This is a genomic window from Flavobacterium sp. RSP49 (genome assembly GCF_003968735.1).
In the GTDB taxonomy this organism is placed as follows: domain Bacteria; phylum Bacteroidota; class Bacteroidia; order Flavobacteriales; family Flavobacteriaceae; genus Flavobacterium.
This window is the reverse complement of record NZ_RYDN01000007.1, coordinates 72,320-129,656: the sequence shown is the minus strand read 5'-3', so window position 1 is coordinate 129,656 and position 57,337 is coordinate 72,320. Positions and strand designations below refer to the sequence as shown.

At 35.9% G+C, this 57,337-nt stretch carries 48 protein-coding genes, 2 pseudogenes and 1 riboswitch; of the genes and pseudogenes, 9 read left to right on the top strand and 41 right to left on the bottom strand.

Going from position 1 to position 57,337, the window contains the following annotated elements; translation table 11 throughout:
* Window positions 1-389: 389 nt before the first annotated feature.
* On the bottom strand, window positions 390-1,625 hold the full coding sequence (locus EKM02_RS06060; protein ID WP_126453146.1) for an ABC transporter permease: 1,236 nt from the start codon (window positions 1,623-1,625) through the stop codon (window positions 390-392).
* 78 nt (window positions 1,626-1,703) lie between these two features.
* On the opposite strand from EKM02_RS06060, the gene EKM02_RS06055 reads away from it, so the two are divergent.
* Window positions 1,704-2,939: an exo-beta-N-acetylmuramidase NamZ domain-containing protein gene (locus tag EKM02_RS06055; protein ID WP_126453143.1), complete on the top strand. Its 1,236-nt coding sequence runs from the start codon at window positions 1,704-1,706 to the stop codon at window positions 2,937-2,939.
* Window positions 2,940-3,012: 73 nt separating this feature from the next.
* Here the strand turns inward: EKM02_RS06055 and EKM02_RS06050 are convergent, their stop codons facing one another.
* Window positions 3,013-3,507 carry a YkgJ family cysteine cluster protein gene (locus tag EKM02_RS06050; protein WP_126453140.1) on the bottom strand — a complete coding sequence of 165 codons (495 nt, stop codon included), beginning with the start codon at window positions 3,505-3,507 and terminating at the stop codon, window positions 3,013-3,015.
* A 74-nt stretch (window positions 3,508-3,581) separates the two neighbouring features.
* Here EKM02_RS06050 and EKM02_RS06045 point away from each other — a divergent pair, with 74 nt between their 5' ends.
* Window positions 3,582-4,289, top strand: a complete 708-nt coding sequence (locus EKM02_RS06045; RefSeq protein WP_126453138.1) for a class I SAM-dependent methyltransferase — start codon at window positions 3,582-3,584, stop codon at window positions 4,287-4,289.
* 389 nt (window positions 4,290-4,678) lie between these two features.
* Here the strand turns inward: EKM02_RS06045 and EKM02_RS06040 are convergent, their stop codons facing one another.
* From EKM02_RS06040 to EKM02_RS06005, 7 genes are all read right to left on the bottom strand, one after another.
* Window positions 4,679-5,311, bottom strand: a complete 633-nt coding sequence (locus tag EKM02_RS06040; RefSeq protein WP_126453135.1) for a 7-carboxy-7-deazaguanine synthase QueE — start codon at window positions 5,309-5,311, stop codon at window positions 4,679-4,681.
* Window positions 5,312-5,521: 210 nt separating this feature from the next.
* Complete coding sequence (locus tag EKM02_RS06035) at window positions 5,522-7,228, bottom strand: tetratricopeptide repeat protein (RefSeq protein WP_317124975.1); 1,707 nt, start codon at window positions 7,226-7,228, stop codon at window positions 5,522-5,524.
* Window positions 7,215-8,141 carry a PstS family phosphate ABC transporter substrate-binding protein gene (locus EKM02_RS06030; protein WP_126453132.1) on the bottom strand — a complete coding sequence of 309 codons (927 nt, stop codon included), beginning with the start codon at window positions 8,139-8,141 and terminating at the stop codon, window positions 7,215-7,217. The genes EKM02_RS06035 and EKM02_RS06030 overlap by 14 nt, the downstream gene beginning before the upstream one ends.
* A 230-nt stretch (window positions 8,142-8,371) precedes the next feature.
* Window positions 8,372-9,169, bottom strand: coding sequence for an energy transducer TonB (locus EKM02_RS06020; RefSeq protein WP_126453126.1), 798 nt, complete (start codon window positions 9,167-9,169; stop codon window positions 8,372-8,374).
* A gap of 41 nt (window positions 9,170-9,210) precedes the next feature.
* The gene (locus tag EKM02_RS06015; RefSeq protein WP_126453123.1) at window positions 9,211-9,759 is read right to left on the bottom strand and encodes an ExbD/TolR family protein; all 549 of its coding nucleotides are present in this window, start codon (window positions 9,757-9,759) and stop codon (window positions 9,211-9,213) included.
* A gap of 19 nt (window positions 9,760-9,778) precedes the next feature.
* On the bottom strand, window positions 9,779-10,390 hold the full coding sequence (locus tag EKM02_RS06010) for an ExbD/TolR family protein (RefSeq protein WP_126453120.1): 612 nt from the start codon (window positions 10,388-10,390) through the stop codon (window positions 9,779-9,781).
* Window positions 10,391-10,437: 47 nt separating this feature from the next.
* Window positions 10,438-11,259, bottom strand: a complete 822-nt coding sequence (locus EKM02_RS06005; protein WP_126453117.1) for a MotA/TolQ/ExbB proton channel family protein — start codon at window positions 11,257-11,259, stop codon at window positions 10,438-10,440.
* A gap of 373 nt (window positions 11,260-11,632) precedes the next feature.
* On the opposite strand from EKM02_RS06005, the pseudogene EKM02_RS14875 reads away from it, so the two are divergent.
* From EKM02_RS14875 to EKM02_RS05995, 3 genes and pseudogenes are all read left to right on the top strand, one after another.
* A pseudogene (locus EKM02_RS14875) lies at window positions 11,633-11,916 on the top strand (helicase HerA-like domain-containing protein); the annotation flags it as partial.
* Window positions 11,917-11,919: 3 nt separating this feature from the next.
* Window positions 11,920-12,087, top strand: a pseudogene (locus EKM02_RS15265) (cupin); the annotation flags it as partial.
* Between the two features lie 42 nt (window positions 12,088-12,129).
* Entirely contained in the window at window positions 12,130-13,389 is a 1,260-nt protein-coding gene (locus tag EKM02_RS05995; RefSeq protein ID WP_126453114.1) for an NAD(P)/FAD-dependent oxidoreductase, read from the top strand.
* A 32-nt stretch (window positions 13,390-13,421) separates the two neighbouring features.
* Here EKM02_RS05995 and EKM02_RS05990 read toward each other — a convergent pair whose 3' ends face one another.
* Window positions 13,422-14,759 (bottom strand): FAD-dependent oxidoreductase, encoded by a 1,338-nt coding sequence (locus EKM02_RS05990; protein WP_126453111.1) that lies wholly within the window; start codon window positions 14,757-14,759, stop codon window positions 13,422-13,424.
* Window positions 14,760-14,822: 63 nt separating this feature from the next.
* On the bottom strand, window positions 14,823-17,213 hold the full coding sequence (locus EKM02_RS05985; protein WP_126453108.1) for a penicillin acylase family protein: 2,391 nt from the start codon (window positions 17,211-17,213) through the stop codon (window positions 14,823-14,825).
* Window positions 17,214-17,387: 174 nt separating this feature from the next.
* On the opposite strand from EKM02_RS05985, the gene EKM02_RS05980 reads away from it, so the two are divergent.
* Both EKM02_RS05980 and EKM02_RS05975 read left to right on the top strand, forming a co-directional pair.
* Window positions 17,388-18,029 carry a flavin reductase family protein gene (locus EKM02_RS05980; protein ID WP_126453105.1) on the top strand — a complete coding sequence of 214 codons (642 nt, stop codon included), beginning with the start codon at window positions 17,388-17,390 and terminating at the stop codon, window positions 18,027-18,029.
* A 2-nt stretch (window positions 18,030-18,031) separates the two neighbouring features.
* Window positions 18,032-19,564 carry a cryptochrome/photolyase family protein gene (locus tag EKM02_RS05975; protein ID WP_126453103.1) on the top strand — a complete coding sequence of 511 codons (1,533 nt, stop codon included), beginning with the start codon at window positions 18,032-18,034 and terminating at the stop codon, window positions 19,562-19,564.
* A 78-nt stretch (window positions 19,565-19,642) separates the two neighbouring features.
* Here the strand turns inward: EKM02_RS05975 and EKM02_RS05970 are convergent, their stop codons facing one another.
* Both EKM02_RS05970 and kynU read right to left on the bottom strand, forming a co-directional pair.
* Complete coding sequence (locus tag EKM02_RS05970; protein WP_126453100.1) at window positions 19,643-20,050, bottom strand: glycine zipper family protein; 408 nt, start codon at window positions 20,048-20,050, stop codon at window positions 19,643-19,645.
* 101 nt (window positions 20,051-20,151) lie between these two features.
* Window positions 20,152-21,438 carry a kynureninase gene (gene kynU / locus EKM02_RS05965; protein WP_126453097.1) on the bottom strand — a complete coding sequence of 429 codons (1,287 nt, stop codon included), beginning with the start codon at window positions 21,436-21,438 and terminating at the stop codon, window positions 20,152-20,154.
* Window positions 21,439-21,505: 67 nt separating this feature from the next.
* Here kynU and EKM02_RS05960 point away from each other — a divergent pair, with 67 nt between their 5' ends.
* Complete coding sequence (locus tag EKM02_RS05960; RefSeq protein WP_126453094.1) at window positions 21,506-21,718, top strand: hypothetical protein; 213 nt, start codon at window positions 21,506-21,508, stop codon at window positions 21,716-21,718.
* A 523-nt stretch (window positions 21,719-22,241) separates the two neighbouring features.
* Here EKM02_RS05960 and queA read toward each other — a convergent pair.
* The 15 genes from queA to EKM02_RS05880 form a co-directional block, all read right to left on the bottom strand.
* Entirely contained in the window at window positions 22,242-23,291 is a 1,050-nt protein-coding gene (gene queA, locus EKM02_RS05955) for a tRNA preQ1(34) S-adenosylmethionine ribosyltransferase-isomerase QueA (protein WP_126453091.1), read from the bottom strand.
* Between the two features lie 199 nt (window positions 23,292-23,490).
* Window positions 23,491-24,708: a 3-phosphoshikimate 1-carboxyvinyltransferase gene (gene aroA / locus EKM02_RS05950; protein WP_126453088.1), complete on the bottom strand. Its 1,218-nt coding sequence runs from the start codon at window positions 24,706-24,708 to the stop codon at window positions 23,491-23,493.
* Between the two features lie 120 nt (window positions 24,709-24,828).
* Entirely contained in the window at window positions 24,829-25,155 is a 327-nt protein-coding gene (locus EKM02_RS05945; RefSeq protein WP_126453086.1) for a nucleotide pyrophosphohydrolase, read from the bottom strand.
* Window positions 25,152-26,141 (bottom strand): virulence RhuM family protein, encoded by a 990-nt coding sequence (locus EKM02_RS05940; protein ID WP_126453083.1) that lies wholly within the window; start codon window positions 26,139-26,141, stop codon window positions 25,152-25,154. Before EKM02_RS05940 ends, EKM02_RS05945 begins: the two co-directional genes overlap by 4 nt.
* A 2-nt stretch (window positions 26,142-26,143) precedes the next feature.
* Window positions 26,144-29,839 carry a type ISP restriction/modification enzyme gene (locus EKM02_RS05930; RefSeq protein ID WP_158614725.1) on the bottom strand — a complete coding sequence of 1,232 codons (3,696 nt, stop codon included), beginning with the start codon at window positions 29,837-29,839 and terminating at the stop codon, window positions 26,144-26,146.
* A 117-nt stretch (window positions 29,840-29,956) separates the two neighbouring features.
* Entirely contained in the window at window positions 29,957-30,409 is a 453-nt protein-coding gene (gene dtd / locus EKM02_RS05925) for a D-aminoacyl-tRNA deacylase (protein ID WP_126453080.1), read from the bottom strand.
* Complete coding sequence (locus tag EKM02_RS05920; protein WP_126453077.1) at window positions 30,409-31,086, bottom strand: DUF4276 family protein; 678 nt, start codon at window positions 31,084-31,086, stop codon at window positions 30,409-30,411. The genes dtd and EKM02_RS05920 overlap by 1 nt, the downstream gene beginning before the upstream one ends.
* A gap of 5 nt (window positions 31,087-31,091) precedes the next feature.
* Window positions 31,092-32,489 (bottom strand): AAA family ATPase, encoded by a 1,398-nt coding sequence (locus EKM02_RS05915; RefSeq protein WP_126453074.1) that lies wholly within the window; start codon window positions 32,487-32,489, stop codon window positions 31,092-31,094.
* A 66-nt stretch (window positions 32,490-32,555) separates the two neighbouring features.
* A complete protein-coding gene (gene rsgA, locus EKM02_RS05910) occupies window positions 32,556-33,533 on the bottom strand; it encodes a ribosome small subunit-dependent GTPase A (protein WP_126453071.1) in 978 nt (325 codons plus the stop codon).
* Window positions 33,534-33,823: 290 nt separating this feature from the next.
* The gene (locus EKM02_RS05905; protein ID WP_126453069.1) at window positions 33,824-34,897 is read right to left on the bottom strand and encodes an NHL repeat-containing protein; all 1,074 of its coding nucleotides are present in this window, start codon (window positions 34,895-34,897) and stop codon (window positions 33,824-33,826) included.
* An 86-nt stretch (window positions 34,898-34,983) separates the two neighbouring features.
* Window positions 34,984-36,066 carry a bifunctional 3-deoxy-7-phosphoheptulonate synthase/chorismate mutase type II gene (locus EKM02_RS05900; RefSeq protein ID WP_126453066.1) on the bottom strand — a complete coding sequence of 361 codons (1,083 nt, stop codon included), beginning with the start codon at window positions 36,064-36,066 and terminating at the stop codon, window positions 34,984-34,986.
* An 86-nt stretch (window positions 36,067-36,152) separates the two neighbouring features.
* Window positions 36,153-37,010, bottom strand: coding sequence for a prephenate dehydrogenase (locus EKM02_RS05895; protein ID WP_126453063.1), 858 nt, complete (start codon window positions 37,008-37,010; stop codon window positions 36,153-36,155).
* Window positions 37,011-37,149: 139 nt separating this feature from the next.
* The gene (locus tag EKM02_RS05890; RefSeq protein ID WP_126453061.1) at window positions 37,150-38,298 is read right to left on the bottom strand and encodes an aminotransferase class I/II-fold pyridoxal phosphate-dependent enzyme; all 1,149 of its coding nucleotides are present in this window, start codon (window positions 38,296-38,298) and stop codon (window positions 37,150-37,152) included.
* 70 nt (window positions 38,299-38,368) lie between these two features.
* Window positions 38,369-39,196, bottom strand: coding sequence for a prephenate dehydratase (locus EKM02_RS05885; protein WP_126453058.1), 828 nt, complete (start codon window positions 39,194-39,196; stop codon window positions 38,369-38,371).
* Between the two features lie 373 nt (window positions 39,197-39,569).
* Window positions 39,570-40,823 carry a dicarboxylate/amino acid:cation symporter gene (locus tag EKM02_RS05880; RefSeq protein ID WP_126453055.1) on the bottom strand — a complete coding sequence of 418 codons (1,254 nt, stop codon included), beginning with the start codon at window positions 40,821-40,823 and terminating at the stop codon, window positions 39,570-39,572.
* A gap of 228 nt (window positions 40,824-41,051) precedes the next feature.
* On the opposite strand from EKM02_RS05880, the gene gldA reads away from it, so the two are divergent.
* Window positions 41,052-41,954, top strand: coding sequence for a gliding motility-associated ABC transporter ATP-binding subunit GldA (gene gldA / locus EKM02_RS05875; protein WP_126453052.1), 903 nt, complete (start codon window positions 41,052-41,054; stop codon window positions 41,952-41,954).
* 255 nt (window positions 41,955-42,209) lie between these two features.
* Here the strand turns inward: gldA and metF are convergent, their stop codons facing one another.
* From metF to EKM02_RS05810, 13 genes are all read right to left on the bottom strand, one after another.
* Window positions 42,210-43,166, bottom strand: coding sequence for a methylenetetrahydrofolate reductase [NAD(P)H] (gene metF / locus EKM02_RS05870; RefSeq protein ID WP_126453049.1), 957 nt, complete (start codon window positions 43,164-43,166; stop codon window positions 42,210-42,212).
* Between the two features lie 81 nt (window positions 43,167-43,247).
* Window positions 43,248-45,929 carry a methionine synthase gene (metH, locus tag EKM02_RS05865; RefSeq protein ID WP_126453046.1) on the bottom strand — a complete coding sequence of 894 codons (2,682 nt, stop codon included), beginning with the start codon at window positions 45,927-45,929 and terminating at the stop codon, window positions 43,248-43,250.
* Between the two features lie 332 nt (window positions 45,930-46,261).
* Window positions 46,262-47,263 carry a homocysteine S-methyltransferase family protein gene (locus EKM02_RS05860; protein ID WP_126453042.1) on the bottom strand — a complete coding sequence of 334 codons (1,002 nt, stop codon included), beginning with the start codon at window positions 47,261-47,263 and terminating at the stop codon, window positions 46,262-46,264.
* A gap of 265 nt (window positions 47,264-47,528) precedes the next feature.
* A riboswitch (SAM riboswitch) is annotated at window positions 47,529-47,648 on the bottom strand.
* Window positions 47,649-47,740: 92 nt separating this feature from the next.
* The gene (locus EKM02_RS05855; RefSeq protein ID WP_091204228.1) at window positions 47,741-48,793 is read right to left on the bottom strand and encodes an NAD(P)/FAD-dependent oxidoreductase; all 1,053 of its coding nucleotides are present in this window, start codon (window positions 48,791-48,793) and stop codon (window positions 47,741-47,743) included.
* Between the two features lie 107 nt (window positions 48,794-48,900).
* Window positions 48,901-49,482: a bifunctional precorrin-2 dehydrogenase/sirohydrochlorin ferrochelatase gene (locus EKM02_RS05850; protein WP_126453039.1), complete on the bottom strand. Its 582-nt coding sequence runs from the start codon at window positions 49,480-49,482 to the stop codon at window positions 48,901-48,903.
* 75 nt (window positions 49,483-49,557) lie between these two features.
* The gene (cobA, locus tag EKM02_RS05845) at window positions 49,558-50,331 is read right to left on the bottom strand and encodes a uroporphyrinogen-III C-methyltransferase (protein WP_126453036.1); all 774 of its coding nucleotides are present in this window, start codon (window positions 50,329-50,331) and stop codon (window positions 49,558-49,560) included.
* Entirely contained in the window at window positions 50,324-52,414 is a 2,091-nt protein-coding gene (locus EKM02_RS05840) for a HEPN domain-containing protein (RefSeq protein ID WP_126453033.1), read from the bottom strand. The genes cobA and EKM02_RS05840 overlap by 8 nt, the downstream gene beginning before the upstream one ends.
* A gap of 187 nt (window positions 52,415-52,601) precedes the next feature.
* Entirely contained in the window at window positions 52,602-53,846 is a 1,245-nt protein-coding gene (locus EKM02_RS05835) for a sulfate adenylyltransferase subunit 1 (protein ID WP_126453031.1), read from the bottom strand.
* A gap of 87 nt (window positions 53,847-53,933) precedes the next feature.
* Window positions 53,934-54,833 (bottom strand): sulfate adenylyltransferase subunit CysD, encoded by a 900-nt coding sequence (cysD, locus tag EKM02_RS05830; protein WP_126453028.1) that lies wholly within the window; start codon window positions 54,831-54,833, stop codon window positions 53,934-53,936.
* Window positions 54,834-54,887: 54 nt separating this feature from the next.
* Complete coding sequence (locus EKM02_RS05825; RefSeq protein ID WP_126453025.1) at window positions 54,888-55,601, bottom strand: phosphoadenylyl-sulfate reductase; 714 nt, start codon at window positions 55,599-55,601, stop codon at window positions 54,888-54,890.
* Window positions 55,602-55,616: 15 nt separating this feature from the next.
* The gene (locus EKM02_RS05820) at window positions 55,617-56,522 is read right to left on the bottom strand and encodes a sulfite exporter TauE/SafE family protein (protein ID WP_231507414.1); all 906 of its coding nucleotides are present in this window, start codon (window positions 56,520-56,522) and stop codon (window positions 55,617-55,619) included.
* A gap of 115 nt (window positions 56,523-56,637) precedes the next feature.
* On the bottom strand, window positions 56,638-57,048 hold the full coding sequence (locus EKM02_RS05815; protein WP_126453023.1) for an RrF2 family transcriptional regulator: 411 nt from the start codon (window positions 57,046-57,048) through the stop codon (window positions 56,638-56,640).
* A 168-nt stretch (window positions 57,049-57,216) separates the two neighbouring features.
* A complete protein-coding gene (locus tag EKM02_RS05810) occupies window positions 57,217-57,312 on the bottom strand; it encodes a PLP-dependent transferase (RefSeq protein ID WP_126453020.1) in 96 nt (31 codons plus the stop codon).
* Between the last annotated feature and the right edge of the window lie 25 nt (window positions 57,313-57,337).

The following is a 57,337-nucleotide window of genomic DNA, read 5'->3' as shown; positions in this document are numbered from 1 at the left end:
TCCCTTTTTTTGAAACCTATCCAAATCACGCTTTATTGCACTTTTTATGCCTTTGGCTCTTTTTTCTTTACTGAAAATTAACGCCCACATACCCTATCCTAACAAAAGAGCACAACAGATTAAAAGGTTTTCTCCTATATAGTGTAAGGTCTAAATTCTACTATTGCTTTTATATCCTATTTATAAGGTGTCATGAGAAACAACTAAATATTCTGGTTTCCAAATCTTCGCGTTAGGGATAGTAGTGGAAAGCTCGCAAGAAAGTGGAGTGCAACGCAACTTTATGAGGACTTGTAGCGGATAGCCCGACCGTTTATAAAAAAGAGAGGCTACTATCGATATTGATAATAGCCTCTCTTTTTTATAAATGGGAACGCACTAATGATAATCTAATCGAAACGTATGGCTTTGACTGGAGAAATTTTAGTTATTATATAGGACGGAATTAATAATACAAAAAAACAAACGGTCACAGTAAGTAGGTTTAGCACTAGGATATATCCCCAATTTAAATAAACTGGTGCTTGGTTTACATAATAGTTTTCTGGATTCAACTGGATCACGCCAAATTGTTGCTGGAGTAACAATAGTGCTATTCCGATTAAGTTTCCCCAGAAAAGCCCTCTTACGATAAGATAGAAGGCATTATATAGAAATATTTTCCGGACGGACCAATTATTGGCTCCTAACGCTTTTAGGATTCCTATCATTTGGGTTCGTTCGAGAATTAATACTAATAGTGCAACCACCATGTTGATTGTGGCCACAAGAATCATGACAACTAATATAACGATGATATTAAAATCGAATAGCTGAAGCCATTCAAATATATAGCTGTATTTTTCTAGTATGGTTTTACTATCTAATGTAGAAGCTGTTTGTGCATAGACTTGTTCTCCGGTAGCTTCGATAGTATTAAAATCGTCAACAAAAACTTCGAAAGCACCAATTTGATCTGGAGTCCATTTATTGATACGCTGCATGTGACGAATATCTCCTATTATATAGGTTGCATCGAATTCCTGAAAACCGGAATTGAAGATACCTGTAATTTTAAATCTCCGAATATTGGGCAACTGATTTTGATTTTCTTTGATGAAGAATGTATTGAACAGATCTCCTACTTTCAAATTCAACCTATTGGCAAGGAATTGAGACAATAACACTTCTTGATTCACATTTTTTGAATAATCCGGTAATTTGCCTGAAACCAGATACTCTCTTATATTATCCCATTTGTAATCATTCCCCACTCCCTTGAAAATAATTCCTTCGAAAGCGGTTTCAGTTCTAATAATTCCTGCTTTACTGGCAATGGCTTGAATATGCTCCACTTCAGGAACAGCAGTAAATTTTGGATAAAAATTTTGTTTTTTAGAAATTGGAACTACCGTGACTTCGGATTGATTGTTGTCATAATTGGAAATAACGATGTGTCCGTTGAAAGCCGCAACCTTCTCTCGGATTTTTTGTTGCAGTCCAATTCCTGTCGCTACTGAAACAATCATCATAATCATACCAATTGCAATTGCTGAAATAGCAATTTTTATAATTGGAGCAGATATGCTACTTTTATAATCTTTAGCAGTTATGAGTCTTTTGGCTATGAAATATTCTAAATTCAAAATTTATAGTTTGCGACAAAGATACATAAAGTTTTTTGCCACAGATGAAACAGATTTAAACAGATCAAAAATAGTACTATGAAATATTTTAGCTATACTTACCTCTTATTATTGACATTAGTTGTACAATCTTCTTGTGGAAGTTCTACAAAAAACAATCAGTATAGCAGCAGTATGGATAGCTTGCCAAAAATCCATTTCCAACCATTTTTTAGACCATATCAAATACCAATATTTAAAACGGGAGCCGATAATTACGAAAAATATATTTCTCTGTTAGAAAATAAAACAACAGGAATTGTAACCAATCAAACGGGAATTCTATCTGACAAAACCCATTTTGTTGATTTTTTACTTTCCAAAAATATCAATGTGCAAACTATTTTTGCTCCAGAACATGGTTTTCGTGGCACTGCTGATGCGGGAGAACATGTGGTTGATAGAAAAGATTTTAAAACAGGACTGCCAATTGTTTCCCTTTATGGTGACAATAAAAAACCAAAACCCCAACAACTCGCAGGAATCGATATCATGATTTTCGACTTGCAAGATGTAGGCGCTCGATTTTATACGTACATTTCTTCGTTACATTATATTATGGAAGCCTGTGCCGAAAATAACATCCCTCTTTTACTCCTTGACCGACCAAATCCGAATGGAAGCATTGTTGACGGTCCAATTCTTGAGCCAGAATTTACCAGTTTTGTGGGCATGCACCCAATTCCTTTGCTACATGGAATGACAATTGGCGAATATGCAAAAATGATCAATGGAGAGCAATGGCTGAAAAATGGTATACAATGCAAATTGACAGTAATTCCATGTATTTATTACAATCGAAAAATGAATTATAGTGTACCAGTAAAACCATCACCGAATCTGCCAAATGATCAAGCCGTGAATCTTTATGCAAGTTTGTGTCTGTTTGAAGGCACAAATGTAAGTGTGGGTCGTGGAACTGAAAAACAATTTCAGAATTATGGCTCTCCGTATCTACCAAAAAGTGATTTTAGTTTTATACCCAAACCAAATTTTGGCGCACAAAATCCAGTTTACAATGGCGTGAAATGTTATGGGGAAGATTTATCAACACATACAAAGGTCAGTAAACTAGAATTAAAATGGTTGATTCAAGCCTATCAAAGCACAACGGAAAAATCGAAATTCTTCAATCCTTTTTTTACCAAACTTGCAGGAACTAAAAAACTGCAACAGCAAATAGAAAATGGAATTTCCGAAAATGTAATCAGAAAAAGCTGGCAGAAAGGACTTATCGAGTTTAAAGCAATGAGAATGAAATATTTGATATACTAATTCTCACCCCCTTCCGATCCCGAAGTTTCGGGACGGGACTCTACAAAGCAGAGGGAGGCAAAATAGAAAATTTTTAAAGCGGCATTTTCTTTTTCATTTCCTCTACAATATTAAACGCTGCCGGGCATATCGCTACGTTTTTCAAGGTTAAGTCTGTAATTTGTTGGAATTTTTTTCGATCCGTATGCGGGAATTCTCTACACGCTTTTGGACGTACGTCATATATCATGCACGCATTTTCATTGTCGAGAAAAGTACAGGGTACACTTTGCAAAACATAATCTCGGTCTTCATCGATTTGAAGGTATTGCTGGATAAACTGTTGTGGCTTTTGGCGTAGGTATTTTGAAACACGTTCAATGTCGGCATCCGTAAATAATGGTCCCGTAGTTTTACAACAATTAGCACACTTTAAACAATCCGTTTTCTTGAATTCAGCATCATGCAAATCTTGCATCACGTAATCCAAATTCTTGGGTGTCTTTTTTTTCAGCTTATCAAAATACTTTTTGTTTTCGATATGCTTATCTTTGGCTTCCTTAGGGAGATTGTTTAAAATATGTTTCAAATTTAAAGTTTAAAGTTGGAACCACAAAAGTAACAAACTTGAATCCTTTAACCTTAAACTTTAAACAAAAAAAGATGAAAGACCTTTTTGGCAAAGCCATACTTGATTTTCAAACCAATAATTCACCCGAAGATTTAATTACGGAAACCACTATTTCTGATGAAGACGAAATGAGTGTCGCCTATTTGTTTCGTTCATACGATGAAATGCCCCAAATGGAACAAAAAGCGTTACAACTTGCCAAAGGTAAAATCCTGGATGTTGGCTGTGGCGCAGGAAGCCATAGTTTATCTTTGCAAAACGAACGCAATCTAGACGTTACTTCTATCGATATTTCTTCGAATGCTATTCAAGCGTGTACCCTTCGCGGACTTAAAAAAGCGAAAGTTCAGGATGTGCTGACATTAGAAAACGAGAAATACGACACCATACTCCTATTGATGAATGGTGCGGGAATGTGCGGTAAACTTAAAAACATCCCGAATTTCCTTTTAAAACTAAAATCGTTATTGAATCCTGGCGGACAAATTCTGTTGGACAGTTCTGATATAATTTATATGTTTGATGATGATGAAGATGGCGGAAAGTGGATTCCTTCCCAAAAGGAATATTATGGAGAAATCGTTTTTAATATCTCCTACAAAGGCGAGAAAGAAAAACCATTTGACTGGATGTTCATTGATTACAACACTTTGCAAAATGCAGCTTTAGATAATGGACTAAAATGCGAGTTGATTCTTGAAGGCGAACATTTTGATTATTTAGCAAAACTTTCCATCTAGAAAACAAATTATAGTATAGAAAACACAGCATTAGAAAAATAATGGCATCCTATTGAAAATTACCCTCCTAAAATCTATTCCTGTAAATGGCTCCCAACTAAAATTACCAAAATAGAAAGTTCTCCAAACCGATTAAAGTAGAGATTCGGAAAGCCATCACTTAACGGACATACCCGAAGAAATAAAAACAACAAAGAAAAGTTGTTTTAGGAGCTGTTTCCAGCTATTCGCTATATCTTTTTTTCTCATTAAAAAAATGAGAAAAAAAGGATGTCGCTACTATCTGGGCTAGGAAATCTGCTAACAAGAAGTAAGCCTTCCGAAAATTAATCAGTATCTTTTTTAATTAAAAACCCCAAACAGCACTTGTTGTTTGAGGTTTTTAAGTATTAAGGAATATTCAAATATTTATGTGTTTGCAACGAGACACGCCATTTTGGGTTGTTCATTACATAATCAACAATTAACGGAGTCATTTCTTCTTTTTTACTCCATTCCGGTTGAAGAAATAAAATGGCATTCTCATTTACTTTATCAGCTTGCTCTTCGGCAAAAATAAAATCATGTTTATTGTAAATAATCACTTTTAATTCCTGTGCATTATCATACACCGTTTGAGTTGGTAATTTATTTTTCTTTGGCGACAAACAAATCCAATCCCAAGTTCCCGTAAGCGGATAAGCCCCAGAAGTTTCTATGTGCACTTTTCTATCACTATCTTTTAGCTTTTGTGTTAGCAAGCTCATGTCCCACATCAGTGGTTCCCCACCAGTAACCACAACAGTTTCTGAATATTTACCTGCATTGGCTACAATTTGATCAATACTAGTTGGAGGGTGTAGCTCCGCATTCCAGCTTTCTTTAACATCACACCAATGACAACCTACATCACATCCGCCTATTCTAATAAAGTAGGCAGCTGTTCCAGTATGAAAACCTTCCCCCTGAATAGTATAAAACTCTTCCATTAAAGGAAGCATTGCACCTTTATTAACTTCTAACTGTATTTCTTTTGATAACATTCTTTAATTTTAAAGTGCAAAGATAGTTAATTAGAAAAGGAGTCCATTTGCAAACACAGACTAAAATGATAAACTTTCAATAAGCCAAAAAAGGCGTGTATTAAACCGTTTTAAAATAATTAATCCAACTCTGAAGACAACGATCCTAAAATAGGAGCACAAAAAAACCGATAGCCAAAGACTATCGGTTTTTGATATTGAGACATATTTTTATTGTTTCAAAATTTTTATTGACTCTGTCGCATAATTATTAGCAGGGTCTAATGCTAATGTTTTTTTGAAATATTCAATAGCTTTAGGCTTGTCTGTATTAGCAAAACTGGCTGCCATATTATTGTAACATTCAATAAACTTAGTTTTTACTGCAGGTTTTGCTATTTCCTCAGCACCTAATTCCATTGTTTTTAAAAGATAATCTTCATAATTTTTCACCATCAAGTCATCTTTTTCAAGTAATCTATTGGTTCTTGCTTTATACAAGTATGCTTCTAAATAGGTAGGGGAAGCGACTAATACTTTATCAAAAGCAGCATCTGCTTTTTGCAAAGCAATTGTATCTACTTTTTCGCCTTCCATTTTGTTAATATTGGCATAGTAATTCGCTAGACCAAAATAGACGTTGTCATCCAGATAATTAGTAGACTCAGGAGAACTGGCTCCAGATTCAAATACAGCTGCAGATTCTTTGTATAGTTTTTGAGAAAATAATTTTTTACCAATATCACTCAAATCTTGAACCGCTAATGGCTCCATTTCGATTGCTTTTTTAAGACCTTTCATTCCTGAATCAAAAGCAACGGAGTCTATAGCTAATCCATCGTCACTAGTCCCTTTTTTAATTTTAGTCAAACCTAAATACAAATAATCTTTAGCGATTACTTTATTAGTTGGGGAAGCGATAAAACTTTCCAATGATTTCAATGCTAAATCAACATTTCCATTTTCATAAGCCGCATATCCTAAATAACGATAGATTCTTGGATTAACTTTGTCCAATTCGATCATTTTGTTAGCTTCCGCTTCTAGTGCAACATAATCCTCTATCAAAATTAGAAAATCAGCTCGACGCATTCTAGAGTTAATCGAATAATCCGTTACAGACATATATTTGTCATAATAACCAATTGCTTTTTTATAACTTACAGCCGCTTGAGAAGGTTTGTTACGTGCCATTTTATAGTATGTCTCCGCTAACTCTCTATACACTGGTCCATAGTTAGGATTAATGGCAATAACCTCTTCATAGGCTTTTAAAGCTTCGTCATACGATTTTGCTCCTTTAAGCAAAACACCCAGTTGCATTTTTGCTCTTAGCAAAGAATTATCTGCTTGAAAAGCACTTCTATAAGCGACATAAGCTTCATTTTGTTTGCTATCACCATAGTAAGCATCACCAAGGGCAAGCTGTAACTGTGCATCATCGGCATTTTTTATGGCAGCGCGATTCAAAATAGCGATTGCATTTTTATAATCGGGCTTTTCAGCATTCATATAGGCTCTTGCTTGGTAAACGTACTCTGCAAAATCCTTTCTTCTCATGTCTTTGGTGGCCAATACAAATTTTGCTTGAGCTGCCGCAACATCATTGTTATCTAAATCTATTTGACCTAAGCCAATGTAATTCAAATTAGCTTCATCAGAAGCTGTTAATCCTTTTTGAAAATAAATTTTGGCTGAATCTTCAACATTTTGAGTAAGATATACATTCCCTAAAGTAAAAAAAGCAGCTCCATTAGATGGATTCTCCTTAATAATTGATTTTAAAATTGATTTTGCACTTTCGAACTGTTCTGCATCGATCGCTTTTTTTGCTTGATCAATATCTTGCGCTTGACTTGCAAATGCCGATGCTAATAATGCAACACTAAACGTTTTTAATTTATTCATTTTCATTGTAGTTAATTTAATTTTTATCATTGTATATTTTTTTTCTAACCTGAATTAATCTACTCGGTGTTCGTACCGGCAGTAAACCAGATTTAAGTATTATCCGCTGTCCTCTTTCACCTGCTACAAAAGAGGCAAAACCCATTCCTAATCCAGAAGAACCCTGACAATTTATTATATACAAATCACGTGCCAAAGGATAGGTTCCCTCTGCAATATTATTTTGCGATGGCGGATAATATTGATTTCCAGTAGTACTTTTAACGCTAAGCACCTTAATTTTTTTTACAATATCCTTCATAATTCCAGAAGGTTGATAAAGCCAGTTTAGCCCCACTATTCCAATAATTCCTTCATTTTCAGACACATACTTTATTACCTCTTCATTGGTTTTAAAAGAAAAAATCCCCTTTTTCGGAAGTTCTGACACACCCGCTAATTCATTCATATAACGAACAGTACTGGAATTTGGATTATCAAAAACCAATCCCTTTATTGCCGTTTGAGACTTCCCTTGCAGAAAGGCTATAATGTCATTTAAAGCGACTAAGGTATCCTTAATTTTCTCATTTGCGATTAAAGCAATCCCATCAGTAGCGAAAGGAGTCACTTTTGGAATAATTTTTTTACCCTCAAAAATCTTATTTTCCTCAGCATTTAATTTTCTGGATAAAATGGCAATACTTAATGAATCATTTAGCAATGATCGGAGCACTTCTTTTTCAGATTTAGCATTCAACGTTATTTTTGCAGGATACACACTTTCAAAAACCGCTATCTGATCCTCAATCACAGGTTGTAATGTTTCATCAACTAGTATCGTTGTAGAACCTTTTAAAATAGTTTCTTTATTTTCCTTAGATCCTTCTGTTTTTTTACATGCAAAAAGAAATGCAAACAAAGAAAGAAAAATAAAATACGGAATTATAGCTGTTTTTTTCATGATCTAGTTGGTATTATTAATAAGTCGGATGAATCTAAAAAAAGAATATACAATAAGAAGCAAACCAAATGCTATTCTATATCCAGTATCCATTACTATGGGAAATTCTTTCATAAAGATAATAAATAAACCCAAAACCAGATAAACTAAAAAAAACATAATTCCTAAAACGAGAAGAAATCGCTCTTTGAGCGATTTCTTCTGAATATTAATACGTATGCTCTTTAACATTAATTTGCCGTTTGAATTGTAATTGGTAAAGAATACAGCACTCTGACTTTTTTACCATTTTGTTCACCCGGAGTCCATCTAGGAGACTTTTTCAAAACACGAATCGCCTCTTTCCCTGTACCATAACCAATATCTCTAATTACTTTAATATCGGTTAAGGAACCATCTTTCTCTACTACGAAAGTAACATATACTTTACCATTCAACCCGTCTTCTTCAGGAGTTTGATAATTATCCCCCACGTACTTATAAAACTTATTGATACCACCTGGAAAATCAGGTTTAACCTCAATCCCGGCAGTGTTGTAAATTTGGTTGTCCACTTCTTCCACTACTGCAGCAGTACCAGTTCCCACTGGCTCTACAGTCAATACTGCATCAGGATCACCCTTTATTGTTACAGCACCTAATTTTTTGTCTTTAATTTCAACAATTTTTGGTGGTTCTTCTGTAACTTCTTCCGCTTTTGCTACAACAGGTTTCACAAATTTAACCTGATCCACTTTTGGAGGTGGAGGTGGTGGTGGCGGGATGTTTTCTTTAGGCTTTTCTTGCTTTGGCGGCAACTTTACTGCTGTAATTTTAATATCTCTATTTTCCTCTACATCAGATGTATCCGGAAGCAGACTAGCAATAAGAGGGGCACTAACGGCCAAACTAAAAAGAATACTTCCAACAATAAGCGCTCTCACTGAGGTCTTATTATTTTCTTTTCTTAGTTCATACGCTCCATAACTTTTATTTCGCCCTTCAAAAACGATATCCAGCCATTGGTTTTTAAATATATCTAATTTCATTTTTCTTAATTATTAGGTTATTAGGCTATTAGATTAAAATCTTATTTACCTTCTAACAATTTTGTTTCCTCAGGTGAAAAATCATTTACAATTGCATAAGTTGGAACGCCAACAATTGCCATTTCATCAAGTATATCAACTAAGTTACGATAATTAGATTTCTTACTTGGCTTGATGATCACAATAACTCCTTTGTCTTTGTTTCCAGTATGCTCCACTACTGATTTTTTTCTAGCCAATAATTCTTTACGAATTCCGTTTTTTCCATAGGCAATATCTTTTGGACCTGCAATTGGCGTAGCCAATAAACCCATGTAATATACCACCTTATTGTTCTCACCAAGCATAATTGTTAAAGTACGATTTTCATCTACTTTAATATCCTTATTTATTTTAGGATCGTCTTCTTTATCTGGCAACCCCAAATCCATTGATTGGGGTTTTGACAACGTAGTAGTCAGCATGAAAAATGTGATCAATAAGAATGCCAAATCCACCATAGCAGTTAAATCTACTTTTGAATTTTGTTTTTTACTTCTTACTTTACCACCTTTTCCGCCTCCACCGTCGCCGGTATTTAATTCAGCCATTGTAGTGTATGTTTTTTAATTAAAAATCTTCTCCTCTTAAACCAGTAACTAAATTAAAGCTATTGATTTTTTGATCTTGTAAAATATCCATCACCTTTTTAATTGCCTGATATTCTTCTTTTGCATCCCCTTTTATGGCTATTTGCAATTCTTTATCAGCAATTTCAATATTGGCAATACGAGCATTTTGTATCCAATCCGCTAATTGATTATCAAGTGAATCTTTTGGAATACCTGGTTGGTTTGCTTTTCCTCTGTCTGCAGCTTTCATCTCTATGATTTGCTTCAAACTTTGAATTGGCACACCAAAACCATCCATTAGTGCAAATTTATCAGCATCATCAGCTGAGAAATCAACACCATATTTTTGACCCATTAATTCTAACGTTTTTTTACGAACTTCTCTTCCTTTTAGATCAAAGAATACTTTTCCTTTTCCTATAGTAATTGTAGCCAAATCTGTCTCAGGCAATTTTGTCTGAACTGTAGAAGAAGGCGTGTCTACCGGCAATGCTTCTGGTACTTTAGCTGTAGCGGTCAAGATAAAGAACGTAAGCAAAAGAAACGCAACATCACACATCGCAGTCATGTCAATTGACGTTGACTTTTTTGACATTTTTAGTTTAGCCATTATCTTTTTTATATTTTATTTTGACGCACATGACGTCAAAAAAATTATTATTGTTTTAAGCTTCCTCTAAATCTTCTGTAAGTATTTACAATTGTAGTACCTGCTTCATCAATAGAATAGGTTAAATCATCAATTTTAGAAGTAAAGAAGTTATACGAAACGATTGCTAATACTGAAGTAGAAATTCCAGTTGCAGTATTGATAAGTGCTTCAGAAATACCATTTGCAAGAGCCGCTTGATCAGGAGTACCTGCACTAGCTAATGCTCCAAACGCTTTAATCATCCCTGTTACCGTACCTAATAATCCTGCAAGAGTTCCTAAAGAAACCAAAGATGAAATAATAGTCATATTTTTCTCTAACATTGGCATTTCTAATGAAGTAGCCTCTTCGATTTCCTTGTGAATTGTTTCAGCAGCTTCTTCGCTATTGAATCCTTCTTTTTTAACATCTTGGTATTTGATCAAAGCTGATTTTATTGCATTTGCAACAGATCCTTTTTGTTTATCACACAAAGCGATAGCTCCATCAATATTCCCTTCTTTAATATCATCTTGTACTTTTTTCATAAACTGATCTAAGTTTCCTGATCCAGCTGCTTTTGAAATCACAAAATATCTTTCAAAAGAAAAAACAACAGTCATCAACAATAAACCCATCAAAACTGGTACAATTGGACCTCCTTTGTATACCATTGCCAAATAATTACCCGGTATTGGGTGTCCTGTATTTACTCCGCCTTCAAAATTGGCACCATCTCCCATTATAAAATTCCAAATCAACCATCCTACAAATACACATGCCACAATAATGATTCCTGAAATCATTCCTCCTCCGTTTGAACTCTTTTCTTTTTTAACGTTTGCCATTTTTTTTAATTTTAATAGTTTTAAATAATTTATTTTAGTTATAATAAACTTGTAGTGGAGCAAATTTATATTTTTAGTTCAAATAAAAAAACTTTTTTTAATTTTATTGTCATTAATTTTATTTCAAACAAACATTTAGCAATTTACTCATTGCATATATATCAAAATCTACAAAGAAATCATCCGTTTTACAAAAAAAAAAATACATTTTTAAGAAATATTAACACAAATTTTCAATAACCGTTTAAAAGCAGTCAAAAATATATTTTTTTATTATTAAGAGTCAAAAAGCAGGAAAACTGCATTATACCCCATAATTTCCTATTTAAGAACACTAATAGTAGCTTACAAATCCTTTTAATTCAAACTTATCATGACCAGAAAAGAAGATTTTATACAAGACATAACGCGTGGGTACCTTTCAAAAGGAAAGAGTATGACTTTGGAGGAGTACTATTAGGCGGAGAAGCTCTAGCAAATGCACCCATAAAAATTCCCTTAAAAACCTTAAACTGTCATGGGTTAATTGCCGGAGCTACTGGAACGGGGAAAACCAAAACGATCCAAGTTCTTTCACAACAACTATCCTCTTTTGGGATTCCTGTTTTAATGATCGACATAAAAGGCGATTTTAGTGGTATTGCTAAAGAAGGGAAATAAAAACCATTTATAATTGAAGGCGAGATCATGGTTCTTACAGCAGGACAGTCCATAAAAATAGAGAAGAATACCCGCGTGCACTTTTCCGATCTTTTTGATGAAGTCTGCGAATATTTAGCTATTTGCAAACCTGCATTTTCTTTAGAAAAAGTTAATAAAGCAGACTAACCCTTATATAATTTGTATCTTTATATTTTCCATAAAAAAAGTATGAAAATTCAAAAAAAAATTATAATCGTTGGCGCTGGCTTTGCTGGATTGCGTTTGGCTCAAGATTTAGAAAATACAGATTTTGATGTTTTACTGATTGACAAAAACAACTACCATCAATTTCAACCCTTGATGTACCAGGTAGCCACAGCAAGGCTTGAACCTGCCAGTATCTCATTTCCGTTACGAAAAGTATTTCAGCATTCGAAAAATGTCCGCATTCGAATAGCCGATGTACTTCGTATTAATCCGGAGCACAAAATAGTACAAACCTCTATTGCTGATTTTGAGTACGACCATTTGATAATTGCCTTTGGATGCACGACTAATTATTTTGGAAATGCTGAAATAGAAAAATTTGCATTTCCCATGAAATCGGTGCCGGAAGCGATCCAACTCCGCAACCAAATTCTACAAACTTTTGAAGATGCCTTAATTGCTTCACCAGAAGAGCTACAATCGCTAATGAACTTTGTGATTGTTGGCGGAGGCCCTACCGGAGTAGAACTTGCAGGAGCTTTGGCAGAAATGAAAAAAAATATTTTGCCAAAAGATTATCCGGACAAAGATTTTTCGAAACTCACCATTTATATTCTTGAAGGATCTCCGAACGTATTGAACCCAATGAGTGAAGATTCCCAAAAAACGTCTCGTAAATATCTGGAGGAACTAGGTGTCATTGTAAAAACGGATACTATTGTAAGCCATTACAACGGTAAGACCGTAAGCCTGCAAAACGGAGACAAGATTGCATCCAGAAATGTGATCTGGGCAGCAGGAATTACAGGAAACACCCTGGAAGGCATTCCCAAAGAAAGTATTACCAGAGGAAATCGCTATCTTGTTGACCGATTTAATAAAATAGAAAATCTCGAAGACGTGTATGCCCTTGGTGATATTTCATTCATGGCTACTCCTAAATATCCCAATGGTCATCCGCAAGTAGCCAGTGTTGCTATAGAACAAGGAAAAGTATTAGCCACAAACTTCAAACTAAGTCTAAAAAACAAACCTCAAATCGAATACGAGTATCATGATAAGGGTTCTATGGCTACAGTAGGGAAACGAAAAGCGGTGGTCGATTTACCAAAATTTAGTTTCCAAGGAAGATTGGCTTGGTTTACCTGGATGTTTATCCACCTAATGTTGATTTTAAGCGTCAAAAACAAACTCTCTATTTTTGTTAATTGGATGTTCAGCTATTTCAATAATGACAGCACCTTACGAGTCCTACTGAAACCGGCAACAAAAGATAAATAACACCAAAAAGGACTCTATTCAGAGTCCTTTTTTTATTTTAATAATTCTAAAATGGTCTTTTCAACTGCTTCTGAATCCCAGATTTCTTTGATATTTTCCATTTTTAAAATTTCTTCCATAATTGCATTTTGATAATCACCTATAGCCAACGCTTCTGTATAAGGCCGATCACTAAATGTTACACGACTGTATAGCGGAATCCATTTTTCAGGGTGCTTGTCTGAAAATGATTTTTCAATTTTCTTTTGCAAAAGGAAGTTTTCATCTGCAGTCTTAGAGCTCATTTCTAAAAAATTTCGATAGGAAAGCTCTGCAATAGCATCGGCATTTGGTTTACGGGATTTTTGATATTCGGAAAAAATAGATTTCCAATCATCCCCGTACTTTTCAATCATTTCATACAGCACTGAAATATCTTCAAAACCGGCATTCATTCCTTGTCCATAAAAAGGGACAATGGCATGACTCGCATCCCCAATCAAGGCAACCTTATCCTCATAAGTCCACGGAAAACACTTCATGGTTACTAATGTACTGGTTGGGTTCCGGAAAAAATCTTCCGCTAATTTTGGAATAACATCAACCGTATCCGGTAAGTTTTTTTCAAAAAAAGCTTCTACTGACTTCCTGTCCTTTAAGGAATCAAAGGAATTTTCTCCTTCAAAAGGCATAAATAAAGTACAGGTAAAGCTTCCGTCTAAATTGGGCAAGGCAATCAACATATATTCGCCTCGTGGCCAGATATGAAACGAATTTTTATCCAATTTATGTGATCCATCCCCGTTTGCCGGAATATTTAATTCTTTATATCCAATAGGCAGAAATTCTTGCGAATAATCAAACATACTCTGGCGCTGCATGCGGTGACGAATTCTTGAAAAAGCACCATCAGCGCCAAAAACCATATCGTATTTTTTATCTTCCCATGCGCCTCTTTCGGTTTCGCCTATATGAAGTGTTGCATTTTCTAGAGTTACATCCCAAATTTTGTGCTCAAAAAAGAACTCTGCTCCTGCGGCTTCCGCCAAATCGATCATTTTTCGGTTTAAAATTCCTCTCGAAATTGAATCAATGGATTCGCCTTCCTGACCATAATTTTGAAAATTAAGCTTATCCGCTAAATGAATTGCCCGTTTTTTCATGGGGATTGCGATCGCTCGAACAGCATCACCTACTCCAACTCCGTCTAAGGCTTTCCAGCCGCGATTAGACATCGCCAAATTGATAGAACGTCCTGAAAACTGTATCTTCCTGATATCTGGACTTCTATCGTAAATATGAACAGTATGGCCTGCTTTACGAAGGTAAATAGCTAATAAGGATCCGACTAGTCCAGAGCCTACAACTGCTATTTTTCGGGGAGTTTGCATTAATTTTTTATAAAAAGTTAGGCAAAATTACTGATTTAATATTTTAATAACTTTAAAAAACAATCATTTTTTATTGGGAATAAACACCAATTTTGTCGAAGTCCTTATAATCTCCTTTTCGTTCAGTTTCATTCTTCTGAATTTTCCTGAATTATACAATTCCGCCTGATCGTTATAATGTGCACTGAATGGATTTCCGGATTGTCCCGTTGGCAAAATGGCCCAGCTATTTTCAATGTCTGAGAAATCAATAATTCTTCGTGTTGAAGGGCCGCCTTTTACTTGATACTGACCCGTTTCGGTATAATCAAAAAACAAATTATTAATCACTTCCGTTGAACCTGAAACTTCAAATGGACCAACATTAAATATAGTTCTTAAAGCTGCGATTTTACCCAACGGATGCTGATGTTCCAGAGTATGTACTTTGTTCCAGGTCCAAGCTGATACGGAATTGCCCAATTGTTTTTCTAAAGCAGCAATCGATTCCTTGAACGATAGCGACACGATTTCTTGCCTTGTTTCCGAATGGTTTTTTGTATTGATATTATCCCACCACAGTGAGTTTTTGTTTTCAAGTTGTCTGGCGATCATTTGCTTCATGATATGCGTGCCTAAAAACTGCTTGAAATTAGCAGCTCCCAGTTCGTCCTCAAAAGTATTTTTTAAATAATTAAAAATCCATTTATTATAGATTGTGGGTGCTACATCATCCAGATTATTAGAACCTTTCCATTTTTTCAAAACAGCAAAGGCTTCTTTTTCATTATTTGAAAGCGTAGTGTAATCCAGATTCGAAATTAAACGTGCTACAACGTCAGGCGCAACTGGTGATGTATTATCAAAAATCATGCTGCCCACAGTTGCCTTATTCCATTTTGTTTTTTTATTCAATAATTGCGTGATTCGTTTGGCTCTGTCTTCAGGAAGGTAATAGCCCGGATACAAAAATCCGTCTATTGCTTCTGGTTGATTATTGGCTGAATACACGTAATTCCATTTTGGATTCACCGCTGAAGGATTTTTGGAGAAATCCAAATATTCCTTGATATCGTCCTTCCCGCTCGCCCCATCCAAAATAAAATTCGGATTCACGCCTTCATTATGCTTGTATAATTTTCCTGTTGCCCACCATGCAATATTTCCTTTGGAGTCACCATACATAACATTCAGTCCCGGTGCGGCTATCAGAGCCACTCCTTTTAGAAAATCTTCCTCGCTTTCAGCGTGCGAAAGCCTATACACTGCGTCCAGAATTCGTATGGGTTGTTGGGTATAAATCCAAGACATTGCCACTGGTTTGTCCTTATCCAGCCCAACAATTAAATCATTCATGATAGGCCCATGACGACTCACTTTTACATTCAAAACCACATCAGTAGAATCTTTTATTTTTATAATTTTTTGGCGAATTTCATAATTCCTATACCCCGTTGGCGTTTTGTAAACGGTCGTATTTCCAGGACTATTTTCTTCTTGGTACAAATCAATATCATCATTTTCAAACATGGTTAATCCGTACGCATAGTTACGGTTATGTCCCAATAATGGGAATGGAGTACCTGCTAAATAGCAACCGTACAATTCAAAATCCGGAGTTACTAAGTGCGCTTCATACCAAGTTCCGGGTTGCGAAAACCCAATATGTGGATCATTGGCAAAAATCACTTTTCCTTTTTTAGTTTTCTTCGGAGAAAGAACCCAGCTGTTGCTTCCTATAAAGGGTGGGATAGGGGATTGGTCTAAAAGTGAGGCTACTGATTTTGAAATAGCAGCATATTCCTGTGGCTTATGTTTTGCATTTTTTATTTTTGTGGTATTAAATGAACCGTCAATGCCAAAATCCTTGAGATAGTCCATTCCGTACTTGTTCCGAATATCCGTCAACAAAGGATCTGACTTATGGGCCATAGCAAAACTAAAAGACATGTATCCAAAAATATTGTAGACGTCTTTTATGGTAAACTTTTCTTTTTTGACACCAACTAAACTGAATTCTATTGGCGTAGTTCCCTCTGCCATATATTGGTTTATCCCGTCTAAATAGTCCATTGTCAATAGATAACTGGAACTTTTCTTATCTAAAGTTGCGATTGCTTTTCCGGAAGCTTCTTCGATTCCTAATCCGGCAAAAAACAGATCACTTTTCAATGCAACTGGTCCAAAAATTTCTGACAATCGTCCCGGAGCAATACGCCGCATCAATTCCATTTGCCACAATCGTTCTTGCGCATGTACGTAACCCAACACAACCATAGCGTCCCTTGAACTTGCGGCATAAATATGAGGCACTCCAAATTCATCAAAATAAACTGTGGTTTCCTTTCCAATATTTTTAAGTTTTAGTTCCCCTTCATAGGTTGGCTTTAAATAAAACCCATAAATCAGCACAACTATTGCTGAAAGAAACAATAAAGAGAGTAAAACCAGAAGGACTTTTTTAAGTGTTTGCATCTTTACATAAATTGGCAACAAATATATAAGATTTATAAGTCAATTATAACAATTTACTTATAATGTGTCTATTCAAAATTAATTCAAAATGAATAATTGAGCCTTATTTATTATTTTGTTTGATTTATTTCCATTTTAATTAAACAAAAAGTATATTTGTTCAAAAGTAAAAAGATGAAACATATTTCTCAAGAAGCTATTTCCAAAATGGAAAAAATTGAAAGACTGAATTTAATCAATTCGTGCACGGGTTATAAATCAGCGAATCTTCTTGCTACAAAATCATTGGACGGAAACACTAATGTAGCAATTTTTAGCAGTATCACACATTTAGGCAGTAATCCTGCCATAATTGGATTCATTATGCGACCCACAACCGTTCCCAGAGACACCTACAAAAATATAAAAGAGACTGGTTATTTTACGGTAAATCACATCACTGCTGACATGATTGCCGATGCGCATCATACCTCCGCAAATTATGATTTAGGCGTTTCTGAATTTGATAAAACAAGCCTGGAAGAAGAATACAAGACCAACATTGAAACTCCTTTTGTAAAAGGAAGCCCTGTGCAGTTGCATTGCAAATATCTAAATGAATATTACATCCAGGAAAACAATACAATTCATGTAATTGCAGCTATCGAAAATTTATTTTTTGAGGAGAAATTAATACATAAAGATGGGTGGTTACAAATTGATAAAGGCAATGTTGTGGCGCTAAACGGCCTTGATGGCTATTGTTTACCCAAACTTATCGACCGTTTTGAATATGCCCGAAAAGAAGTTTCTACTGTTTCCTTTTACAAAAAATAAAAATGAAAAAACTACGATTAATCCTTGGAGATCAACTCAATTTAAAACACTCCTGGTTGCAGGAGAAAGATCATAACACTATTTATGTACTGGCCGAAATGCGTCAGGAATCAGCGTATGTAAAACATCACATCCAAAAAGTGGTGGCCTTTTTTATGGCGATGAGAAATTTTTACACAGCCCTACAATCACGAGGACATCAAGCCTTATATTTTCAAATTACTGATGGCGATAATCCTCAGGATCTAGAAAAAATTATTGCTTTCTGTATCGAAAAATATAAAATCGAAAAATTTGAATATCAATTCCCTGATGAATACCGATTGGACCAACAACTAAAAACAATTTGTTCCAATCTAAAAATAGAATCAGAAGCTTTTGACTCCGAGCATTTTTACACTACGCGTCATGAACTTTCCGATTTTTTTGAGGGTAAAAAGCTGTTGCTAATGGAAAATTTTTATCGCAGCATGCGTAAAAAACATCATTTGTTAATGAATGGGTCAACTCCTGTGGGAAATCAATGGAATTTTGATGCCGATAATCGCAAAAAATACAAAGGAGAAGTTCCTGTGCCTTCTGAAAAGAATTTTCACACCAATGTTTCTAAAGTTGTTGCCCAAATTAAAGAAGCTGGGATCATCACTTTTGGAAACATCGATTTAGATAATTTCAGTTGGCCTACTTCGCGCGAGCAATCGTTCGAGGTTTTAGATTATTTCTGTAAAAATCTGTTGAAACATTTCGGTGATTACGAAGATGCAATGCATACCGATGAAAAATTCCTTTTCCATTCTCGTTTGTCTTTTGCCATGAATAGCAAAATGCTTTCTCCAAAGGAAGTCCTCGAGACCGTGATTGCTTTTTATCATGACAATGAAATAGAAATAACTATCTCACAAGTAGAAGGTTTTGTGCGTCAAATTTTAGGCTGGCGCGAATATATAAGAGGAATATACTGGAAAGAAATGCCTGATTATGCTAAAATGAATGTCTTGCAAAACAAAAACAAGCTTCCTGATTTTTTCTGGACAGGTAAAACCAAAATGAATTGCATGAGTCACGCGATTAATCAAAGTTTAGATGAAGCCTACGCGCACCACATCCAGAGACTTATGATTATTGGGAATTTTACACTACTGACACAAATTCATCCTGACGAAGTAGACGCTTGGTATCTGGGCGTGTATATTGATGCGATTGAATGGGTTGAAATGCCCAACACACGCGGGATGTCACAATATGCCGATGGAGGAATAATTGCCACAAAACCCTATGTTTCCTCTGGAAGTTACATCAACAAAATGAGTAATAATTGCTCTAAATGCCACTACAATGTCAAAGAGAAATTTGGCGACAAAGCCTGTCCCTTCAATACGCTGTATTGGAATTTCCTAGATGAGAAAAAAGAGTATTTCAAAGGGAACCAGCGCATGGCAATGATGATGAATTTATTGAACAAAATGAATCCGGAAGAAATGTATAAAATCAAAGTTAAGGCGCACGAAATTATCACTAATATGGATTCCTATTAAACTAGATAGCGCTAAATAAAAAGGGGTGTTTAAATTCTTTTTGAACTTAAACACTCCAAGCTATATTGAAAAATCTATTTACTGTTTTTTACTATCTAAAATAGCGCCTGTACCTGCCCCTACTCCCGCACCGGCTAAACCACCTATTATAGCACCTTGTCCTTTTTTCTTACTGATGATTGCCCCTGTGGCGGCACCAACGCCGGCACCAATTACGGCTCCTTTTGCAGCACCACTCCAACCTTTATTTTTTGTAGTAGTCCCCGCTGTTTGTTGATCCACAACAACTACTTCTTTTTGAGTTTCTACTTTAGCTTCCTGGATTTTAACCATTTCTACCTGCATTGAGTCGATCACTCTTTGTTTTTCGATTTCAACTTTCATGGAGTCTACAGTAGCCTGTTTGGCTTTTTGAATGTCCATTTTTCCTTGATTTTGACAAGAAACAATACTTGCAGCTATTAGTATAAAATATAATGCTTTCATAATTTTAATTTTCATAATTAGTACGAATACAAAGAAAGGCTTAACCCTGTTAATTACGTTTATAAAATTAAAACTATTTTTTGTGTTATTTAATGCCAGTTTTAAGACTGAATTCCTGCTTTCAAAATTTGCCCAAATTGATATATATCCTCAAAAGAAGTATACAGAGGCACTGGCGCTAAGCGGATAACATTAGGTTCACGCCAATCCGTGATTACTCCATTTTGCATTAAATAATCAAACAAACTGCGGCCTTCCCCATGAAGCAATACGGACAATTGTGATGCTCTTTCTGTGGGATTTGACGGTGTTATAATTTCGAAACTACTATCCACTTCTTTGTCTATTTCATGCAGAATGAATTCTAAATAAGAAGTGATCGCATTTCTTTTTTGGATCAAAGCATCCATCCCAATTTCATCAAACATGTCTACAGATGCTAAATAAGGCGCCAGAGAAAGTATTGGAAGATTACTAATTTGCCAGCCATCAGCGCCTTGAATAGGATCAAAGGTTTGTTCCATCTTGAAACGACGTTCTTTATTATGTCCCCACCATCCGGCAAATCTGGGTAACGCTGCATTGTTGTGGTGCTTTTTATGAATAAAACATCCAGAAGCATTTCCTGGCCCTGAATTCATGTATTTATAACTGCACCAAGCGGCAAAATCCGCATTCCAATCGTGCAATTCCAGCTTAATATTTCCTGCGGCGTGCGCTAAATCCCAGCCTACGTAGGCTCCCACTTTATGACCTGCAGCGGTAATAGTTTTCATATCAAATACCTGTCCTGTGTAATAATTGACCCCCCCAATTAAGACCAGAGCCAACTCATCACCTACTTCCCCAATTTTTGCCAACACATCTTCTAAGCGAATGTTGTGTTCGCCATCGCGACGCTTAATCTCAACAATTGCATCCTCGAGTTGTATCCCCAGGTTTTGGGAGTGAAAATCGACCTGACTTTGAAACATATATTGATCCGAAGGAAATGCTTTTTCTTCGCAAATAATTTTATATCTGGTTTGTGTAGGTTGGTAAAAGGAAACCATCAGTAAATGAAGATTTACCGTTAATGTATTCATCACGGTAACTTCGCTTGGTAAAGCACCAACAATTTTACTCAACGGATCTGCGAATCGTTCGTGGTAATCCCACCATGGTTTTTCACTGTAAAAATGTCCTTCAACAGCTAGATTTGCCCAATCATTCATGACTTCATCTACATACGCTTTGGTGCGTTTCGGCTGCAATCCTAAAGAATTTCCAGTAAAATAAATTACTTTTTTTCCTTGTACCTTCGGAAAAATAAATTCGTCTTGGTATTTGTGTAAAGGATCTTGTAAATCGAGGTGTTTTGCAAATTCAAGGGTGTTTTCGAAAATCATGATTTGTATTTTGTTTTGTAAAAGTAGTGAAAAAGTACCACTTTGAAAAAGGCCAACGTCGCATTGGATGAGGACAGAGAGAAAAGAAAAAAAGTATTTATCCAGCAAAAGAGTTATTGCCTATGAAATGATGTTCTCTGCGGGAAATTTCAATAAAGATTTTGGAACTACTTATAACAAAAACGGAACTACGAGACAGCAAATTCTTACTGGATTCACGTTAACTCAAAGTGTGAGTATCCAATCTAAGGAAGTAAACAAAATTGAAAAATTATCGTGACAATCCCGTGAATTGATTAATTCTGGCGTGGAATATTAGTACATCAAACTGGCCGAACTAAAAATAAAATGATTGCTCAGGCAACTAAAGATGCAAGTATACAAGCCACGAGTGTTGCTGAGAATGCCGACTCTGACTTACGAAATCTAAAAAAAGCAGGTATCGGTGTTTTCAAATTACAATTTAAGGCTTCAGAATATATATTAAGTCGAGCGCAGTCAAAACTCAACGCGGTATCTCGACTGCGCTCGACTTGACAAAAAAATAGCTGTAACAAATTTATTCAGACACAAAATTGAGATACCGTTTTAAATTTCTTTTTACACAAAAAGTCCTCACATATTCCAAACGTTTTGTGTGAGGGATGGAAGCGGCATCCTTTATTTTCTCTCTTTAAGAAAATAAAGATACAGCGTACAGCGCGACCCTTGGGGCACACCCTTATAAAACTGCGCTCGGAAGAAACCAAAAGATCTCGCCATTGCTGACGAGATCTTGTTATTTAGACTGAAATGAATTCAGATTAGATGATCATCATTGCATCACCGTAAGAATAGAATTTGTATTCTTTTTCGATTGCTTCTGCGTATGCTTTTTTCATTAAATCGTGGCCACAAAAAGCGGAAACCATCATTAATAAAGTTGATTTTGGCGTGTGAAAATTAGTAATCATACAGGTGGGAATCGTAAATTCATGAGGTGGAAACACAAATTTATTTGTCCATCCGTCAAAAGGATTCAGTGTATTATGTGACGAAACTGAACTTTCTACGGCACGCATAGATGTTGTTCCTACGGTACAGATTCTTTTTTTATGAACTTTTGCGTTATTTACAATATCACATGCTTCTTGAGTGATTTTTAATTCCTCGGAATCCATTTTGTGTTTTGATAAATCCTCAACCTCAACCGGATTAAAAGTTCCCAAACCTACGTGAAGGGTTACTTCGGCAAATTTGATTCCTTTGATTTCCAGTTTTTTCATTAAATGTTTAGAGAAATGCAATCCTGCAGTTGGCGCTGCAACAGATCCTTCTTCTTTGGCATAAATAGTTTGGTAACGTTCCGCATCTTCCGGAGTTACGTCTCTAGAAATGTATTTTGGGATTGGAGTTTCTCCAAGTTCCGTTAATTTATTTCTGAATTCTTCATAAGAACCGTCGTAAAGAAAACGCAATGTTCTTCCACGAGACGTAGTATTATCTATCACCTCAGCGACTAATGAATCATCATCTCCAAAATACAATTTGTTACCAATTCTGATTTTTCGGGCCGGATCTACTAAAACGTCCCAAAGTCTTTGCTCTGCATTTAATTCTCTAAGTAAAAAAACTTCGATTCTTGCGCCTGTTTTTTCCTTGTTACCATACAAACGTGCCGGAAAAACTTTAGTATTATTGAGAATTAAAACATCGCCTTCGTCAAAATAATCAATAACATCTTTGAACATTTTATGCTCTATAGTCCCTTTCTTACGATCTATAACCATTAGACGTGCTTCGTCTCTGTTTTCAGCTGGATATTCAGCAAGAAGTTCTTTTGGCAAATCGAATTGAAAATGTGATAGTTTCATCTTAAAAAGTTATAAGTTATGAATTATGAGTTATGTCCTTCGTCTGCGCTCAGGATGACAATCTTAATTCGAGTGTGCAAATATACGATTGTGAGATAGGCGTTGTCAAGTGTTTTGCAATTTATTTTTCCTCACACCAGCCCTCTCCAAAGGAGAGGGAAAAGGGAAACATCTTTTCGCCCAATGAATTGAGGGTTTTTTACGAAATTTCGAAACCTAAACTTTTTAAATCTTCCCAAAAATCCGGATATGATTTTGAAACGACTTCGGCATTTTCGATGATTATGGGTACTTTCAACGCTAATGGTGCAAATGCCATTGCCATTCTGTGGTCGTTGTAGGTTGCAATTTTAATGTTGTGATTGATTTCACTTGAAGTCAAAAGCGTCAAGCTATCATTGGTAACGGATATGCTCGCTCCGAGTTTTGTTAGCTCAATTCGTAGTGCTTCCAGTCGGTCTGTTTCTTTAATTTTCAAGGTATGTAAGCCTGTTAGATGGCAACCAATTCCTAATCCAAGGCAGGTAACAACAATGGTTTGGGCAATATCCGGCGTATTATTTAGTTCAAGATTTAGAGTTTGAGGAATAAAATTCCCTTGTTTGGTAAGCGTCATTTTATTTCCTTCAAAATGCGTTTCAACTCCCATTAGCTTATAGATTTCTACCAAAGCCGAATCGCCTTGTAAACTGGTTTCTGTATAACTGGTCAATGAAACAGTAGCATTTTCAGCCAAAGCAACCAAACTAAAAAAGTAAGAAGCCGAACTCCAATCGGATTCAACAGTCATTACTTTTGATGCTACTGCTTGTTTTGGATAAATAGTAATTACATTCCCTTCAAAACTGGTTTTAATGTCCAAATCATTCAACAAAGCCAGGGTCATTTTGATATAAGGAACTGAAGTGATTTCACCAACCAAAGTGATTTCAATACCGTTTTCCAGTTTTGGCGCCACTAATAATAAGGCCGATATGTATTGACTGCTCACATTGGCAGGAATGTTCACTTTAGAAGCTGTTATTTTTTGTCCTTTGATACGAATGGGCGGATATCCTGGTTCTTTCTCGTACGTTATTTTCGCACCTAATTGTTCCAAGGCTTCCACCAAAACTTTTATCGGGCGCTCCGTCATTCTTTGAGAACCAGTCAAAACTACTTCGCGGCTTTCGTTCACAGCAAAATAAGCGGTCAGGAAACGCATGGCTGTTCCTGCATGATGAATATCAACTATTTCCTCGTTTCCTAGCAATGCTTTTTGCATGACTTCACTATCATCAGAGTTCGAAGTATTTGCCAAAGTAATGTTTGGGAATAAGGCCTGTAACAATAACAAGCGGTTTGTTTCGCTTTTTGAGCCAGTAACTGCAATTTGAGCTTGTAAATTGGATTGGGAAGTTTGTAACAGTAAATTCATTTTTGTAATTATGGGTTGTGAGTTATGAGATATGAATTATACTTTCATTTTTAACTCAAATAATTTTTGAGTCGCAATTTACCACTCCGCATTTATAATTCATAATTTATACTTCACAAATTATTTGAGTTTTTCATTGTTTTTGTGACGGTCTTTGTCTCGAATGGATTTTAGATCCATTTTTTTATCAAAAGCGGCTTGTAAATCAATTCCGGTTTGGTTGGCTAAACACAATACCACAAAAACTACATCGGCTAATTCCTCGCCAAGGTCTTTGTCTTTATCGCTTTCTTTTTCGGATTGTTCGCCGTAACGACGGGCAATGATTCGGGCCACTTCCCCTACTTCTTCGGTAAGCTGCGCCATATTGGTCAATTCGTTAAAGTAACGAACGCCGTGTTCTTTAATCCAAGTATCTACGTCGAGTTGGGAATTTTTTAGGTTCATTTTTTTAGTTTTTTTATTTCTTTATCAAAATCAGAAATTATTTTCTGTGTTTTATTAAAGGCTTCATAGGCAGCGATTGCTTTTTTATCAGCTTGTATTTTAGAAATTTTCCCTTTACCATCCAAAACCTTATAATCATTAAAGTTTAGAAATTTATTCACACTTGTTGCCAATTGACTCATCGTAAAAGTATTCTCCCGCTCTATCAATCCTTCTATGTAATCAAAGTAACCCGTTACGGTGCGCTCCAATTGTTTAATTTCTTTTTCTTGTAAATAATTTTTGGCAACTACCACATCCGATTTCAAAACCCTTCCACTTGGACTATTTTTCCAAGTCGTTAATCCCATATTTTCCTTTTTGGAGTCGGCAGTTTTCGCTATTATTTCGGCAGCAGTATTACCGGTTATAGCAAAATGAAATTTATTTTGAACTGTGGCATAGAAATTTTTTGTGATATCGGCATTGCTGTCATAGTCAATACTGCACTCAGCAAAAACATCCGTTACTTGCTGGTAAATTCTTCTTTCATTTGCGCGAATCGAACGAACTCTTTGCAGTAATTCTTTAAAATAATCTTTTCCAAAAATTGCTTGACCCTGTTTTAAACGATTGTCGTCAAGCACAAACCCTTTTATAATATATTCTTTTAAAGTCTGGGTTGCCCAAATCCTGAATTGTGTAGCTTTGGTAGAGTTTACTCTATAACCAACAGAAATTATTGCGTCAAGACTGTAATGTTTTACTTTGTAGGTTTTGCCATCTGATGCAGTTGCCGAGAAAACCTCGGTAACTGCATTTTCTTCTAATTCCTTACTTTCAAAAATATTTTTTAAGTGTAATGAAACATTGTCTGCACTGCAGTCAAACAATAACGCCATTGCTTTTTGCGAAAGCCATACCGATTCGTTTTGCAGTAAAACATCAACACGTATTTCTCCGCTTGGTGCGGTGTATAAAATAAATTTTTTTACGTTTTCTTCCATAACTATTCTATTGCTATTGTATCAATTACTTTCATTAATCTATCCGTTTCACTTAGTGCTACAATGATTTTTTGATAATGTGCAATATCGTCAAATTCCAGTTTGCGTTCCTTACGGTCTTTGAGCCATTTTTGAGCGGGTTGATAACCACCAATGTAGAAATTCCAAGCTATTTCAGGAACGTTGTCGAAATATTGGGTTTCGTTGATATATACTCTTCCGCATGAACCCGTTTTTAAATTCCCCTCCACTGGAGGGGTGCCCGAAGGGTGGGGTGGTTCTTCTTTTTTATGCAATGACGACTCTGATGGTTTTCCATATTCCTTGATTATAAAAAGCTCTAAGTTTTTCATTACGACTTTCATATTCTGTAGTACTTCAACAACGGGAATATGATATACTTTTAATCCTAATGAAATCAAATAGGCTTCTCTAACAGCATCATATTTTTCTTTGCTATCGTGACTTGCTCCATCGATTTCGATTACTAAACCAAATTTTTTGACGTAAAAATCAACTATATAATTTCCTATAATGCGTTGTCTGTCAAAATCTATTTTATGAAATCCTCCTTTGGTTACTTGCATCCAAAAAAGTACTTCGGATAGATTTTCGGCTTGGCGAAGTTCTCTGGCTCTTTCTTTTAATTTGGGATTATAAGGGAGTTCTAAAATGGGGTTTTGTTGAATAGGGGTTTTATTAATGAAGTGTATTTGTTGGGTAAGATTATTTACCACCCCGTCCTGCGGACACCCCTCCGGAGGAGGGGAATTTTCGAATCGTGGTTTGTTTACCACACAATCGCCATCAATATTAAATTCTGTAATAAATTCTTCTACTGTTGCGCTTTCCAGCAAATGAATTTCTCGTATTTGTGACCCTAATTCGACCAATTCCCAGAAGGTTTTGGTGTCTTTTGGATATGGAATTTTAGGAAAATCAATTTTCAGGAATTCTTTGTATTTCTCTCGGTAGGTTGGCGAATGCAAAACGGCATAGATGTAATCGAGAATATCGATCGGAGCAAATGTTTCTCTGTACTCGGGACGAACTTCGGGATTATTTGCCATACAAACATTGCCTTCTGGTTCTTTTTCAGCAACAAAAGTCAATCCTAATTGTTTGGCGATTTGATTGATGATTTCTACGTTTAGATTGGGGATTCTTTTTAAAATCTCGGTAGGTTCGTTCAACCCTGTCAGGGTTTCGAACCCTGACAGGGATTGTTGTTGTCCGTTCGTTTCTGGATAAAGGTAGAGTGGAAATGCGTATGTAGTTTCTTTTGTTTGTAAAGAAACTGTACACATATCTATTAAATTTTTCGAAACTAATATGTGTTGAAAGTCATAAGTAGATAATTGCCTACAAGTCATAATAGCAATATTCTCTTGCAGCATATGTCTCATTACAGAATATCTATGACGCTGGACTTTTTTAAGATCATATTCAATATTCCTTGTGTCAAAAGGACGATAATCATATAAATGATTAGATGAATCAAATTTATTGAAATTCACTAAAGTACTATCACTATGAGTTTTGACACCACTAGTAGAAACTTTAAATAAGATATTAATATCAAATCCTTTGTCATAATTTTTTTGCTCTTCAAAATTCTTACTGACAAAAAAATAATTTGGTGAAACATTAGGTAGTTCTATGTAAGAAATTGTTTTTAAAGAATTTTGTTCTAAAAAATCATATTTAAAGTCACGTTTTCCAAACAAATCATAATGAAAAACTTGTCCCAATTCGTTGGCTTTTTTCTTCCCTGTTTTTACAAAAATATTTATAGAAACGCCTTGCTCAATATCAAAAACATTAACATCGGCAGAACCATCAGGCGATTTTTCTTTTTTCTTGTTGTTTCCGTGTAAATCAATGGTATAAATTTTGTCGTAGGTTTTCAATAAATTCCAACGCATTCCTCTGTAAGTGACATTATCCAAAAATCCATGTGGATTGATAAACGCCAAAACACCGGTGCCATTTTTCTCAATATAATGTTGTCCATAACGTAAAAACTTTACGTAATCGTCATTTATTGCTTTTGGATTTCGTTCTTTCAGTTTTTCTTTTCCGCCCGGTTCTTTTTTGTAATCTTCCATCAATTTCATAATCCATTCACCTTTGTTGTTGCTTTCGCCACTATACGGTGGATTCCCAATAATGCACATTACGGGAGTGTTACGTTTGATGAAATTGGCTTCATTGGCTTCGGAACTCAACCAATTGGCAAATAATGTTCCCGTGTCAGGATGACTTTCTTCAAGAGAGTTGGTTAAGTAAATCTTTAAACGCTGAGAAGAACCACCCCGCCCGTTGGGCACCCCTCCAGTTGGAGGGGAATATCCAGTTTCAGTCAGCAGTAAATCCATTTGCAAATGCGCCATGGCGTAACTCGCCATCAATAACTCAAATCCGTTCAGTCGAGGCAATAAATGCGTTTCTACATAATTGCTCCAAACGCCTTGCTGTCCTTTGAATTTTTTGTGAACGTGCTTGACTACTTCCGCCAGAAAAGTTCCGGTTCCCGTTGCCGGATCCAGAATTTGAACGCGATGCACTTCTTGATCTACTTTTTTACCTTGAAGGTCAATTTTTATCTTTGTTTTGCTCGTGTCTGCCAAACCTTGCGGCAAATCGAATTCCGTTTTCAAGATATCATCAACGGCACGAACGATAAAATTGACTACAGGTTTTGGTGTGTACCAAACGCCACGTGCTTTTCGTAATTTCGGATCGTATTCACTTAGGAACGTTTCATAAAAATGAATGATGGGATCTTCCATTTTGGTGCTTTTGCCGTAATTTTTCAAGATTTGTTCCACATTACATGCCAAGAAAATATCTATTAAAGAATCTACAATCCATTTGATACGGTCGTCAAGATCCGGTCCTGCAATGTAGCCAAAGAGTTTTCGCAAAAACGGATTGGATTTTGGGATTAGTTCGGCGGCTTCTTGTCTGGAAAAAGTAGGTAACGTTGGGTCGTGCAATCTCGCGGCAAACATACCGTATGCGATGGTTTGTGCATAGACATCGGCAAAACCTTTGGGTGTAATATCGTGAATCAGGATTTCTTTGAAAGCGTTCATTTGGTCTTTCAATGTACTGTCTTCACTATTATTTTCGTCAGAAGTCAAAGCTTGTTCGATAACATCTGATAACAATCGGGCTTTTCCCGCCATCATTTCTGCCAGTTTCTTGGAACTTTTTATAGATTGACTACTGTGAATACAAAAATCTTTAATAAGGTTGGTGAAAGCTGCGAAGTTTTCCGGTAAAGGAATGATTTCCATTTTATTGTCATCCTGAGCTTGTCGAAGGACGGCAATGGCGATCTTTGTTATAAAAACACCATCGATATAAAGATGAAAATCTAAGTAATCGGTAAAAATTAAATTGTTGAGCGAATTTTTATAGCGGTCAAATTGTTCTTTGTTTGCCGTTTTCTTTGCTCCCGATAAATCTTTGTCGCCAATATCTTTAGCCTCAATAAACCCAATTGGAATATCTTTTTTGGTGATAATATAATCTGGAGCTCCGCATTGTTGTCGTTTGGGTTCATTGGTTGCGGCAACATCCGGAACAATACTTTCGATAAGTTGCTTCAAATCGCCACGATAGGTGTGTTCTGTTGCATTACCTCTTTTGTAGGCGGAATTTATATTTTGAATGTATTGTTCTAAAGTCATCTCAGTAGTATTTGAACAAATGTAAAGAATTGGAACCTAAAAAAACACCTTCAGTGAGGTGTTTCTTATAACAATTTCCGGTATTTACTTTTTATGTTTGTAGAACTCTACGGAAACCTACTCTCTATTTTTACTGTCAATTACTATCGTTACAGGACCATCATTCAGCAAAAGTACTTTCATATCTGCACCAAAAACGCCAGTTTGTACTTTTTTACCCAATTCTTTCTCCAGCTGAAGCACAAAATTCTCGTATAATGGAATAGCTATTTCTGGTTTTGAAGCTTTGATATAGGAAGGACGATTGCCTTTTTTAGTAGCGGCGTGCAAAGTAAATTGACTTACCACAATAACATCGCCATCTGTATCTTTGACCGATAAGTTCATAACATCATTTTCATCACCAAAAATACGGATATTGACTGTTTTTGAAGCTAACCAATTGATATCTTCTTGATTGTCTAAATCTTCAATCCCAACCAAAACCAACAATCCTTTCTGGATATCGGCTACGACTTTAGTATCGATGGTTACGGAGGCTTGGGAAACTCTTTGGAGGACGATTTTCATTATTTATGATAAAAATTCAATTCTTTAAGTTTTATTATCAAGGAATTTTTAAATTTCAAATAAGATGGTAATTTTTCTAATTCTGACAGTTCAACTTTTTGGCCCATAATTTGGTATAAATCAGAAATATTTAAACCATTATTTCTTCTCCTCTTAGTTAAATCTTCTTTGGACAAACGGATTATTTCTTCAATTATATTTTTAGGATTTTTTAATCTTTCAGGGTTTAAATGAATTCCTAATTCTGCATCGGTTTTATCAATACCTATTTCACTTTTCAAGAGCTCTCTGTCTGCAATCATCCAAGCTTCTGTCATGTGAATTGGTACAATAGCAATCATTTCTTTACAATAAGAACTGCCATCTTGATCTGAAAGTCTTTTTTGGGCAGGAACAATTTTTGATGCAAAAATTAATTCATCATTTGTATCGTCTGAATCTGTGTGAACAAATAATAATAAGATGCTAAATTTTTCAAAAGCAGACTTTGAAGCTTCTAATACTTGATCACTAAAACTCAAATCTTTTTTATCAATCTTAATTATTTCTAGTTCTACATCTATATCTCCTTTGCAATCGAAAGCAACTTCTTCTAAAGTTCTTTTCACAACACTTTCCAAAAATCTATTATCTGTAGTTCCTTCGGTAAACAAACCAGTTAAAATAAAATTACTCATAAATATTAAATAATGTTATCTTCAAATTCAGCAGTTTGCAAATAATCATTTACAATTGCTAAGGTTAATTTTCTGTCTTGTTCAGAAAAAACCAAATGAAGTTGTTGCAAACTATTATCTTTTATCACTCTATTTATTTTGGTTGTACTAATTTTTAATCTCGTCTTGTTTATTTCCGTAATTGTATTTCTCATTTGAGCATACCAAATACTTACATTCGTGTCGTTTTGCCAATTCATCATATTACCAACCAAAACAGGCGAATGTGTGTTTACAATCACTTGACGTAAAGGAGTTTCTTCTTGATTAAAATCGACACTCAAATCTTTTAACAATTCAGTCATTGCTTTAATTCTAAATGGATGAATACCATTTTCTGGTTCTTCGAAACAAAGCAAACCCGTATGTTTATAATCAAATTCTAAAATGCACAATGCCAAAATCCTTAAAGTTCCTTCAGATAAAACTCTTGATGAAAATTCTTTTTTCTCAACATCTTTTAATTTTATTAAAAATTGTTTATTTTCTTTATCATCTATTACATCAACCTCAATAAAGTTCGGCAAAAATTTATTAAGTTTTCTTGAAATTTCTTTTAAAGCATATTTGTCTTCTTGCTTAATACGATACAAAGCAGCAGCTAAATTTTTTCCGCTTGTAGATATATTATCTTCTCCATTATTTTTACTAGTTGCTTGACGCAAATCTTCAGGATTTAATTGCAAAAATTTCCAGCTTTTCATTTCTTCTTTTGCGGCTAAAACGTGTGGAAAATCAACTGTATCAAAACTACTTAAAACTGTTCTTGTTGCATTACTTAAAGGAAATCTTCTTTTATTACCAGTCGTTCCGTCTTGTGAAACTAAAACGGTAGGTAAATTATTTTCAGTTCCGGTTTGAATATATGGAATCCCCCTTTTTCCTGTAACTACTTTAGGTCTCCAAAACGCTAATGTCTTTTTTGATATTAAATTAATCCATTTGTCTTCCTGATGATTTAATTTAATTAAATTTTCTTTTGAAACTAATAAATCTTCTATTCCTGATGAATTTGTTATTCTCTTAATTGACAATTCATACCTTAATCGAGTATATTTTAATTTACCCTCATTACCCCAAGCATCTTTTATATTTTTGTTTACTAACATTTCTACAACAAATTCTATTTCTGAAGCAAATTTGTCATCTCCGTATTGTGTAAATAATTCAATAAACTCGCCTCTTTGCTCATTAAAAGCTCTTTTAAGATTATCAGATTCAGCAAGTCTAGACAATAAAGTTAGTGCATCAAATAAATTACTTTTTCCAGAAGCATTTGCACCAGCAATTACTGTAAATGGTGTAAATTCCATTTCAAAATTATAGAAAGATTTAAATCCATTTATTTTAAGATAGGTAATCATATTGTGAAATTATTTATTCAAAAATAGTACAATTAATTTGTAATTAGTTGTTTAACGCTCCCTTATTTATTCCCTAGTTTTGTCACTGATTATTCGATCCTCGTTATGAATATCAGTACGGTAATTTTCATCGTCTCCTTCCAGAATTTTAAGGTAACTTCTATAACGGGACCAAGCGATTTCATCTTTTTCTAAAGCCCCTTTAATAGCGCAATGCGGCTCATCTTTATGCAAGCAATTATTGAATTTACATTGCTCTTTCAACTTAAAAAATTCAGGAAAATAACCACTGATTTCTGCTGTATCCATGTCTACGATTCCAAAACCTTTGATCCCGGGCGTATCGATGATTCTGGCATCAAAAGACAAATCATACATTTCGGCAAAAGTCGTCGTGTGTTGCCCTTGCTTGCTTGCTTCAGAAATTGTCTTTGTTTTCAGATGTAAAGAAGGCTCCATAGCATTGACCAATGTCGATTTCCCAACTCCGGAATGTCCAGAGAACATGCTCACTTTCCCAATCATCATTTCTTTCAATTCCTCTATTCCTTTCATTTCAGTCGAAGAAACGCGCAAACATTTATATCCAATTTCCTGATACACATGCTGCATGTACAATTGTTCATCCAGCGTGGCATCGTCTAGCGTATCTATTTTATTAAAAACCAGTATAGTTTCAATTCCATACGCTTCGGCAGTAACCAGAAAACGGTCAATAAAGTTAAAAGTCGTTGGCGGATTATTGATGGTTACCAGCAAGAAAACCCTGTCAATATTAGACGCAATAATATGCATCTGATGGGATAAATTCACTGATTTCCGAACGATATAATTCTTTCTGTCATGAATGTTATGAATGGTTCCCGTAACAGTATCGGATGATTCTTCTAGTTCATAATCCACAATATCACCTACAGCAATAGGATTGGTGCTTTTGATTCCTTTAATTCGGAATTTCCCTTTCATACGGCATTCAATAAAATCCCCTTGTTCGGATTTTACGGTGTACCAACTTCCTGTAGATTTGTAAACTAGTCCTGTCATAAAGGATTATTTGATTGAAGATTAACTATTTTAGATTTCTGATTTAAAATCTAAGACTTTGCAAAGATAATTCTTTGTTTTAGGTTTAAAGTTTAAAAGTTTAAAGTTTTTCACTTTGAGCAACTTTACATACAATTAAAAATAGAAAATCCCCACAACTTTTGACAAAAGCTGCAGGGATTTATATTTAAAAAATACGGACTAGGCGTTTAGTACTTTTTCTTGGTGACCAATACTTTCCTGGTGAATCGCTTTGAACATTTTTAGAGTGGCATTCGTAATTACACTATCTATTCGTAAGCAATTTTTCTTATTTTCCCATTTCCAGCAATATATACATTCCCATTATTATCTATTGCAACACCAAAAGGTCTATCAAATGTCGCAGTAGCAAGTAATCCATCAAGACTACCTGCTATTCCTGTACCAGCAAACGTAGTTACAACTCCAGCAGGAGTTATTTTACGAATTTTATTAGAATGAACATCCGCAACATATAGATTTCCTGAAGCATCAATTGTAAGGCCACTAGGAAGACCAAAACCTGCATTACTACCAGTACCATCAACACCGTATATGCCGCCTCCGGCTAAAGTAGTCACTACCCTTGTAGGGCTAATTTTACGGATTTTATGACTACCCCATTCTGATACATATAGATTCCCTGAGGTATCTATAGTAATAGAACTAGGATGATGTAAACTAGCTAAAACACCTATGCCATCTACGCTACCTTCGGCTCCACTACCGGCAAAAGTACTTACCGTACCTGATGGATTAATTTTGCGAATCTTATTATTTGAAATATCAGCTACATATAGATTTCCTGAAGCATCTACAGCAACATCAGTAGGGGCAAGAAAACTTGCTTGACTTCTATCTCCATCAACACTACCGCCAACTCCTGTTCCTGCTACAGTAGTTACCACACCCGTTGGAGAAATTTTGCGAATCTTATTATTACCTGTATCAGCTATATATAGATTACCAGAAGCATCAATTGTGAGCCCTGAAGGTCCTGCAAAACTTGCTTCTATACCTATAGCATCAATGCTTCCAGGAATGATATTACCTGCAAAAGTAGTTACTACTCCTGCAGGACTAATTTTCCGAATCTTGCTAGCACCTACTTCTACCACATACAAATTACCTCCTGCGTCTGCCACAAGATCTTCTGGTCTCCAAAAAGTAGCTTGAGTTCCTACTCCATCTTCACTAGCGTTAGGTAAACCAGATCCTGCGAAAGTAGTCACCATATCATAACTCTTGTTAGAAGGTGGAGTTACATCCTCATTAGAATTACATGAGATAAAGAGAAACCCTAAAAAAATCATATTTAATACTGCAAACGATAATTTTCTCATAAGTTTTAATTATTAAGACTACGCAATACTACAAAAAACCTACAAATATTTGTAGGTTTTTAATAAAAATTTATTTCCTTGTATTATTAAGCATTCAACACTTTTTCTTGGTGACCAATACTTTCTTGGTGAATCGCTTTGAACATTTTTAGTACAAACTCTTCTGTCAACCCTTTCTTCTCGCCTTCCAAAATCATTTTTCCTAAAATTTCGTTCCAACGATTGTTTTGCAATACAGCAACGTTAGCGTCTTTTTTCACTTGACCAATTTCGTCAGCCACTTTCATCCGTTTGCCTAACAATTCCAATAAATTCGAATCCAGAACATCAATATTCGCTCTCAATTTTGTCATTTTATTAGCAAACTCGTCCGTATCACCACTTACTTTTCTCACTTTCAAATCTTTGAAAATCTGTTTCAAAGCATCTGGTGTCACTTGTTGCGCTGCATCACTCCATGCATTATCCGGATCAGTATGCGTCTCGATAATCATACCGTCGTAATTCAGATCTAATGCTTCTTGAGTCACTTCAAGAATCATCTCACGGTTTCCTGTAATATGGGAGGGATCAATGATCAAAGGCAAATCAGGGAATTTATTTTGCAATTCAATAGCTATCTGCCATTCAGGAATGTTTCTGTATTTCGTTTTTTCATACGTAGAAAAACCTCTGTGAATAACGCCTAAATTCTTAATTCCTGCCGCATGCAAACGTTCCACACCACCCAGCCACAAAGCCATATCTGGATTTACCGGATTCTTGACCAATACAATTTTATCGGTTCCTTTTAATGTATCAGCAATTTCTTGCACCGCAAACGGATTTGCAGTTGTACGGGCTCCAACCCATAATACATCAATATCATGCTCTAAAGCCAATTTACAATGCGCTGCAGTCGCTACTTCGGTTCCCATAAGCAAGCCGGTTTCTGCCTTTGCTTTTTGCAGCCATTTAAGCCCTATTGCTCCTACTCCTTCAAATCCTCCCGGACGCGTTCTTGGTTTCCAAATTCCTGCTCTAAAAACACTTACGTCAGAGTCTTTCAATTCATGTGCAATTTTCAATACTTGATCTTCTGTTTCAGCACTACAAGGTCCTGCGATTACAAATGGATGAGTCAAATTGAATTCATTCAACCAATTTCTCATTTCTTTCTTGTTTTCCATCTTTTCTAATTTTTACTTTTTTTATTTTATTCTGTGTTGTTTACTTTAACTGTAACCTGCTCCTGAAGCTTCTGAAAAAATGCTGGTTACTTTTTTATATTTATTCCGTTTAATATTTCTTTTATTTTGTTGACACTTTGCATTTCATTGTAAATCGCATCGTAATCTTCTTTTTCTAATAATTCTTTAAATTTTGACAAATTCGAAATGTACTCCTCTAATGTTTTCACAACCTGCTTCCTGTTCTGTTTAAAAATAGGCGTCCACATTGCCGGTGAACTCTTGGCCAAACGAACCGTACTTTCAAAACCAGAACCCGCCATATCAAAAATATCCTGCTCGTCTTTCTCTTTGTCAATTACCGTTTTTCCAAGCATAAATGCACTGATATGGGATAAATGCGACACATAAGCAATGTGTTTGTCATGTGATTTTGGATCCATATACCGAATCCGCATTCCCATTGCCTTAAACAAATCCAACGCTCTTTCCTGTAATTTAAACGTTGTTTTTTCGACCTCACAAATGATATTCGTTTTCCCTTGAAACAATCCTTTTATCGCTGCCGATGGTCCTGAAAATTCCGTTCCTGCAATAGGATGCGTTGCTATAAAATTCCTTCTTCTAGGATGATTAGCAACCGCTTCACAAATAGGCGTTTTTGTCGAACCTACTTCAAAAACAATGGTATTTTCACCAATAACATCCAATACTTTTGGCAAAACACTTAATACAACGTCAACCGGAACAGAAACGATTACAAAATCTGCATCGGATAAATCATCAAATGTCGCACCAGCATCAACAACTCCCAAAGTTATTGCTTCCTGCAAATGATTTTCATCAGTATCGATTCCATAAATTTTGGCTTCCGGATGCAGTGCTTTAATGTCCAATACCATTGAACCGCCTATCAATCCTATTCCTATTACAAATACTTTCATTTCTTATTTTTTGTAGCTAATCCTGCTATTCGTTTCAATCTTTTCCTTTTTGACAGCAAAAAGGAAAAGGATTTCCACTGCTATCAGGGCTAGGGCATTTCGTTTTTTAATACATTTATTTTTTTAAAACGAATATTTTTTATGCAAACCGGTCAATTGCTTCCTGTACTTTTTCTTCTTTTACACACAATGCAAATCGGATGTAACCTTCTCCATTAGAACCAAAAATGGTTCCCGGCGTAATAAAAATAGATTTGTCATATAAAATTTCATCTATGAATTTCTCCGCCGATGTGATTCCGTCCGGCAATTTTGCCCAAACAAATAATCCAACTCCTTTTTTATAAACTTTACAGCCTAATTTCTCAGCCAGTTGTTCGGTAAGAATTCTGCGTTTTCTATAAATCACATTCATCGAATCAAACCAAGTTTTGTCACTTTTTAAAGCTGCAATCGCTCCTTTTTGAATCCCGTAAAACATACCGCTATCCATGTTGCTTTTCACTTTCAAAACGGCATCAATGCAAGCTGCATTTCCCAGAAGCATTCCCACTCTCCAGCCCGCCATGTTAAAAGTCTTACTCAAAGAGTTCAATTCTAAAACCACGTCTTTTGCACCTGCTACTTGCAACAAACTCATCGGATTGTCGTTCAAAACAAAACTATACGGATTGTCGTTCACTAATAAAATGTTATACTTTTTGGCAAAAGTCACTAATTTTTCAAACAATGCCAGACTTCCTCTGGCTCCAGTTGGCATGTGAGGATAACCAATCCACATGATTTTCACTTTCGACAAATCCAATTTTTCCAAAGCTTCAAAATCCGGCTCCCAGTTATTGTTTTCTTTTAAGTCATAATAAATCGGCACAGCTCCCACTAAATTTGTCACCGAAGTATAGGTTGGATATCCTGGATTTGGGATCAGCACCTGGTCGCCTTCATTCAAAAAAGCCAGGGAAACATGCATAATCCCTTCTTTTGACCCCATCAAAGGCAAAATTTCGTTAGCCGGATTCAACGCAACTCCGTAATTGTTTTTGTAAAAATCAGCCATACCTTGTCGTAATTCCAGCAACCCTTGATAACTTTGGTATTGATGCGCATTCTCCTCTTGCATTGCCAGGACCATTGCCGCAATTACCGTTTGTGACGGCTGCAAATCCGGGCTTCCAATTCCCATATTGATAATGGGTTTCCCTTCAGAAGCCAGTTGCCTTACTTCTCTCAACTTTGAGGAGAAATAGTATTCTTCAATTATTTCGAGACGTTTCGCTATAGTAATCATTCTTCTATTTTAAATTTCTTGTAAATCGATCTTAATCTAATTCCCACTTCGGGGGTTGGGGTTAAGGGCTTTATAATTTTGTGTTTTTATATTCGCCTAACACTTTGAAATATTCTGCCATAATGATTAATAGCGACTTTGCTTTCGCATAATCTTCGTATTTTTCAAAAGTGACATCTACAAAAAACGAATATTTCCAAGGCGTTTCTATTTTTGGTAACGATTGTATTTTGGTTAAATTCAATTTGCAATCGCTCATCACATTCAAAACTGCCGCTAAACTTCCCCGTTTATGATCCAATTCAAATTTGATAGACGCTCTGTTAATCTCGTTTTCCGGAACAAATGAATTCTCTTTTTTGATAATGACAAACCGTGTCATATTATTTTTAATCGTTTGAATTTCAGGAGCTAAAATTTCTAAATCATACATTTCAGATGCGGTTTTACTGGCGATTGCAGCAATTCCTTTCAACTGATTTTCCTGAATTCTACGAGCCGTTTCGGCAGTATCTTTATCTTCGACTAATTTTATATTTGGATATTTTTTAAGGAATTCCATACATTGCAAAATGGCCATAGGATGCGAATGTACTTCCAAAATATCTTCTATTTTCTGCTCTTTTAAGGCCATTAAATTTTGATGAATTCTTAAATAATGTTCTCCTATTATGTGTAAATTATTCTTGTCAATCAATGCGTAATTCGGAATAATTGGGCCCGCAATAGAATTTTCTATAGCCATAACTGCCTGATCTGATTTACCGGAGAGCAGGTTATCCACTAACTCTTCAAACGACAAACATTCATCTAAAGCAACCGCCTGATGAAAATATTCTTGTGCCACCTGATGGTGAAAAGAACCCGTTATACCTTGTATTCCAATTATTTCATTCATTTCACACCTTTTTAAGCAAAAAAAAATCCCGATTTACATCGGGATTGTATATTTATAGTATCAATTTAATTTTATAATCAAATAACCATATAACAATCCCTTTCGACCTTCCAGAAGAAATAATAAGAGTTGCTAAAATAAAATCGGTTATTCAACATGCTGTTGTTTTTTGTGTTAATTACTCTGCGAATGTATACATAATTTCCAGCTATCCAAAAAAAAAGGCTGATTTTATTGAACAAAAAAAGAATTCGCTAAAAAACTGGTTATTAATTATGTAATAATTAAAAAAAGGCCTTTAAAACACCAATAAGTCGTTGCTATTTTACTGTTTTTAAAACTATACCATTGAAACCAGCTAAAAAAAGTGGTTTTATACAACTACTTTTTCAGCAAGCCATTTTTTTCCTTCCGAAATTCGGGCAACCATCATCGCCGACACTAAATCACCATTCGCATTTAGCAATGTCGCCATTGGATCTACTAAAGTCCCCACAATCATTGCAGCTGGAAGAGCTTGTTCCATTGGGAAACCATAAACGGTAATCGCCAAAATTTCTCCTATATAACCTCCATTAGGAATTCCGCCTTCAACTACCGAAACAATTACTGTAATTCCTAACGCCACTAATAAGGTAGTTGGGTCCGTTAAATCTTTTCCGAACATGGCGAAAATTACCGCAATTTTCACAATAGATGACATACTGGATCCGTCTTTATGCAAAGGCGCACCCAGTGGAATAACTACATTTCTGATGTGAGCCGGAATATTCATTTTTTCGGCACCTTCCAGATTGGCAGGAATAGTGGCAATGCTGCTGCAAGTTCCCAATGCGGTTAAGGAAGGCGTAATATTATTTTTCCAAAATACTTGGAATCCTAATTTCCCTCCAGCGATAAAAGCGTACAAACTAAAAAACACAATAAAGTAGAAAGCACAAACCGCATAATAAAGCCCCAAAGGTTTTGCATAAGCTCCAAATAATTGCGGTCCAAAAATTCCAACCTGATACGCGAAATAAGCCCCCAAACCTATTGGAGCCGTTTTCATGATGATGTGTAACAATTGTTTCATCACTTCATTGCCTGAATTCAAAAACCTGCTGAAATCTTTTCCTTTTTCCCCGGAACGCAGGGCGGCAAACCCTATTAGAAAGGAAAAAATGATTAAGGCCAACATGCTTTTTCGAGAAAGCAGTTCATAAAAATCCCCGGCTGTAAGCAATTGGGTAATTTGTGAACCTGTATTTGTACTTTGTATACTTTCTAACGGTATTTTTGAAATAATGATGTCTTGATGAATGGGAAATAACAGGACACCAACCAGCATCAAAATGGCAGAAATTAATACGGTGCTTAAAAACACTCCCATAACAATTACAAATAATCTTCCCAGTTTCTCTGATTTTTCTAAATTGGCAATCGAAGATGCAATCGTAAAAAACACCAAAGGGATAATGGCGGTAAACAATAAATTCAGAAATATATCGCCCAATGGTTTAATCACTTCTACTTCCTTTCCAAAAACTAAGCCCAATATACTTCCTGCCAAAATTCCGCCAAGCAGCAATAAAATACTTTTGTAGTTTTTCAAGAAACTCCCTGATTGTGTGTTTTTCAAATTCATATTCATATAGTTTACGGTAAATATATAAATCTAAAAGAGAATATCATCTCGCTTTTTAAAACTTTGCCAAAGTCTTTTTTACCTATTGAACTCCAGCTCAAACGCTTTTTAATTGAACCACATAGAAACATAGAATTTATTTTATTTTAATGCGTCTGACCGGTATTCAACTACTAAAAACAATAAATGAATCCTTTTTCTGTTTACTTTTACAACAAATAAAATTCCATGTCGATAGAAGTTACTAACATATCCAAAAGCTACGGTGCACAAAAAGCACTAGATAATATTTCATTTTCCATTGATAAAGGAGAAATCGTTGGCTTTTTAGGTCCAAACGGAGCTGGAAAATCAACTTTGATGAAAATATTGACGACTTATATCAACGCCGATGAAGGCTCCGCATTAGTAAATGCATATGATGTAAACAGCCAACAAAAAGACGTTCAGCTATCTATTGGTTATTTACCGGAACACAATCCGCTGTATTTGGATTTGTATGTACGCGAATATTTAGCCTTTAACGCTGATGTGTATAAAGTAGCTAAATCCCGTATCGACGAAGTAATTCAACTTACTGGTTTAACTACCGAAAGTCATAAAAAAATAGGCCAATTATCTAAAGGATATCGGCAACGTGTGGGCCTTGCCAATGCGTTATTGCACAATCCCGATGTTTTGATTTTGGATGAACCAACCACTGGTTTAGATCCAAACCAATTAATCGAAATTCGTAATGTGATTAAAAATGTGGGAAAAGACAAAACTGTTTTCCTTTCGACGCACATTATGCAGGAAGTAGAAGCGATTTGTGACCGTGTTATTATCATCAATAATGGAAAAATTGTTGCCGATAAAAAACTGGATAACTTAATTTCTGAAGATAAGGAACAAGTGATTGAAGTAGAATTCGATTATAAAATTGAGGAACAATTAATTGCTAAAATCGAAAATCTTATTTCTTACAAAAATATACATGACATGATTTGGGAGTTGACTTTCAAAGCGGATAAAGACATGCGCCCCGCTGTTTTTGATTTTGCCAATGCCAATGGTTTAAAGACACTTCAGCTGAATCAGAAGAATAAAAATTTAGAGGCCGTGTTTAGGGAGATTACGAAAAAACAGTAATCATTGTTCAGTCGCAGTTTGCAGATGAAAAATACTAGCCATTTATAATACTTATACCGTTTGATTTGTCATTCCGACGAAGGAGGAATCCCATGCGGTGAAATTCCTCCTTCGTCGGAATGACAAAATTATGAGAATTTGGAATGAATAACGACATTTATAACCGCTAAATCCCTAGCCCAGATCGCAGTAAAAATCCTTTTCTTATCTCGTTTTTTTAGACAAGAAAAGATTGCTTCGTTCCTCGCAATGACTTTAAAAAACCTTGCTCGCTATTTGTCGAATATTTTCTGATTTTCCCATAGAATAATAATGCAATACAGGAACTCCGGCTGCTTTCAACTCCAATGATTGTTGGATAGCCCATTCGATTCCTACTTGTCTGATATCTGCGTTGTTTTTGCACTGATAAACGGCATGAATTAAATCTTCAGGCAAATCGATTCTGAAAATTTGAGGTAATACTTGCAGGTGTCTTTGCACTGCGATTGGTTTGATTCCCGGAATAATAGGAACGGTGATCCCCATTTCTCTGGCTTTGGCAACAAATTCGAAGTATTTTGCATTGTCAAAAAACATTTGCGTCACCACATAATCCGCACCGGCATCTACTTTTTCTTTAAGTCTTTTCAAATCTGAAATTAAAGACGGTGATTCTAAATGTTTCTCCGGATATCCCGCAACTCCAATACAAAAATTGGCTTTATCATCAACATCCATGAGGTCATGCAAGTACTTCCCGCAATTTAATTGGTTAATTTGTTTGACCAAATCAACTGCAAAATCATTTCCTCCTAATTTAGGAACAAAAGACTGCTCGTCTTTCATGGCATCGCCGCGCAAAGCCATCACATTATCAATTCCCAGATAATGACAATCAACTAATAGATATTCCGTTTCTTCTTTGGTAAAACCACCACAAAGCACATGAGGAACGGTATCTACATTGTATTTATGCTTGATCGAAGCGCAAATCCCAAGTGTTCCCGGACGCATTCTGGTTAGTTTTTTTTCCAATAAACCATTACCTTTATCCATATAGATAAATTCTTCGCGAGAGGTGGTTACGTCTATAAATGGCGGTTTAAACTCCATCAACGGATCAATATTATCGTATAATTCCTGTATGCTTTTCCCTTTTTGAGGCGGAATAATTTCAAAGGAGAATAAGGTATTTCCTTTGGCTGCTTCTATATGTTGTGTTACTTTCATCTTTAGTCTTAAAGTTTGAATGTCGAAAGTCGAATGTCACGTCCTTTGGACTTTATGACTTTTGACTTTATGACTGTGTTTTTAATCTGCGATATTCGGGTTCAACCATTTCATGGCTACTTCTGTGGAAACGCTTCTTCGTTTCGCATAATCAATGACTTGGTCTTCTTTTATTTTTCCAAGTCCGAAATACTTGCTTTCCGGATTTCCAAAGTAATACCCAGAAACCGATGAAGCGGGCCACATTGCCATACTTTCAGTCAAGGTCACTCCAATTTCTTGTTCTACATTTAGTAATTTCCAAATCGTAGGTTTTTCTAAATGGTCAGGACAAGCGGGATACCCTGGTGCCGGACGAATTCCTTTGTACTCTTCGGCAATCATTGCTTCGGTACTTATATTTTCATCTGATGAATAGCCCCAAATTTCTTTACGAATTTTTTCGTGTAAATATTCGGCAAAAGCTTCCGCAAAACGATCTGCTAATGCTTTTACCATAATCGAATTATAATCGTCTAAATCTCTTTCGAATTCAGCGGCCCATTCATCCACACCAAAACCGGTCGTTACACAAAATGCACCCATATAATCCGTTTTACCGCTGTCTTTTGGAGCAATAAAATCAGCCAATGCAATGTTTGGAGCACCTTTTGTCTTTTGCGATTGCTGACGCAACGTCAAGAATGTCTGCAATGGTTTTCCGTTTTCGTCACTTATCTCAATGTCATCATCGTTCACTTGATTGGCAGGAAAAATTCCGTAAATTCCTTTAGCGGTTAGTTTCTTTTCTCTCAAAATAACTTCTAACATTTCCTGCGCATCTGCAAAAACCGAAGTGGCTTGTTCGCCCACTACCTCATCCGTTAAAATTGCCGGATATTTCCCGAACAATTCCCAGGTTCTAAAAAACGGTGTCCAATCAATATACGGAACCAAAACATCTAGCTCCACTTCGATCACTTGTTCGCCGATGATTTTTGGCTTTACAGTAGTAAAATCCTCCCAATCCAACTGCAATTTATTCTTACGCGCTTGCTCAATAGTCAAGAAATTTTTGTCGCGGGAACGATTCAAAAACGTCTCTCTAAAAGCATTATACTCCGCTCTAATGTCGCTTGCATATATTTTTTTATCTTTGTTCAATAAACTTCCCGCCACCGTCACGGCTCTCGAAGCATCATTCACATGAATAACCGTTTCTCTGTATTGTGGTGCAATTTTTACGGCTGTATGTGCTCGTGAAGTTGTTGCCCCACCAATCATTATTGGAATTTTAAGTCCTCTTTTGTCTAATTCTTTAGCAAGAAAAACCATTTCGTCCAGTGACGGCGTGATCAATCCGCTCAATCCAATAATATCTACGTTATGCTCAATGGCTGCTGCGATAATTTTTTCGGGAGGCACCATTACGCCTAAATCTACAATCTCATAATTATTACACGCCAGCACCACGCTTACAATGTTTTTACCAATATCGTGTACATCGCCTTTTACGGTTGCCATCAGGATTTTTCCATTCCCTTGTTTGTCTCCGGCTTGTTTGCTGGCTTCAATAAACGGCAACAAATAAGCTACTGCTTTTTTCATTACCCGAGCCGATTTTACCACTTGCGGCAAAAACATTTTACCCGAACCAAATAAATCCCCAACCACATTCATTCCTGTCATTAAGTTAATTTCAATAACTTCAATTGGTTTTTTTGCTGCCAGTCGAGCTTCTTCAATATCCAAAAGAATAAATTCATCCACTCCCTTCACTAAGGAATGTGTCAATCGTTCCTGAATAGTTCCCGAACGCCATTCCTGAATCGCTTTTTCATTGCTCTTTACATCTCCTTTTACATTTTCGGCAAAATCTAGCAATCGCTCTGTGGCATCCTCTCGCCTGTTCAGAATTACATCTTCAACGCGTTCTAAAAGATCTTTTGGAATTTCGTCATAAATAGACAACATTTCAGGATTCACGATTCCCATCGTCATTCCATGTTGGATGGCGTGGTACAAAAACACGGAGTGCATCGCCTCCCGAACCGTATCATTTCCTCTAAAAGAGAACGAAACATTACTTACACCTCCACTAATGTGTGCATGAGGAAGATTTTCTCGAACCCATTTTGTTCCTCTAAAGAAATCCAAAGCATTCAAGCGGTGTTCTTCCATTCCTGTCGCTACTGGAAATATATTCAAATCGAAAATAATATCCTGTGGAGGAAAACCAACTTTGGTAACTAATATATCATACGAACGTTGGCATATTTCTATTCGACGCTCGTAATTATCTGCTTGTCCAGTTTCATCAAAAGCCATAATAATTGCCGCAGCACCGTAACGCTTAATCAATTTAGCGTGATGAATAAATTGTTCTTCGCCTTCTTTCAAGGAAATCGAATTTACCACACTCTTACCTTGCACCACTTTTAGTCCAGCCTCAATAATATCCCATTTCGAGCTATCAATCATGATTGGAACTCTGGAAATATCCGGTTCAGCAGCAATCAAATTCAGGAATTTCGTCATGGCATATTCACCATCAAGCATTCCTTCATCCATATTTATATCGATGATTTGCGCGCCACCTTCCACTTGCTCTTTGGCAATACTGAGCGCTTCTTCGTATTTTTCTTCCTTGATTAATCGAAGGAACTTTCTAGAACCGGTAACATTCGTTCGTTCACCAATATTTACAAATACGCTGTTGGGCGTAATGATTAAAGGCTCTAATCCTGATAATACAAGGTTTCTTCTAGTTTCTGCTTGTGCCATTTTTTATTTATTTTTTTCAACAACGGAATAAATTTTGTTGTTGTTGCCTTTTATTTTCAACGGAATAAATTCTCCCGAAGCTTCGGGACTACAAAATGAGTCGTTCCTACGGAACTCTTATGTTGCTTGCTCCGCGAAGTCTCCCGACTTTTAGGATGTGTTTCAAGGTCTCTGACCTTGGTTTTATCGGTTAAAAACCGATTGTCGCTTCCTCAAAGTCGGAGACTTTGCGGAGCGGGCACGGATTACAAATCCGCGCTATCTAGTTCAACTAAAAAAATCCATTTTCAAACATCACTACACAGTTTAAAAAAACCATGCAGGAAATTTAATTACATTGTCGCCGTTGAAACCCTAGGTTTATACTCCTTTGCAATATCAGCAATCAACTTAATGTGTTCTGGCGTTGTTCCGCAACATCCACCTATGATATTTACTAAATTATCGTCTAAATATTCTTTGATAAAGGCCTGCATCTGTTCTGGCGTTTCATCGTACTCTCCAAAAGCATTGGGTAATCCTGCATTAGGATGTGCCGACACGTTGAAAGAAGTGTTTTGTGATAAGGTCTGCAGATATGGTTTTAATAAATCAGCTCCTAAGGCACAATTGAACCCTACACTCAACAACGGAATGTGTGAAACCGAAACTAAGAAAGCTTCCACGGTTTGACCTGAAAGTGTTCTTCCTGATGCATCGGTAATTGTCCCGGAAACCATGATTGGAATGTCAATATTACGTTCGTCTTTGACTTCTTCAATAGCGAAAAGAGCCGCTTTGGCATTTAAAGTGTCGAAAATGGTTTCCACCAACAGTAAATCACTTCCTCCGTCTATCAGTGCTTCTACTTGTTGTTTGTAAGCAATGCGCAAATCATCAAAAGTTACCGCTCTGTAACCTGGATCATTTACATCTGGTGACATACTCGCTGTTCTGTTTGTTGGTCCAATTGAACCGGCTACAAAACGGGGTTTCTCTGGATTTTTGGCTGTAAATTCATCGGCTACTTCACGGGCAATTCGTGCTGATTCGTAGTTGAGTTCGTAAACAATATCTTCGAGATGGTAATCTGCCATTCCGATGGTGGTTCCAGAGAACGTATTGGTTTCAACGATGTCTGCTCCTGCTTCAAAATAGGCGGCGTGTACCGCACGAATCGCTTGTGGTTGCGTAAGTGACAATAAATCATTGTTCCCTTTTAAGGAATGTGGAAAATCTTTGAAACGCTCTCCTCGAAAGTCTTCTTCAGAGAAATTGTAGCGTTGCAACATGGTTCCCATAGCTCCATCGAGTACGAGTATGTTTTTTTTAATGGCTTCTTGAATGCTTGACATATCTTGTTATTTCTTGTAAATCACGATCCATTTCGGGATTTACACTTTTGATTATTAATTACAAAAGTTCACTATATGAACTCTTTAGCCCCGATTGAAGCGATATCCTATTTTTCTGGCGTTCAGAAAAAAAGATATAGCGTAAAGCGGGAACGGTATTGGCAAAAAAACGCCAATTGTTCGCTCCTGATACCGAAATTAATTCAGCAGGCTAAAAATATATGTTGTCAAGAAAAGGTTTGAGAAATACTGAGTGAGTATTCGTGTGTTATCTATCTTAAATACTGAAACTGGTTCTGTATAAAGTAGAATGTAGCACCTTCTTTAAAGATAAAGGGTTGCTAAGGTTTCATTGGGTCTTTCCCTCCGCCTTTCGTGATAACTTTCAATAAATATAGGAACAGTGCAAAGTAAAGACATAGCGCCTATACTTGCAAGTATTAGCGCTATATTTTTTAACTAGTTTGTATTAAGTTGTTAAACGATGGCTTTAACCACGGCTTTTGGAGCTTCTTTACGAGTTCCGTCAAATCCGTCAACACCAGAAACTGTAGTATATTTCAGCACATATTTCTTACCCGGATTGATTATTTGGTAGGCTGCCTGACACATCATAGTTGCTTCGTGGAATCCACAAAGAATCAATTTCAGTTTTCCTGGATAAGTGTTTACGTCACCAATGGCAAAAATTCCAGGAATATTCGTTTGGTAATCCAAAGCATTATTTACTTTGATGGCATTTTTTTCAATGTCTAATCCCCAGTCTCCAATAGGACCTAACTTTGGAGTTAATCCAAAAAGCGGAATAAAATAATCTGTAGGAATGGTTCTGTGGGCTCCATTTTCTTCAATATCAATTGATTCTAAATGTTCGGCTCCATTTAAACCAACTACTTCTGCCGGCGTTATCATTTTTATTTTTCCGGAATCTTTTAACTCCTGCACTTTTTCGACCGAATCCAAGGCTCCTCTGAATTCATTTCTACGGTGAATTAAAGTCACTTCGGAAGCAATATTCGACAAGAAAATACTCCAATCTAAAGCGGAATCACCACCTCCTGCAATTACTACTCTTTTGTCTCTGAATTTTTCCGGATTTTTAATGAAATACTTGATTCCTTTATCTTCGTAAAATTCGATGTCTTCAATCAATGGTTTTCTGGGTTCAAAACTTCCTAATCCACCAGCAATTGCTACAACTGGTGCATGGAATTTTTTTCCTTTATTTGAGGTGACAATAAAACTTCCGTCTTCTTGTTTTTCAATAGTTTCTGCACGCTCGCCAAGGGTGAATCCTGGCTCGAACTGCTTGATTTGTTCCATTAAATTATCCACTAAATCCCCCGCTAATACTTCTGGAAACCCTGGAATATCATAGATTGGTTTTTTAGGATATAATTCTGAAAGCTGTCCGCCCGCTTGTGGCAAAGCATCCAGAATATGGCATTTTAATTTCAATAATCCTGCTTCAAAAACGGCAAATAAACCAGTTGGTCCGGCTCCTATTATAAGGATGTCTGTTTTAATCATTTTTTTATTCTTTATGTAATGTAATTGTAGTAAACTATTTTGTACAAATTAACGATTGATTTTTACAACTTTAAATGATAAATATCATTTGTTAATTTGTAATGCTTTTATTCTTTGTTTTTTAACGTCTCGGTTATTTCATTCATTTTTTGTACTTTTTCTTCGAAATTCCCTTTGAGTGTTTTGCGATATTCATTGAGGTTTTCGACCATTTTATTAATATCGTCCGGAATTATTTCTTCGAAAAACTCCCGTAATCTTTTGGCTGTTGTCGGTGATTTTCCGTTGGTTGAAATAGCAATTTTTACATTTCCTTTGGTTACAATTCCGCCCAAGTAATAATCACATAATGGTGGTGTATCAGCAATATTACAAATCAAGAATCTTTTTCGTGACAAGTCGAATACCCGTTTATTGACTTTCAAATCATCGGTACAGGCAATTACCATGTGGCGTTTGCGAAGCATCCAGCGATTGAACTTTTTATAGGTCAATATTACCGAAGGATGTTTTGCTGCCAGGCCTTCCAATTCTGGAAGAAACCTTGGTGCCACCACTTCAACATTGGCATTTGGACTGGATTTCAACATGAAAGATAACTTTTCTAAACCCACATTTCCTCCACCTACAATAAGTACATTGAGGTTGTGTAGTTTTAAAAAAACAGGATATAGTTCGTTTCTTTCCATTACTATCTTATTTTCCTCTCCCCAACCCTCTCCGAAGGAGATGGAGCCAGAGCTTGAATAATTTATACTTATTTTTTATGCAATGTTACTTAAAATGAATTCTTCGTGAAATCCTTTTAACTTGATGCTTTCTTTGACCACTTCTCCAATAACAATTATTGCTGGCGAACTTAATTTATTCTCGGCCACGACTGCTTGAATACTATTTATCGTTCCAACTCCAATTTTTTCTTGTGGAGTAGTTCCGTTTTGAATAATGGCAACTGGAGTTTCTCCTTTAGATTCCTTCTGAAATAAAGAAACAATTTGTGATAGTTTACTCATTCCCATCAAAATCACAACTGTTGCTGATGATTGCGCTGCAAGTGCTACATCATTCGACAAATTCCTGTCGGAAGTAGTGCCTGTGATTACCCAAAAACTTTCTGAAACACCTCTTTTTGTCAAAGAAATTCCTTGATAAGCCGGAACTGCAATCGAAGATGAAATTCCGGGGACTACAAATGTAGGGATTCCAAAACTTTCTGCAAATTCAATTTCTTCGCTTCCACGACCAAAAATAAATGGATCTCCACCCTTCAACCGAACGACATTTCCATAGGTAAGCGCATTATCAACAATCAACTGATTGATTTGGTCTTGCGCATATTCATGACAGCCTTTTCGTTTCCCTACAAATATTTTTATGGCATCTTTGGGTGCATGAATCATTATTTCCTCATTAGCTAGTGCATCATACAAAACCACATTCGCTTCTGCCAGCGCCTTTACTCCTTTCAGAGTAAGCAAATCCGGATCGCCAGGACCAGCGCCTACTAAAGTTACTTTGGGTTGTATTGTATTATGCATCAGCTAAATCTTTGGCTCTGTATTTCTCTATTGTATCAAAAAACGCAACTCCTTGTTGGATGTATTTTTGTGCAAATTCAGCAGAAGGCTCATTCGCTTTGATTTGATAAACCAAATCTTTAAAGCTTGAATCCAATTCTATTTTTTTGCTTTCGATAAAAACAGTATCAAATAGATCGATAATTCCAGCGTGGTGATTTGTTTTTTGGTTTTCGGCCAATAAAATTGCTTTGGCACCGTTTACAAAACCTGCATAGGCCAAGTAAATCGCATCTGCCCATTTTTCTTCTTCGAAAGCTTCTTGTGCAAAAGTCATTTTATCTTTGGCTTCTAATATTAAAGTAGCCACTAAATCAATTACTACACCTGCACATTCTCCTACTCCAACTGCTTTTACGTAGTTATCAGCATTTCCCCAATCTACAAAATCAGCCTCGGTAAGGTTTGTTATATCTGCTAATGGTTTCAAAAACTCGTAGAAATATTTCTCCCCTTTGGCATCGTAATAATTCAAGAATGATTGTCCGTTTCCGTTTGCTTCAAAATCATTTAAAATATAACGCAACGCATCTGGTCCTCTTCTACTTGGAATTTTAATCACTTTATCCGAAAATCTTCCGTTTCCGTTTCCTAAATTCCCTCCGCCTAATAACACCTGAAGAGCTGGAGCCACTAGTTTTCCTGCATTAATGGACATTCCTTGGAAACCAATTTCGGACATATTGTGTTGTCCACAAGCATTCATACAACCGCTAATTTTTATGGCGATTTGTTGATTGTTGCTGTATTGTGGGTATTCTGTTTTTAATACTCTTTCTAATTCATCCGCAATACCAGTACTACTTGCAATACCTAAATTACACGTATCCGTTCCCGGACAAGCCGTGATATCTCCGATAGTATCATACCCTAAAGCAACAAAATCCAATTTGGCTAATTCTTGGTAAAAGAACGCTAGATTTTCTTCTTTAATATTACGTAAAACGATGTTTTGTCGTAATGAAAAACGCAATTCATTCGCACCGTAATTTTTAATCAAATCAGCTAACAATCGTGCTTTATCTGTATAGAAATCTCCTAAAAGCACTTTGATACCAATAGCCACATATCCTGCTTGTTTTTGTACAATCACGTTCGATTTTTTCCAAGCTTCAAAAGCTTCAACATCCTCAATTGTTACTGATGGTACAGCTAATAAAGGTTCTGAAATTGGTCCTTCAAAAGCGGTAGTGTCGATTTCGTAAGAATGAAAAGGTAATGCTTTTTTCTCTTCTTCAACCAAACGCAAAAACTCATCACGACCTAGGTCTTTGATTAAAAATTTCATACGCGCTTTCAAACGTTTTGCTCTTTCTCCGTAACGGTCAAAAACTCTGATTATCCCTTCAGCAGTTGGAATAATTTGGTTCACCGGTATAAATTCTGAAAGCAATTCAGCGTGACTTGGTTGAGAACCTAAACCACCCGCAAACATTATTTTGAACCCTTTTTCGCCATTTACAATTTTTGGAATAAATCCTAAATCATGCAAATAACTCAAAGCGGTATCTTTATCAGAAGAGGAGAATGATATTTTGAACTTACGTCCCATTTCCTGACAAATTGGGTTACGCAATAAATATTGAAACAAACCATGCGCATAAGGCGACACGTCAAAAGGTTCGTCAACATCTACACCCGCTAATTCGCTTCCAGTAATATTACGCACGGTGTTTCCACAAGCTTCTCTCAAAGTGATATCATCTTTAGCTAAGTCAGACCAAAGCTCCGGTGTTCTGTCTAAACTCACATAGTGAATTTGAATATCCTGACGGGTTGTAATGTGTAAGCGTCCTGTAGAATATTTATCGGACACTTCCGTAATACGCTTCAATTGCTCGCTAGTCACTTTTCCGTATGGCAATTTAATACGAATCATTTGCACGCCTTCTTGGCGTTGACCGTAAATACCACGTGCCAAACGAAGACTGCGAAAACGCTCATCGTCAATTTGTCCACTTCGGAAGGAATGAATTTTTTTCTCTAAATCGATAATCTCTTTTTGGACAATCGGATCTTCTATTTCTGTTCTAAAACTTTGCATCTTTTAGTTATGTTTATCCCCTACTCAACCCTCCCCGAAGGGGAGGGAGTCGAAATTGGAAATATTATTACATTTTCTTTTAACTCAATTATTATTATATTCTTATCGTAAAAGGCAAACGCCTTAACTACCGGCATACTTTTATCTAGGATGTCTCCCTCCCCTTCGGGGAGGGCTGGGGTGGGGGCTATTTTATAAACCCAACTCCTGCTGTTGTGTTGGTTGCAGCATCTATTAAGATGAAAGCTCCGTTAGATTTATTATCAGTATAAGCATCAAAATAAATGGCTTTGCTCAATTTGATAGTTACTTCTCCAATTTCATTTATAGCTAATTGAGTCGCTGGTGTTGTTCCAGAATAATCGGTTGCGATTACGTTTTTTACACTATCAATTTTTGCCAAAACTCTATTGCTGTTGTGTTGTACATAATATTTTGCGCCTGCCACTAATTTTTTACTGTCCATCCAACAAACAGTTGTTGTAATGTCTTTTTCAATTTTAGGAAGTTCATTCGATTTTATAATCATATCCCCTCTGGTTACATTGATATCATTTTCCAGTTCCAAAGTGATAGAAGAACCAGCCGTAGCTTCATCAAATTGTTTATCAAAAAAGTGAATATTCGTTACTGTAGATTCAGTTAAAGAAGGAAGCACCGTTACTGCATCTCCTACTTTAATATTGTTACCGTATAATTTTCCGGCATATCCTCTAAAGTCGTGATACTCTTCCGTTTTTGGTCGAATTACTGTTTGAACAGGAAAACGTGCGATCCCGTTTTCGTAGATATCATTTGGTTCCAATGATTCCAAATGTTCCAAAACCGTCTGTCCGGTATACCAAGGCATGTTCTCCGATTTATCGGCAACATTCCCTCCATTGATTGCACTTAGCGGAATGTAACTTACATTTTGTTCTTTAAAAGCGCTTTTTGCATTTAATGCCTGAAAGTCTGCTTTGATTTTGTTGTATACTTCTTCTGAATAATCAACTAAATCCATTTTGTTTACCGCAACAATCACATCTTTTACTCTCAATAAATTATTGATAAAAAAGTGACGGTAGGTTTGCTCAATAACTCCTTTACGCGCATCAATCAAAATGATTGAAACTTGTGAAGTTGAAGCTCCGGTAACCATGTTTCGTGTATATTCAACGTGACCCGGAGTATCGGCAATAATGTAACTTTTTTTGGCTGTCGAAAAATAAATATGCGCCACATCAATCGTAATTCCTTGTTCTCTTTCAGCAACCAAACCATCGGTAGCCAATGAGAAATCTAAATAATCGTATCCTTTTTGCTTACTGCTTTTTTCTATTGCTTCAATCTTATCTGTAGTCAACGATTTTGTATCGTACAATAATCTCCCGATTAATGTACTTTTTCCGTCATCTACACTTCCTGCTGTTGCTATTTTTAAAACTTCCATTTTATATTGAGTTTAAATTTTAAAGTATAAAACCTTTAAAACTCTTGTTTTTTTTATACTTGCTTACTAATTTTAAAAAATCAAATTCTAAAAATAACCTTGTTGTTTTCTTTTTTCCATTGCAGCTTCAGAACGTTTATCATCAATTCTGGCTCCTCTTTCAGAAATAGTTGAAGATCTAATTTCACCCACCACTTCCTGAATCGTTGCTGCATAAGAATCAACGGCAGCAGTGCAACTCATATCTCCAACAGTTCTAAAACGAACAATTCTTTCTTCAATTTGCTCATCTTCTTCTTGGTAAACAAAAGGAGAATGAGACCAAATCATACCGTCTCTCAAGAATACCTTACGCTTGTGTGAAAAGTAAATCGATGGAATTTCGATTTGCTCTTGTTCGATATAACTCCAAACATCTAACTCTGTCCAATTCGAAATTGGAAAAACACGAACGTTTTGACCGTTTTCAATTTTTCCGTTTAAAATATCAAATAATTCAGGACGCTGATTTTTTTCGTCCCATTGACCAAAATCATCACGAACCGAAAAAATACGCTCCTTCGCTCTCGCTTTTTCTTCATCTCTACGCGCACCACCGATGCAAGCATCAAATTTGAATTCTTCGATAGCATCCAAAAGTGTAGTCGTTTGCAAACTGTTTCTACTGGAGTACTTACCTGTTTCTTCTACAACTTTCCCTTCGTCAATAGCATCTTGCACATTACGAACGATTAATTCTAATCCCAATTCAGCAACTAATTTATCTCTAAAAGCAATAGTTTCAGGAAAGTTATGTCCCGTATCTACGTGCAACAATGGAAAAGGGATTTTCGCTGGAAAAAATGCTTTTTGAGCTAAACGTACCAAAGTAATCGAATCTTTTCCACCAGAGAAAAGCAATACCGGTTTGTCAAATTGAGAAATTACTTCTCTAAATATGTATATCGCTTCGCTTTCTAAAGCATTTGTTTTTAATATGGTACTCATTATATTTTTATTTATTCAAGGATTGAAAAATTCAAAAATTGAAAGATTGTTGTATTAATTTTTAATTATTTTTTGGTGCAACCCACATTCTTTATGACTCGATTCCCACCACCATCTGCCTGCTCGTATGTCTTCATCAGCTGTAATTGCTCTGGTACATGGAGCACATCCTATACTTACAAACCCTTGTTTGTGCAAGGTGTTTTGTGGCACATTATTTTTTTCTAAATAGGCTTCTACTTCTATCAAAGTCCATTTTAACAATGGATTGAATTTTATAATGTCGAACTTTTCATCGTATTCAAAAAGGTCTAAGTCATTTCTATTTTCGGATTGTTCCGCACGTAAACCAGTAATCCAGATGTCATTCCCTTTTAATGCTTTAGTCAACGGTGCCACTTTTCGAATAAAACAACACTCTTTTCTATTTTCCACCGATTCATAGAAGCTGTTTGGACCTTTATGATTTAACAACTCTTCCACCGCAATTGCTTCCGGAAAATAGGTTTTAATGTCAATTTTATATTTTCTTAAAGTTTTATGAAAAACATCATACGTTTCCTGAAATAATCGTCCTGTATCCAATGTAAAAATGGTAATTGGCAAATTATTTTGCGCAATTAAATCCGTAATCACCTGATCTTCCTGACCAAAAGAAGTAGAAAAAACTACGTTATCCTTATATTCGTTGGCTAAAAAACGAAGCGTTTCCTCAATGGAAAAATCTTTGGTTTTATGCAATAACGCTTGTACTATATCTGTGCTCATAATTCCGTTTATCTTTTACAACAATTTTGACAAGGTTCTTAAACTCAAAATAATAATTAAGATACCTACCAAAATCATCATTGGCTTTCTTTTGATTTTATTAACTAATAAAGCAGCAATTGGCGCAGCAATAACGCCTCCTAAAATTAAACCTATAATAACCTGCCATCCTTGGATTCCTCCAAAAATCATAAATGTAATACCACTAGCGAAAGAAACCGCAAATTCGGCTGCATTCACAGAACCAATTGTATATCTAGGATTTCTGCCGCGTCCTAATAGTGTAGAAGTTACAATTGGCCCCCAGCCTCCGCCTCCAACGGAATCCATGAATCCCCCAAAAGAAGCCAGAATATTCAATCGTTTCGTTTTCTTTTTAATAATATTTTTTTGCATTGCCTTTCTGATAATTATAACCGCCAAAGCGATCATATACACGGCAATAAAAGGCTTTATTGCATCCCCATCAATTACATCCGATAACAAATAAGCTCCGGTAATCGAACCCAAAATTCCGGGTATCAACAAATGCCGCACTAGTTTTTTATTGATATTCCCAAAACGATGATGAGAAATTGCAGAAGCTCCGGTGGTAAACATTTCAGCAACGTGAACACCTGTACTGCTGATTGCTGGTGGGATTCCATATGCCAATAAAAAAGAGGTAGAGGTTGCTCCGTAACCCATTCCTAAAGTTCCATCGACTAGTTGTGCAAAAACGCCAATACAAAAAAAGATTAAAAACTCCTGATCGAACCCTCCCACAAAACCATTCCAAGAAAATTCAGCATGATGGTTGTACACCAATGTAGAAATTAATCCAACTAATAGCACAACCGGAATAACAACCCACAAGCGTTCTTTAAATGTAATTTGGGATTTTATCATCCCTTTATTTTCTTCTACTACTTCTTTATTCATGCTTACAAGGTAAAATAAATTTTATTTATTATCTATTACCCTATCGGCATTGTAGATTAAAGCGCAAAAATAGTACTTTTTGTTTAACTACAACACTAATTTTTAAGTTTATTTTTTAAAAGGCGATATCCGCTAGGGTATTGTTTTCCAATATCATCAGGGTATTGTCTCGCACTTCGGTCATTAATTTCCGAACGGCGCAAGTGGTTTCATCGGCACAGTCTTCACAAGGTTCATAAAAATTATGGCTGGCACAGGGAAGTAATGCAATAGGTCCCTCTAGAATACGATACACATGGGCCATATTTATTTCCTTAGGATCTTTTATCAAATAATAGCCTCCGCCTTTTCCTTTTTTGGCTCCTAAAAAACCCGAATGACGCAGTAATAATAAAATACTTTCTAAAAACTTGATCGAGATAGTCTCGCTCTTGGCTATCTCCGCTATTTGCACAGGAGAATTGTCTTTTTGGCGCGCCAAAAAAGTAAGAGCTTTTATTCCATATTTTGTTTTTTTTGAAAGCATTTTAAAAAAATATAATTGAAGATTAATTATTTTTGATTGTAGATTTCAAAGCTGTCTGAAATCAACATTCTTTTTATATTGAAACAACAAAAATATACTTTTTGATTTAAGAATAGTGAATGGAGATTGATGATTTTTAATTTGTAGTAAATCTACAATCAAAAATCCTTACAACAATGCCTGCTCCAAATCAGCGATTACATCTTTTACTGTTTCCAATCCTACTGAAACACGCACTAAACCATCGGTAATACTAACCGACAAACGTTCTTAAATAAACCACATTGAG

What these genes read in the sequence shown, in the direction of transcription:
- EKM02_RS05940 (WP_126453083.1), bottom strand. Translation starts at nt 26,141, where the DNA reads ATGGAAGAAAACGTAAAAAAATTTATTTTATACACCGCACCAAGCGGA.
- cobA (WP_126453036.1), bottom strand. Translation starts at nt 50,331, where the DNA reads ATGCATAATACAATACAACCCAAAGTAACTTTAGTAGGCGCTGGTCCT.
- EKM02_RS05820 (WP_231507414.1), bottom strand. Translation starts at nt 56,522, where the DNA reads ATGAATAAAGAAGTAGTAGAAGAAAATAAAGGGATGATAAAATCCCAA.
- EKM02_RS05915 (WP_126453074.1), bottom strand. Translation starts at nt 32,489, where the DNA reads ATGATTACCTATCTTAAAATAAATGGATTTAAATCTTTCTATAATTTT.
- EKM02_RS05855 (WP_091204228.1), bottom strand. Translation starts at nt 48,793, where the DNA reads ATGATTAAAACAGACATCCTTATAATAGGAGCCGGACCAACTGGTTTA.
- EKM02_RS05905 (WP_126453069.1), bottom strand. Translation starts at nt 34,897, where the DNA reads ATGAGAAAATTATCGTTTGCAGTATTAAATATGATTTTTTTAGGGTTT.
- kynU (WP_126453097.1), bottom strand. Translation starts at nt 21,438, where the DNA reads ATGATTTTCGAAAACACCCTTGAATTTGCAAAACACCTCGATTTACAA.
- EKM02_RS06020 (WP_126453126.1), bottom strand. Translation starts at nt 9,169, where the DNA reads ATGAAATTAGATATATTTAAAAACCAATGGCTGGATATCGTTTTTGAA.
- EKM02_RS05960 (WP_126453094.1), top strand. Translation starts at nt 21,506, where the DNA reads ATGAGGACAGAGAGAAAAGAAAAAAAGTATTTATCCAGCAAAAGAGTT.
- EKM02_RS06035 (WP_317124975.1), bottom strand. Translation starts at nt 7,228, where the DNA reads ATGATAAAAATTAAATTAACTACAATGAAAATGAATAAATTAAAAACG.
- EKM02_RS05825 (WP_126453025.1), bottom strand. Translation starts at nt 55,601, where the DNA reads ATGAGCACAGATATAGTACAAGCGTTATTGCATAAAACCAAAGATTTT.
- EKM02_RS06045 (WP_126453138.1), top strand. Translation starts at nt 3,582, where the DNA reads ATGAAAGACCTTTTTGGCAAAGCCATACTTGATTTTCAAACCAATAAT.
- dtd (WP_126453080.1), bottom strand. Translation starts at nt 30,409, where the DNA reads ATGAAAATCGTCCTCCAAAGAGTTTCCCAAGCCTCCGTAACCATCGAT.
- EKM02_RS05945 (WP_126453086.1), bottom strand. Translation starts at nt 25,155, where the DNA reads ATGAACCTAAAAAATTCCCAACTCGACGTAGATACTTGGATTAAAGAA.
- EKM02_RS06040 (WP_126453135.1), bottom strand. Translation starts at nt 5,311, where the DNA reads ATGTTATCAAAAGAAATACAGTTAGAAGTTAATAAAGGTGCAATGCTT.
- EKM02_RS05880 (WP_126453055.1), bottom strand. Translation starts at nt 40,823, where the DNA reads ATGAATTTGAAAAACACACAATCAGGGAGTTTCTTGAAAAACTACAAA.
- metF (WP_126453049.1), bottom strand. Translation starts at nt 43,166, where the DNA reads ATGAAAGTAACACAACATATAGAAGCAGCCAAAGGAAATACCTTATTC.
- EKM02_RS05900 (WP_126453066.1), bottom strand. Translation starts at nt 36,066, where the DNA reads ATGGAAAACAAGAAAGAAATGAGAAATTGGTTGAATGAATTCAATTTG.
- EKM02_RS05840 (WP_126453033.1), bottom strand. Translation starts at nt 52,414, where the DNA reads ATGCAAAGTTTTAGAACAGAAATAGAAGATCCGATTGTCCAAAAAGAG.
- queA (WP_126453091.1), bottom strand. Translation starts at nt 23,291, where the DNA reads ATGAAACTATCACATTTTCAATTCGATTTGCCAAAAGAACTTCTTGCT.
- aroA (WP_126453088.1), bottom strand. Translation starts at nt 24,708, where the DNA reads ATGAATTTACTGTTACAAACTTCCCAATCCAATTTACAAGCTCAAATT.
- gldA (WP_126453052.1), top strand. Translation starts at nt 41,052, where the DNA reads ATGTCGATAGAAGTTACTAACATATCCAAAAGCTACGGTGCACAAAAA.
- EKM02_RS05970 (WP_126453100.1), bottom strand. Translation starts at nt 20,050, where the DNA reads ATGAAAGCATTATATTTTATACTAATAGCTGCAAGTATTGTTTCTTGT.
- EKM02_RS05850 (WP_126453039.1), bottom strand. Translation starts at nt 49,482, where the DNA reads ATGGAAAGAAACGAACTATATCCTGTTTTTTTAAAACTACACAACCTC.
- EKM02_RS06015 (WP_126453123.1), bottom strand. Translation starts at nt 9,759, where the DNA reads ATGGCTGAATTAAATACCGGCGACGGTGGAGGCGGAAAAGGTGGTAAA.
- EKM02_RS05895 (WP_126453063.1), bottom strand. Translation starts at nt 37,010, where the DNA reads ATGAAAGTATTTGTAATAGGAATAGGATTGATAGGCGGTTCAATGGTA.
- EKM02_RS06010 (WP_126453120.1), bottom strand. Translation starts at nt 10,390, where the DNA reads ATGGCTAAACTAAAAATGTCAAAAAAGTCAACGTCAATTGACATGACT.
- EKM02_RS06030 (WP_126453132.1), bottom strand. Translation starts at nt 8,141, where the DNA reads ATGAAAAAAACAGCTATAATTCCGTATTTTATTTTTCTTTCTTTGTTT.
- EKM02_RS06055 (WP_126453143.1), top strand. Translation starts at nt 1,704, where the DNA reads ATGAAATATTTTAGCTATACTTACCTCTTATTATTGACATTAGTTGTA.
- rsgA (WP_126453071.1), bottom strand. Translation starts at nt 33,533, where the DNA reads ATGACAGGACTAGTTTACAAATCTACAGGAAGTTGGTACACCGTAAAA.
- EKM02_RS05890 (WP_126453061.1), bottom strand. Translation starts at nt 38,298, where the DNA reads ATGATTACTATAGCGAAACGTCTCGAAATAATTGAAGAATACTATTTC.
- EKM02_RS05885 (WP_126453058.1), bottom strand. Translation starts at nt 39,196, where the DNA reads ATGAATGAAATAATTGGAATACAAGGTATAACGGGTTCTTTTCACCAT.
- EKM02_RS05815 (WP_126453023.1), bottom strand. Translation starts at nt 57,048, where the DNA reads ATGCTTTCAAAAAAAACAAAATATGGAATAAAAGCTCTTACTTTTTTG.
- EKM02_RS05920 (WP_126453077.1), bottom strand. Translation starts at nt 31,086, where the DNA reads ATGAGTAATTTTATTTTAACTGGTTTGTTTACCGAAGGAACTACAGAT.
- EKM02_RS05860 (WP_126453042.1), bottom strand. Translation starts at nt 47,263, where the DNA reads ATGTCAAGCATTCAAGAAGCCATTAAAAAAAACATACTCGTACTCGAT.
- EKM02_RS05835 (WP_126453031.1), bottom strand. Translation starts at nt 53,846, where the DNA reads ATGGAAGTTTTAAAAATAGCAACAGCAGGAAGTGTAGATGACGGAAAA.
- EKM02_RS05995 (WP_126453114.1), top strand. Translation starts at nt 12,130, where the DNA reads ATGAAAATTCAAAAAAAAATTATAATCGTTGGCGCTGGCTTTGCTGGA.
- EKM02_RS05930 (WP_158614725.1), bottom strand. Translation starts at nt 29,839, where the DNA reads ATGACTTTAGAACAATACATTCAAAATATAAATTCCGCCTACAAAAGA.
- EKM02_RS05975 (WP_126453103.1), top strand. Translation starts at nt 18,032, where the DNA reads ATGAAAAAACTACGATTAATCCTTGGAGATCAACTCAATTTAAAACAC.
- EKM02_RS06005 (WP_126453117.1), bottom strand. Translation starts at nt 11,259, where the DNA reads ATGGCAAACGTTAAAAAAGAAAAGAGTTCAAACGGAGGAGGAATGATT.
- cysD (WP_126453028.1), bottom strand. Translation starts at nt 54,833, where the DNA reads ATGAGTACCATATTAAAAACAAATGCTTTAGAAAGCGAAGCGATATAC.
- EKM02_RS05985 (WP_126453108.1), bottom strand. Translation starts at nt 17,213, where the DNA reads ATGCAAACACTTAAAAAAGTCCTTCTGGTTTTACTCTCTTTATTGTTT.
- metH (WP_126453046.1), bottom strand. Translation starts at nt 45,929, where the DNA reads ATGGCACAAGCAGAAACTAGAAGAAACCTTGTATTATCAGGATTAGAG.
- EKM02_RS05980 (WP_126453105.1), top strand. Translation starts at nt 17,388, where the DNA reads ATGAAACATATTTCTCAAGAAGCTATTTCCAAAATGGAAAAAATTGAA.
- EKM02_RS05990 (WP_126453111.1), bottom strand. Translation starts at nt 14,759, where the DNA reads ATGCAAACTCCCCGAAAAATAGCAGTTGTAGGCTCTGGACTAGTCGGA.